This window comes from Pseudoalteromonas espejiana DSM 9414 (assembly GCF_002221525.1).
GTDB lineage: Bacteria > Pseudomonadota > Gammaproteobacteria > Enterobacterales > Alteromonadaceae > Pseudoalteromonas > Pseudoalteromonas espejiana.
The window spans coordinates 2,960,900-3,018,570 of record NZ_CP011028.1; the positions used below are offsets into that span (position 1 = coordinate 2,960,900).

58 protein-coding genes (2 of these 58 running past the window's edge) are annotated in these 57,671 nt (G+C 40.3%); 28 read left to right on the top strand and 30 right to left on the bottom strand.

From position 1 onward, the window contains the following. The 3 genes from PESP_RS13405 to PESP_RS13415 form a co-directional block, all read right to left on the bottom strand. A protein-coding gene (locus PESP_RS13405; protein WP_089348469.1) for a hypothetical protein crosses the window boundary here: on the bottom strand, positions 1–441 show its 5' portion. Its footprint begins 240 nt before the window's first position; only the first 441 of its 681 coding nucleotides appear in the window; its start codon is at positions 439–441; its stop codon lies off the left edge, out of view. A 35-nt stretch (positions 442–476) separates the two neighbouring features. Further along, the gene (gene cysE, locus PESP_RS13410) at positions 477–1,295 is read right to left on the bottom strand and encodes a serine O-acetyltransferase (RefSeq protein WP_089348470.1); all 819 of its coding nucleotides are present in this window, start codon (positions 1,293–1,295) and stop codon (positions 477–479) included. Positions 1,296–1,554: 259 nt separating this feature from the next. Next, the gene (locus tag PESP_RS13415; protein ID WP_089348471.1) at positions 1,555–2,484 is read right to left on the bottom strand and encodes a sensor domain-containing diguanylate cyclase; all 930 of its coding nucleotides are present in this window, start codon (positions 2,482–2,484) and stop codon (positions 1,555–1,557) included. A gap of 307 nt (positions 2,485–2,791) precedes the next feature. On the opposite strand from PESP_RS13415, the gene PESP_RS13420 reads away from it, so the two are divergent. Together PESP_RS13420 and PESP_RS13425 are read left to right on the top strand one after the other, a co-directional pair. Continuing rightward, positions 2,792–3,199: a hypothetical protein gene (locus PESP_RS13420; RefSeq protein ID WP_089348472.1), complete on the top strand. Its 408-nt coding sequence runs from the start codon at positions 2,792–2,794 to the stop codon at positions 3,197–3,199. Between the two features lies 1 nt (position 3,200). Next, a complete protein-coding gene (locus PESP_RS13425) occupies positions 3,201–3,515 on the top strand; it encodes a helix-turn-helix transcriptional regulator (RefSeq protein WP_089348473.1) in 315 nt (104 codons plus the stop codon). Positions 3,516–3,600: 85 nt separating this feature from the next. Here the strand turns inward: PESP_RS13425 and PESP_RS13430 are convergent, their stop codons facing one another. Then, complete coding sequence (locus PESP_RS13430) at positions 3,601–6,480, bottom strand: M16 family metallopeptidase (protein WP_089348474.1); 2,880 nt, start codon at positions 6,478–6,480, stop codon at positions 3,601–3,603. Positions 6,481–6,739: 259 nt separating this feature from the next. Here PESP_RS13430 and PESP_RS13435 point away from each other — a divergent pair, with 259 nt between their 5' ends. Further along, entirely contained in the window at positions 6,740–7,696 is a 957-nt protein-coding gene (locus tag PESP_RS13435) for a methylenetetrahydrofolate reductase (protein ID WP_089348475.1), read from the top strand. A 217-nt stretch (positions 7,697–7,913) separates the two neighbouring features. Here PESP_RS13435 and PESP_RS13445 read toward each other — a convergent pair whose 3' ends face one another. The 3 genes from PESP_RS13445 to PESP_RS13455 all read right to left on the bottom strand — a co-directional run bounded on the left by PESP_RS13445 (position 7,914) and on the right by PESP_RS13455 (position 11,084). Continuing rightward, positions 7,914–8,912 carry a sensor domain-containing diguanylate cyclase gene (locus tag PESP_RS13445; RefSeq protein WP_089348477.1) on the bottom strand — a complete coding sequence of 333 codons (999 nt, stop codon included), beginning with the start codon at positions 8,910–8,912 and terminating at the stop codon, positions 7,914–7,916. Positions 8,913–8,967: 55 nt separating this feature from the next. Next, positions 8,968–10,218 (bottom strand): DEAD/DEAH box helicase, encoded by a 1,251-nt coding sequence (locus PESP_RS13450; RefSeq protein WP_089348478.1) that lies wholly within the window; start codon positions 10,216–10,218, stop codon positions 8,968–8,970. Between the two features lie 164 nt (positions 10,219–10,382). Further along, positions 10,383–11,084 carry a DUF3581 domain-containing protein gene (locus tag PESP_RS13455; protein ID WP_089348479.1) on the bottom strand — a complete coding sequence of 234 codons (702 nt, stop codon included), beginning with the start codon at positions 11,082–11,084 and terminating at the stop codon, positions 10,383–10,385. A 177-nt stretch (positions 11,085–11,261) separates the two neighbouring features. Here PESP_RS13455 and PESP_RS13460 point away from each other — a divergent pair, with 177 nt between their 5' ends. Then, positions 11,262–11,660, top strand: a complete 399-nt coding sequence (locus tag PESP_RS13460) for a hypothetical protein (RefSeq protein WP_089348480.1) — start codon at positions 11,262–11,264, stop codon at positions 11,658–11,660. 9 nt (positions 11,661–11,669) lie between these two features. Here PESP_RS13460 and PESP_RS13465 read toward each other — a convergent pair whose 3' ends face one another. The 5 genes from PESP_RS13465 to proB all read right to left on the bottom strand — a co-directional run bounded on the left by PESP_RS13465 (position 11,670) and on the right by proB (position 16,253). Continuing rightward, positions 11,670–11,969: a hypothetical protein gene (locus PESP_RS13465; RefSeq protein ID WP_089348481.1), complete on the bottom strand. Its 300-nt coding sequence runs from the start codon at positions 11,967–11,969 to the stop codon at positions 11,670–11,672. A 161-nt stretch (positions 11,970–12,130) separates the two neighbouring features. Continuing rightward, positions 12,131–13,615, bottom strand: a complete 1,485-nt coding sequence (gene gltX, locus PESP_RS13470; RefSeq protein ID WP_089348482.1) for a glutamate--tRNA ligase — start codon at positions 13,613–13,615, stop codon at positions 12,131–12,133. 46 nt (positions 13,616–13,661) lie between these two features. Beyond that, positions 13,662–14,021: a glutaredoxin family protein gene (locus PESP_RS13475; RefSeq protein ID WP_058547169.1), complete on the bottom strand. Its 360-nt coding sequence runs from the start codon at positions 14,019–14,021 to the stop codon at positions 13,662–13,664. Positions 14,022–14,077: 56 nt separating this feature from the next. Then, on the bottom strand, positions 14,078–15,052 hold the full coding sequence (locus PESP_RS13480) for a GGDEF domain-containing protein (protein WP_089348483.1): 975 nt from the start codon (positions 15,050–15,052) through the stop codon (positions 14,078–14,080). Positions 15,053–15,149: 97 nt separating this feature from the next. Then, complete coding sequence (gene proB, locus PESP_RS13485) at positions 15,150–16,253, bottom strand: glutamate 5-kinase (RefSeq protein ID WP_089348484.1); 1,104 nt, start codon at positions 16,251–16,253, stop codon at positions 15,150–15,152. A gap of 116 nt (positions 16,254–16,369) precedes the next feature. Between proB and PESP_RS13490 the strand changes: the two genes are divergently transcribed. Beyond that, the gene (locus tag PESP_RS13490) at positions 16,370–17,329 is read left to right on the top strand and encodes a DMT family transporter (RefSeq protein WP_089348485.1); all 960 of its coding nucleotides are present in this window, start codon (positions 16,370–16,372) and stop codon (positions 17,327–17,329) included. On the opposite strand, the gene PESP_RS13495 is transcribed toward PESP_RS13490, so the two are convergent. Genes PESP_RS13495 through pdsO form a run of 3 tightly spaced genes read right to left on the bottom strand, consistent with a single transcriptional unit; the run spans position 17,224 to position 20,625 of the window. After that, the gene (locus PESP_RS13495) at positions 17,224–17,829 is read right to left on the bottom strand and encodes a class GN sortase (RefSeq protein WP_089348486.1); all 606 of its coding nucleotides are present in this window, start codon (positions 17,827–17,829) and stop codon (positions 17,224–17,226) included. The two genes, PESP_RS13490 and PESP_RS13495, sit on opposite strands and share 106 nt — an antisense overlap. Further along, on the bottom strand, positions 17,826–19,847 hold the full coding sequence (locus PESP_RS13500; RefSeq protein WP_089348487.1) for a marine proteobacterial sortase target protein: 2,022 nt from the start codon (positions 19,845–19,847) through the stop codon (positions 17,826–17,828). Before PESP_RS13500 ends, PESP_RS13495 begins: the two co-directional genes overlap by 4 nt. Positions 19,848–19,893: 46 nt before the next feature. Continuing rightward, on the bottom strand, positions 19,894–20,625 hold the full coding sequence (gene pdsO / locus PESP_RS13505) for a sortase-associated OmpA-like protein PdsO (RefSeq protein ID WP_089348488.1): 732 nt from the start codon (positions 20,623–20,625) through the stop codon (positions 19,894–19,896). 200 nt (positions 20,626–20,825) lie between these two features. Between pdsO and pdsR the strand changes: the two genes are divergently transcribed. From pdsR to PESP_RS20470, 3 genes are all read left to right on the top strand, one after another. Continuing rightward, entirely contained in the window at positions 20,826–21,515 is a 690-nt protein-coding gene (pdsR, locus tag PESP_RS13510) for a proteobacterial dedicated sortase system response regulator (RefSeq protein WP_089348489.1), read from the top strand. Beyond that, complete coding sequence (gene pdsS / locus PESP_RS13515) at positions 21,515–23,650, top strand: proteobacterial dedicated sortase system histidine kinase (RefSeq protein WP_089348490.1); 2,136 nt, start codon at positions 21,515–21,517, stop codon at positions 23,648–23,650. Before pdsR ends, pdsS begins: the two co-directional genes overlap by 1 nt. A gap of 152 nt (positions 23,651–23,802) precedes the next feature. Further along, complete coding sequence (locus PESP_RS20470; RefSeq protein ID WP_164504429.1) at positions 23,803–23,967, top strand: hypothetical protein; 165 nt, start codon at positions 23,803–23,805, stop codon at positions 23,965–23,967. Between the two features lie 10 nt (positions 23,968–23,977). On the opposite strand, the gene PESP_RS13520 is transcribed toward PESP_RS20470, so the two are convergent. Further along, a complete protein-coding gene (locus PESP_RS13520; protein ID WP_089348491.1) occupies positions 23,978–25,228 on the bottom strand; it encodes a multifunctional CCA addition/repair protein in 1,251 nt (416 codons plus the stop codon). Between the two features lie 125 nt (positions 25,229–25,353). Between PESP_RS13520 and PESP_RS13525 the strand changes: the two genes are divergently transcribed. Then, a complete protein-coding gene (locus tag PESP_RS13525; RefSeq protein ID WP_058547162.1) occupies positions 25,354–25,581 on the top strand; it encodes a hypothetical protein in 228 nt (75 codons plus the stop codon). 15 nt (positions 25,582–25,596) lie between these two features. Here the strand turns inward: PESP_RS13525 and PESP_RS13530 are convergent, their stop codons facing one another. Genes PESP_RS13530 through PESP_RS13545 form a run of 4 tightly spaced genes read right to left on the bottom strand, consistent with a single transcriptional unit; the run spans position 25,597 to position 29,446 of the window. Then, positions 25,597–26,097 (bottom strand): DUF1543 domain-containing protein, encoded by a 501-nt coding sequence (locus PESP_RS13530; RefSeq protein WP_089348492.1) that lies wholly within the window; start codon positions 26,095–26,097, stop codon positions 25,597–25,599. A 10-nt stretch (positions 26,098–26,107) separates the two neighbouring features. Then, complete coding sequence (locus PESP_RS13535) at positions 26,108–27,454, bottom strand: sigma 54-interacting transcriptional regulator (RefSeq protein WP_089348493.1); 1,347 nt, start codon at positions 27,452–27,454, stop codon at positions 26,108–26,110. 2 nt (positions 27,455–27,456) lie between these two features. Next, the gene (locus PESP_RS13540) at positions 27,457–27,990 is read right to left on the bottom strand and encodes a hypothetical protein (protein WP_089348494.1); all 534 of its coding nucleotides are present in this window, start codon (positions 27,988–27,990) and stop codon (positions 27,457–27,459) included. 4 nt (positions 27,991–27,994) lie between these two features. Next, positions 27,995–29,446 carry a sensor histidine kinase gene (locus PESP_RS13545; RefSeq protein ID WP_089348495.1) on the bottom strand — a complete coding sequence of 484 codons (1,452 nt, stop codon included), beginning with the start codon at positions 29,444–29,446 and terminating at the stop codon, positions 27,995–27,997. A gap of 302 nt (positions 29,447–29,748) precedes the next feature. Between PESP_RS13545 and PESP_RS13550 the strand changes: the two genes are divergently transcribed. From PESP_RS13550 to PESP_RS13575, 6 genes are all read left to right on the top strand, one after another. Continuing rightward, a complete protein-coding gene (locus PESP_RS13550; RefSeq protein WP_089348496.1) occupies positions 29,749–29,982 on the top strand; it encodes an EF-hand domain-containing protein in 234 nt (77 codons plus the stop codon). A 24-nt stretch (positions 29,983–30,006) separates the two neighbouring features. Further along, positions 30,007–30,234, top strand: a complete 228-nt coding sequence (locus PESP_RS13555) for a hypothetical protein (RefSeq protein ID WP_089348497.1) — start codon at positions 30,007–30,009, stop codon at positions 30,232–30,234. Between the two features lie 214 nt (positions 30,235–30,448). Continuing rightward, on the top strand, positions 30,449–30,685 hold the full coding sequence (locus tag PESP_RS13560; protein ID WP_089348498.1) for an EF-hand domain-containing protein: 237 nt from the start codon (positions 30,449–30,451) through the stop codon (positions 30,683–30,685). An 8-nt stretch (positions 30,686–30,693) separates the two neighbouring features. After that, positions 30,694–30,930: an EF-hand domain-containing protein gene (locus tag PESP_RS13565; protein ID WP_089348499.1), complete on the top strand. Its 237-nt coding sequence runs from the start codon at positions 30,694–30,696 to the stop codon at positions 30,928–30,930. Positions 30,931–31,046: 116 nt separating this feature from the next. Beyond that, positions 31,047–32,702, top strand: a complete 1,656-nt coding sequence (locus PESP_RS13570; protein WP_089348500.1) for an amidohydrolase — start codon at positions 31,047–31,049, stop codon at positions 32,700–32,702. 120 nt (positions 32,703–32,822) lie between these two features. Continuing rightward, entirely contained in the window at positions 32,823–33,500 is a 678-nt protein-coding gene (locus tag PESP_RS13575; protein ID WP_089348501.1) for a FlgO family outer membrane protein, read from the top strand. Positions 33,501–33,551: 51 nt separating this feature from the next. On the opposite strand, the gene PESP_RS13580 is transcribed toward PESP_RS13575, so the two are convergent. Further along, entirely contained in the window at positions 33,552–33,788 is a 237-nt protein-coding gene (locus tag PESP_RS13580; protein WP_089348502.1) for a YgjV family protein, read from the bottom strand. A gap of 277 nt (positions 33,789–34,065) precedes the next feature. On the opposite strand from PESP_RS13580, the gene PESP_RS13585 reads away from it, so the two are divergent. After that, a complete protein-coding gene (locus PESP_RS13585; protein ID WP_089348503.1) occupies positions 34,066–34,722 on the top strand; it encodes a Crp/Fnr family transcriptional regulator in 657 nt (218 codons plus the stop codon). A gap of 153 nt (positions 34,723–34,875) precedes the next feature. On the opposite strand, the gene PESP_RS13590 is transcribed toward PESP_RS13585, so the two are convergent. Together PESP_RS13590 and pepB are read right to left on the bottom strand one after the other, a co-directional pair. Continuing rightward, positions 34,876–35,442: a phosphoribosyltransferase gene (locus tag PESP_RS13590; RefSeq protein WP_089348504.1), complete on the bottom strand. Its 567-nt coding sequence runs from the start codon at positions 35,440–35,442 to the stop codon at positions 34,876–34,878. Between the two features lie 182 nt (positions 35,443–35,624). After that, complete coding sequence (gene pepB, locus PESP_RS13595) at positions 35,625–36,920, bottom strand: aminopeptidase PepB (RefSeq protein ID WP_089348505.1); 1,296 nt, start codon at positions 36,918–36,920, stop codon at positions 35,625–35,627. A gap of 120 nt (positions 36,921–37,040) precedes the next feature. On the opposite strand from pepB, the gene sfsA reads away from it, so the two are divergent. The 8 genes from sfsA (at position 37,041) to PESP_RS13635 (ending at position 43,421) form a co-directional block, all read left to right on the top strand. Continuing rightward, on the top strand, positions 37,041–37,766 hold the full coding sequence (gene sfsA / locus PESP_RS13600; protein ID WP_089348506.1) for a DNA/RNA nuclease SfsA: 726 nt from the start codon (positions 37,041–37,043) through the stop codon (positions 37,764–37,766). A 251-nt stretch (positions 37,767–38,017) separates the two neighbouring features. Next, positions 38,018–38,461, top strand: coding sequence for an RNA polymerase-binding protein DksA (gene dksA, locus PESP_RS13605; protein WP_089348507.1), 444 nt, complete (start codon positions 38,018–38,020; stop codon positions 38,459–38,461). Between the two features lie 17 nt (positions 38,462–38,478). Beyond that, entirely contained in the window at positions 38,479–39,423 is a 945-nt protein-coding gene (gene gluQRS / locus PESP_RS13610; RefSeq protein WP_089348508.1) for a tRNA glutamyl-Q(34) synthetase GluQRS, read from the top strand. Between the two features lie 218 nt (positions 39,424–39,641). Further along, complete coding sequence (pcnB, locus tag PESP_RS13615) at positions 39,642–40,991, top strand: polynucleotide adenylyltransferase PcnB (protein WP_089348509.1); 1,350 nt, start codon at positions 39,642–39,644, stop codon at positions 40,989–40,991. A 4-nt stretch (positions 40,992–40,995) separates the two neighbouring features. After that, positions 40,996–41,481 (top strand): 2-amino-4-hydroxy-6-hydroxymethyldihydropteridine diphosphokinase, encoded by a 486-nt coding sequence (gene folK / locus PESP_RS13620; RefSeq protein WP_089348510.1) that lies wholly within the window; start codon positions 40,996–40,998, stop codon positions 41,479–41,481. Positions 41,482–41,511: 30 nt separating this feature from the next. Beyond that, the gene (gene panB, locus PESP_RS13625; RefSeq protein ID WP_089348511.1) at positions 41,512–42,306 is read left to right on the top strand and encodes a 3-methyl-2-oxobutanoate hydroxymethyltransferase; all 795 of its coding nucleotides are present in this window, start codon (positions 41,512–41,514) and stop codon (positions 42,304–42,306) included. After that, positions 42,306–43,154 carry a pantoate--beta-alanine ligase gene (gene panC, locus PESP_RS13630; RefSeq protein ID WP_089348512.1) on the top strand — a complete coding sequence of 283 codons (849 nt, stop codon included), beginning with the start codon at positions 42,306–42,308 and terminating at the stop codon, positions 43,152–43,154. Before panB ends, panC begins: the two co-directional genes overlap by 1 nt. A gap of 30 nt (positions 43,155–43,184) precedes the next feature. After that, positions 43,185–43,421 (top strand): hypothetical protein, encoded by a 237-nt coding sequence (locus PESP_RS13635; RefSeq protein WP_089348513.1) that lies wholly within the window; start codon positions 43,185–43,187, stop codon positions 43,419–43,421. Positions 43,422–43,488: 67 nt separating this feature from the next. Here the strand turns inward: PESP_RS13635 and PESP_RS13640 are convergent, their stop codons facing one another. From PESP_RS13640 to epd, 6 genes are all read right to left on the bottom strand, one after another. Continuing rightward, on the bottom strand, positions 43,489–44,454 hold the full coding sequence (locus PESP_RS13640) for a PstS family phosphate ABC transporter substrate-binding protein (RefSeq protein WP_089348514.1): 966 nt from the start codon (positions 44,452–44,454) through the stop codon (positions 43,489–43,491). A gap of 114 nt (positions 44,455–44,568) precedes the next feature. After that, on the bottom strand, positions 44,569–45,876 hold the full coding sequence (gene phoR, locus PESP_RS13645) for a phosphate regulon sensor histidine kinase PhoR (RefSeq protein WP_089348515.1): 1,308 nt from the start codon (positions 45,874–45,876) through the stop codon (positions 44,569–44,571). Positions 45,877–45,930: 54 nt separating this feature from the next. Continuing rightward, positions 45,931–46,620 carry a phosphate regulon transcriptional regulator PhoB gene (phoB, locus tag PESP_RS13650; protein WP_004586083.1) on the bottom strand — a complete coding sequence of 230 codons (690 nt, stop codon included), beginning with the start codon at positions 46,618–46,620 and terminating at the stop codon, positions 45,931–45,933. Positions 46,621–47,265: 645 nt separating this feature from the next. Next, positions 47,266–48,330: a class II fructose-bisphosphate aldolase gene (gene fba / locus PESP_RS13655; RefSeq protein WP_089348516.1), complete on the bottom strand. Its 1,065-nt coding sequence runs from the start codon at positions 48,328–48,330 to the stop codon at positions 47,266–47,268. 198 nt (positions 48,331–48,528) lie between these two features. Next, positions 48,529–49,704, bottom strand: coding sequence for a phosphoglycerate kinase (locus tag PESP_RS13660; protein ID WP_089348517.1), 1,176 nt, complete (start codon positions 49,702–49,704; stop codon positions 48,529–48,531). 65 nt (positions 49,705–49,769) lie between these two features. Then, positions 49,770–50,780 (bottom strand): erythrose-4-phosphate dehydrogenase, encoded by a 1,011-nt coding sequence (epd, locus tag PESP_RS13665; protein WP_089348518.1) that lies wholly within the window; start codon positions 50,778–50,780, stop codon positions 49,770–49,772. Positions 50,781–51,121: 341 nt separating this feature from the next. Between epd and PESP_RS13670 the strand changes: the two genes are divergently transcribed. Then, positions 51,122–51,781 (top strand): response regulator transcription factor, encoded by a 660-nt coding sequence (locus tag PESP_RS13670; protein WP_089348519.1) that lies wholly within the window; start codon positions 51,122–51,124, stop codon positions 51,779–51,781. Here the strand turns inward: PESP_RS13670 and PESP_RS13675 are convergent. After that, positions 51,778–55,317: a hybrid sensor histidine kinase/response regulator gene (locus PESP_RS13675; RefSeq protein ID WP_089348520.1), complete on the bottom strand. Its 3,540-nt coding sequence runs from the start codon at positions 55,315–55,317 to the stop codon at positions 51,778–51,780. The genes PESP_RS13670 and PESP_RS13675 overlap by 4 nt on opposite strands. A 211-nt stretch (positions 55,318–55,528) precedes the next feature. Between PESP_RS13675 and PESP_RS13680 the strand changes: the two genes are divergently transcribed. The 3 genes from PESP_RS13680 to PESP_RS13690 form a co-directional block, all read left to right on the top strand. After that, positions 55,529–56,569, top strand: a complete 1,041-nt coding sequence (locus PESP_RS13680; RefSeq protein WP_089348521.1) for a DcaP family trimeric outer membrane transporter — start codon at positions 55,529–55,531, stop codon at positions 56,567–56,569. A gap of 124 nt (positions 56,570–56,693) precedes the next feature. After that, positions 56,694–57,512 (top strand): ABC transporter ATP-binding protein, encoded by an 819-nt coding sequence (locus PESP_RS13685; RefSeq protein WP_006791862.1) that lies wholly within the window; start codon positions 56,694–56,696, stop codon positions 57,510–57,512. After that, a protein-coding gene (locus PESP_RS13690; protein WP_089348522.1) for a long-chain fatty acid--CoA ligase crosses the window boundary here: on the top strand, positions 57,512–57,671 show its start. Its footprint extends 1,811 nt past the window's final position; the window shows 160 of its 1,971 coding nt (coding positions 1–160); it begins with the start codon at positions 57,512–57,514; the stop codon falls past the right edge of the window. Before PESP_RS13685 ends, PESP_RS13690 begins: the two co-directional genes overlap by 1 nt.

Genomic DNA, 57,671 nt, shown 5'->3' on the forward strand with positions numbered 1-57,671 from the left:
CAGTGCAATCTCTGTTTGATAAGCCCACTCTTCATTGCGTATTTGCTCATCAAACTGCGCTTGCAAAGCGGCTTGAGCATCAGAGGGAGCACGCAGCTGCTGCCGCGCGTTTTTCATCAACGTTTTTTGCTCTGCTAATTGCTGCTTAAGCTGTGAAACTTGCTCCTCTAAGGGAAGCTCATCAACAGGTTGCTTATTTGTATTGGTTAAAGGCAGGCCTTCTTCTTTAGCTGAGGAAGCACTGCGCTCAGGCGCAGCGCTTTGTGTTTTTGCTTCAGCTATTTTGGGCTGTAGAACAACAGGCGCAGCTTGCTGCTTTGAATTAACTTGTTGTAACTCAGCGGTTTTTGAATTACTTGAAGCAAAATTAAAGTAGCTCCAAGTTAAACCTACACCCGCGATAAATCCTATTACTAGCGTTAATAAACTATTTTTGCCCATTTTAATTCCTTTTAAAATTTACTTTTTTGGTTGTTTCAGAGCATAGCGCTGGTATGCGATTCGTTTTCGGGCTCTGGGGTTGTTAAAAAGTTTTGGTTCATGCTTTGCGCCGGACAGGGACAATCCGGTCTGCCAATAATTTTAGCCGGAACGCCCACGGCTGTGGTATGTGGTGGTACAGCTGTTAATACCACTGAGCCTGCACCAATACGCGCGCCCTCGCCCACTTCAATATTGCCCAGCACTTTGGCTCCCGCGCCAATAAGTACGCCGGCTCTAATTTTAGGATGACGGTCGCCTTGCTCATTACCTGTACCGCCAAGCGTTACTGATTGCAGTATTGATACGTTGTCTTCAATTACCGCTGTTTCACCAATAACAATACCCGTGGCGTGGTCAAACATAATGCCTTGCCCTACTTTACAAGCTGGGTGAATATCAACGCCAAATACTTCAGAGGTACGGCTTTGAATAAAACGCGCCAGTTCTTTGCGGTTTTGTTGCCACAAGCAGTTAGCTAAACGATGTGCCTGAATAGCATGAAACCCCTTTAAATTTAAAATAACAGTAAGGTAAGTTTCGGCTGCCGGGTCTCTGTCTTTTACAGCTTTAATATCGTGCGCTACGTGAGTAAGCATGCGATCGCACTTTACAAACGCTTGATCGAACAATTCACGAATTGTAAATGCCGACACAACAGCATCCGCCAATTTATTAGCAACAATAAAGCTTAACGCCGAACCTAAACACTCATGATTCAAAATGCACGAATAAACATGACTTGCTAAAAGGGGTTCGCGAGTTACAACTTCATTAGCTTCACTACGAAGCTGTTGCCAAATTTCATGACGCATAATACTGCCTTAAATAAAGTAACCTGAATTCTAAATAATAAATTTAATTATCTTTATAGTTCAATACATTAGTAAATTACTTAACCTATATAAAAGTTAAGCATAAAGTGCCCTTTGCCAAGTTTAACGGATTTAACACCTTAAGTGTTAATCCCTTAGCTATTTGTTCTAGTTATTAGTTATAACGAGTTTAAAAAGGTATTATTTATGTTTATAAAGCACGCAATTTTATACTGTTATTTAAAATCAGTTCTGTATTTTACACAAAGGCTAAATCACTTACACATAGCTGGTTTTTACCGTTGTTTTTTGCTTTATAAAGTAGGTCGTCGGCCTCTTTAACTAAGCTCTCTGTAGTAAAGTTATCGCAAGGTATTACTGTTGTTAAACCAATACTCACCGTTAACGTTTTGCTTGGTAAAGAGTGCTTGTTATCAATATTTAATGCACTTAACTTTTTTTGTAGAGAATACAAAATACTACAAGCCTGATCCGAATTAGTATTACCGTACACTAAAACAAATTCTTCCCCGCCAAAACGCGCACATAAATCACTTGGCCGTTTAGCAAAATCATTAAGTAAATTAGCGACCTCTTTTAAGCAAGTATCACCTTGTTGATGACCATAGGTATCGTTAAGCATTTTAAAATCATCAAGATCGATTATGACTAATGAAAGCGGCATATTTAAACGTTTACAGCGATTCCACTCTTTTACTAAAAACTCGTCGAAGTAACCCCTGTTTGCAATATTAGTTAAGCCGTCGACTCCTAGTTGCTTTTGTACTAATTCTTCAGCGAGCTTTCGCTCAGTAATGTTTTGATGGCTAATAGCGTAATACCCATTTTCTAAATGGTTAAACGATACTACGCGCATCATAAACCAGCGTTTTTCATCTTCGCTATGACACGGGTATTCTAAATAAAAGTCGTTGTTGGCTCCTGAAATAACTGACGTAATGCCGTTAAATGCTTTTAAACCAAAATCATCTCCTTTTTGTGCTGCTTTCTCACACTCTGCTAAGTAATTTTGTTGCTCCCACATATCGCAGCAGGCACAGTCGTTTTGTTCACCAAAGTTTTGCCAGCTTCTATTGACGTATACTATGTCGCCAACAGAATTAATAACCACTACTTGGTCGGGCGTGGTATCTAATACCAACTTAAAAAACGCTTTATCGTCAATCACGAGCTTTCCATTTTAGCTTTGTTGTTTACCAGTATAATCACTAACAATTTTTTAACAAAATATTATTGCTTTACTTGATTTATCTAAACGTTAGTTGCTTAATTTATTAATGCTAAGTAATACACCATATGACAGTTAAATGATCTGCCTCAAATATAAAAAAATTTACTTTTACATTAAAAATCAGCAGGTAACAGTGCATGACACAGTTACTGTCATATGCCAAACTAGCTACTGGCATACTACTGACGGCGTAAAAAATAAAAACAAACGCTAAATTAGCATCATCAACTCAACAAGGATAACGATGATGAAAAACGATATATTAAATACAAAAAAGCTTGGTTATAAATTTTACTTTCAAGATGGCGACAATCAAATAGCCTGTTTTGGAAGCTACTTTACTGGTAAAGAAGAAGTATTTGTAAACGATGACCTATTCAGTAAAAAACGAAATATCAACTGTGCAAGCACACACTCTTTTGATTTTGATGGTTCAAAGTACCAAGTAAAATATGACATGCTTAATATACTTACAGGGCGCATGGAGTGCACTCTTTATAAAAACGGTAACGTGATAGACAAACAAGTTCAATGTAGCCTCCCGAACGATCCTAAAAAGGCAGCATTTTTTATTGCTGGCTGTACATTAGGTGGGGCGGTGTTTGGCTATGCAACGGCAACTATTGTTGAACTATTTGTAGGGAAGCTTTAACGTGCAATTAAATCCTACAACAGTTAAATCACTTAGAAATAAGTTAGATTGGACACAGCAACAGCTCGCTGATGCCTGCGATGTAAGCTTACGGACCATTCAACGGGTAGAAAAAGAAGGCGCCGCTTCTAAAGAAACCACGATGGCGCTTTGTGCGGTACTTGAAGTACGCCAAGGCGAGCTAATTAAACTTGATGAGCCTATAAATGATGACGTTAAAAGTACGCCAACTAAAAGCTTTTTAGCGGGAGTTGTTATTAGTTCTTTAATAAGCTTTGCTCTAGGTGCAGGCTCAGTGCTTTTAGCCACTAACTAATGCCCAGTAACTATAATTAAAAATAAAAATGCCCCAGCACTATAAGCACTGGGGCATTTTTTATATGTTTGAAAAAGAATTTAAATTACTGAAATACTTTATCTACGGCCATTACTTCAATGTTGTTAGCTGGAATTGCTAACTTGTAATCGGCAATGACTTTATCCTCAGCAACAAGCTCTGCTGGTTTTTCTGTGTTGTAAACCATTGGCGAGGTTTGCTCTGACGCTAAACGTTTTTTCATGTCTTCGCCGTCACCTGTAATAAACACGTACTGCACGTTTTCTGTTTGCAGGTTATCTTTGATCACGCGATTAACATCTGCAAGCGTTAGCTTTTCAAGCTTACTGGTTACGTATTTTACAAACGACTCTGTGTTGTAAAATTCGCTATCAAGTGCATACCCTAGTTGACGGTTTTGACTTGCAACAAGCTGAGGTACGTAGTTAATTAAAAAGTTACGAGTTGCTTCAAAGTCTTTTTCGGTTAAGCCATTTTTAATAAGTTTATCAAGCTCAAACAACGCTGTACGCGTTGCAAAGTGTGCATCGTTATTAGAGCGCAGCGGGCGCAACCAAATTTGGAATATTTGCTCAGAGCGCCCTAAGTTTGCATCAGGCTTCGTTTGAAACATGCCACGCGGGAAGTATTCAATATACGAGTAATCGCCGTAGTTCATACCACGTGTTTGACGAATTCGCTCATACAGGTATGAGTTAGAACTACGATGCTCACCAAAGTAAGAGCGCACAAGCCAAAGTGCTGTCCAATCTTCGCTGCTGCGAATAGTATCAATTGGGAAACCAAACGATACCGCTGTTGATTGCGCTGACTTTTCAACAATTGTTGCATGATGGCCTTTAAGTTCTGGCGCATCAGGAATACTTAAACGGCTTTGCTCACCTTTAGGTAAGGTTGCTAAATCACTCATAATATTTGCTTTAAGTGCGTTAGGCACTGCGCCAATTAAACCAAGTGTTAGTTTAGATTGAGTAAGCTCTGAGTTGTAGAATGCTTTTACATCATCAAGGGTAAGGGCTTCTAAGTCAGAAATATCACCGTAGTTGTAGCTTTCGTATGGATGGCCTTTATAAAGCGTGCTGTAAAGTACTTCTTTACCTAGCTCTTCATCGTTAGAGGCTTTTAAGCCCGACTTAATACCGTCGATCATTTCTTTTTTAAGGCGTTTAAAGTCATCCTCTCTAAACCCTGGATTAAGTAACTGATCGCTTATAAGTGCATACCATGTTTCAGCGTTATCTTTATGAATACGCCCTTGGAACGACAGCATTTCTTTATCTATTTGATAACCAAAGCTACCCGCAAGTGGATAAAGCGCTTTTTGAATTTCTTTGTAACTAGTACTTTGTGAGCCACCCTGAGCAAGCATAGCGGCTGTAAGCGCAGCAACCCCTTTTTTACCTTGAGGGTCTGCGGCTGCACCTGTATTGAATAAAAAGTTTACGTCAATCAGCGGCGAGCTATTCGTTTTATCAAGCACTTTAAATACGGGCGCCTCAGGCGCTTGCTCAAGCTTTGCAACTTCTGCGCTTAAGTTAACCTCTTTTGCAAACCCAGGGGCTTTATCAAGTGCCGACATGGTCACGGTTGTACGCGAGTCATCTACAAAGTATTTATTTGCAACCGCTTTAATATCTTGTGCGGTTATGTCGTCGGCTGATTTATAAAGCTGATTAATAACCTCTGGATCGCGCTCAAAATGCATGTAACTTGCAAGCGTTGATGCAATCGCTTGAGACGAATCTAAGCCATTAATAAAGCCGTATTTAAGGTTAGATTTTAAATCGCTTAGCTTTTTCTCATCAACAAGTTCAGTGCGTGCTTTTGCATAAGTGCGGTTAATTGCATCGCGTGCTTTTGCTAAATCTTCTTCGTTTTCTACTTTTACAAATACATGTAATAAGCCAGGATCTTTTGTCTCTGGATTGTAGGTAAACATTTGACTGGCTATTTGTTTATCAACAACAAGCTCTTGGTATAAGTCAGAGTTGTTTGAAAAATAAAGCTGTGAGATTAAATCAAGCGCAGCTCTGTCTTTTTTAGCAGGCTCCCAAGCCGCACCTTTATACGATACAAGTAACCAATGCCCTGGTAAGGCTTCGTTTTGCTCATGTATATATTTAGGCGCTTGCTGCTTTGGCTCAGCTTTAATATCGGCAACGTAATCGCCTTTTTCCCAACCACCCCAATGCTTTTTAACCATTGCCATAGTGGCATTAGGGTCAACATCGCCCACAATCACTAGCGATACATATTCAGGCTTATAAAACTTATCAAAAAACTCTTTACCGTACGCCATTTGATCTGGCATGGCTTCTATATCTTCAAAAAAGCCCATAGTGGTATGTTTATAGGTATGCTTATCAAAGGCTTCTTCGCGAACGGCGCTTAATAACTTACGAATTGGGCTGGCGTTATTTTTTAAATACTCACCTTTAACTGTAAGCGCTTCGGTTCTAAATTGCTCTTCGGTGTAAGTGAGGTTTTGAAAAATATCGGCTTCAATTTCAAGTACTTTATCAAGGTGCTGCTTTGAAAAGTTTAAATGATAGTTAGTGTAATCGTTAGTGGTGTATGCACGGTTATCTACGCCTGCATTTTTAAATACAGCGGTGTACTCGTCTTGCGGAAATTTTTTAGAGCCTTTAAACATCATGTGCTCAAAAAAGTGAGCAAAACCTGTTTTACCTTCTTTTACTTCATTACGCGAACCAACCGATACTGGAATTTGCAGCGAAACTACATCGGGGTAATCGGTTTTAACTACCATTACACGTAAGCCGTTATCTAGCTCTTCAATTAAGTATTCTTGCGAAAATACACGCTCATCAGCTTTTGTTGTTTGCTGTTGTTGTGCTGTTTGAGTGTTTTCGCTTTGCTGTGTTACGCAGCCAGTTAGCGCTAGTGATACCGCTAAGCTTGTTGCTAATAATTTAAATTTCATTATTGTCCCTTTTTAAATTGAGCAAATTTATTGTTAGGTTTATTACTAACTCACATTCGATTATGCCTTAAAGCGAGTAAATGTAAGAGCTTTAGCCCATTTTTTATGTAAACAACTGTGTCAATCGGCTAATTTATTAAATTATCAGTATGAATATTCCTCATCTTGGTTGAAAAACTTTCATAAAATAAATCTATCTAGACGTCTAAATGGCTGCTATATTAAATTACATAAATTGGACTAAGCTGGAATGAGGATTATGGCTTTATCACTTCAAGAGAAAATAGAAGACACCAAACAAGGTGTTTATCTCATTGGTACTACCCCGCCTAAAGTTGGCACCGATAAAGCGCAATTAAAAACCATTGCAGAGAAGCTATTAGGTCGCTTGCACGAAATTGAATACGACGGCGTAATAATTTACGACATTCAAGACGAAAGCAGCCGCACTAACCAAGCTCGCCCATTTCCGTTTAAGCAAACTGTAGACCCACGTGAATACAGTCAATTACTTCGTAATTTATCTGCTCAAGATGTAATTACTTATAAAAGCGTGGCGCAACGTGGCGTAGGCGAATTTAAAGAGTGGCTAAGCGAAACTAAAAACGACTACGATTTAAAAAATGTAGTTTTAGTGGGTAGTCCATCATCGGTGGGTGATATAAAACTAAGCCTACCCGATGCATATAAAACATTGGCAGAGCAAAGTAATGACTTTTTTTTAGGTGGCGTTACTATTGCAGAACGCCATTCTAGTAAACGAAATGAGCACGAACGCTTAATAGAAAAAACGGCACAAGGTTGCCAGTTTTTTATATCTCAGGCTGTTTATGATGGGCAAGCCACAATTGATTTAATCACCAGTTACGCGCGTACCTGCAAAGCACAAGGCATTGCTCCAAAACGTATTATTTTAACGTTTACCCCGTGCGGCGGCGAAAAAACCTTAGACTTTATGCAGTGGTTGGGTATCTCAGTGCCAGAGGCCACTAAATGGCGCATGCTTGATGCAGAAAACACATTAAGTGAATCTGTACGTATTTGCCGCGAAAACCTCGACTTAATACTTAAAAGCTGTGCGCATCTTGATGTGCCACTGGGCTTAAATATTGAAAGCTTAACAAACCGTAAAGAAGAAATTGACGCATCAATAAACTTATACCGTTTATTAAAAGCGATTATGGAATTAAATCTAGCCGAAAAACAAATCGCTTAAGGCTTATTTCCACCCTTTTTGGCAAGCCTAATGGCTTGCTTTTTTGTTGCTACGCTTAAGTGTACTGTTTTTATACCAATCCGCATAATTAAGTAATCTATTTTGAGGATGGAAAAGCGTGTTGATAGCAAGGCAAAAAATTCGCTACTTAGTTGTTCTAAATGAGAATTTTTTAACGCAGATAGCGACACGTTTAGCCCCTAAAAATGATTAAGTATTATTGCAGATTGGTACTATTGTTAAGTTTTTTCTCCTGTTTATAGGCTTGTTTGTTTTTATACATGGCTTGGTCTGCGTCATTGAGTAATGCATCAAATGGTTGTTTTTGGTTCTCATTAAAGCTGTAACCAATACTAAGAGATAAATCGCAGACACTTTCTTTTATAAGTGCTTTTGAATACTCAGTGGTAATTTTATCAATAATATAACTAAGCTTACTTTTATCACTTACCTGCATTACAGCCACAAACTCATCGCCCCCTAAACGCCCTACTATATCTGCATCTCTTAAATGTATTTTTAGAGTATTAGCCAAAATAATTAACGCTTTATCGCCTGCCTCGTGACCGTAAGTATCGTTTAATTTTTTAAAGTCGTTTATATCGATAAACAAGCAGCATACGTCAAAGCCTAAACGCAGCGCTAAGTTAAGCTTTTGCTGGGCTAATAAGGTAAGCGCGCGACGGTTATAAATATTTGTGAGTGAGTCGAGCATTGCTATTTCGCGCATTTGCTCAAAACTGTAAACAAGCGCTAAATCGTCTTCTATTAAATCTCGCAGCTGCTCTATAAGCTCAAAGTATTCGTTGGTGTAATGTGTTTGCTTTGAATCTTTTAAACACAAGGTGCCAAATACTTCACCTTCAGGCCAATGAATGGGCAAGCCTAGGTAGGATTCAACATTATCTTCAATAACCTCCGGCATGGTGCTCCACTGCGCATCATTACTGGCATTATTTACATATAAGGTATTGTTGTTTTCGGCTACGTGTTTACAAAATAGCGGTGTTTGCGGAGGGAGTATTGGATTGGTTTCAAAATGAGAGCCTTGCTCATTATTTCTAACTACAACCCTAAAGCCCTTGCTTGTTGCTTGAACTATATAGCAAGTAGGGGCCGAAAAAAGCCCCGTAATAAGATCAATGGTTTTTTGCCATTTATGTAATGATATTTGGCCATCAACACCTGAAAATGCCCATTGATCCGTTTCAAACATAACTTTACCTCAGCGAGTAGTTAACTTAAGTATAGCCATATAATTGCTATTGAAGCTACTTCCTGCGTCGCTTACTAGGTGCTCTTTGCCCTGTAATTCGCTTTTTGTCACGATCTTTACGCGCTTTGTTAGTGTTTTTACGGTTATCTTTAGGCGGCTTGTTTAAATCTGGCTCGTAGCCCTCTAACCATTGTGGTGCCAAACGGGTATCAAGGAGTACTTCAATTTCTTCAAGTAGCCATTGCTCGTCAATACTTACAAGTGACATTGCCAGACCCTGCTCACCTGCACGCCCCGTGCGGCCTATGCGGTGTACGTAGTCTTCTGCTATGTATGGCAGCTCAAAGTTTATTACGTATTTAAGCGCAGGAATATCAAGCCCGCGTGCAGCTACATCGGTGGCAACTAATACCCGTGTAGTGCCTTCTTTAAAGTTTTGTAGTGCACGGTCACGCGCACCTTGCGATTTATCGCCATGAATGGATTCTGTTTTTAAACCATCTTTACACATTTCTTTGGCAAGCTTATCGGCCATTTGTTTAGTACGCGTAAAAATAAGTACTTGGCGCCAGTTTTTCATGCCAATCATGTGCGATACCAGCTCGCGTTTTCGCTCTTCATCTACTGCATAAATAACCTGTTCGACTTCAACCGCAGCCGAGTTACGTTTGTCTACTTCAATCAACTCAGGGTTTTTAAGTAACTTTTTACTTAGCTCAAACACGCTGTCGTCAAATGTGGCAGAAAACAATAAAGTTTGGCGATCGCCTGGAATGTGGCGCAAAATACGTTTTATTTCGTCAATAAAGCCCATGTCGAGCATGCGGTCTGCTTCATCGAATACTAATGAATCAACACTTGAAAGTACCACACTGCCTTTTACTATATGATCGAGTAAGCGCCCTGGTGTTGCTACTATCACTTGCGCCGTTTTAAGTGCTTTAATTTGTGGACCAATGCTTGCGCCGCCATACGCTAAAGCACCATTAATGTTGCTGCCTTGGGCGTACTTTTCAAAACTTGCAAACACTTGCTGAGCCAGCTCGCGTGTTGGCGTTAAAATGACCATGCGGGCAATGCCTGGTTCATCTTTTTTAGGTGTATTTAAAAGCTTATGCAATAGCGGTAATACAAAGGCCGCTGTTTTACCTGTGCCTGTTTGCGCGCTGCCCATTACATCGTTGCCCGCTAAAATAGGCGGAATGGTTTTAGCCTGAATTGCGGTTGGCGTAGTGTAATTATTTTGCTCAATTGCTGTTAATAATAACGAATCGAGTTTAAGAGATGAGAACGATGTAGCAGACATAGGCTTAGCTTTAAAATAACAAAGAGCGCTATTGTACGCACATTACTGTACTGCGTAAATTAACCAGCCCACAAAAGTACTCAACCACGCAGCTAACCGACAAGCAAATAAAAAAGGCGCTAAATAACAATGCATTTAGCGCCTTCATTTAATTTGATACAGCTTTAAGCTGGTTTTAAGGTCGCTTTTCGCTCATTGTAAAACGCAATTAAGTCATCAACCGTTGCTTGGCAATATTCACGAATACCCGAGACCACCATGTGCTTTTCACCAAAACCGACTTTTTCGCCGTTTTCTAGTAAATTAAAGCGCAAGGTAATTTTGCCGCGCTTGCCTGTGTATTCAAAACTTGGCTCAGCAAACTCAAGCGTAGGCGCTTGAATATCAATGTTATCAAGGTTAATAATCATCGACTCGTAAATAACCATTGGGCGCGCAGGGTTAATCATCACCTCTTGCTTACCCATTAGTGGAATAATTACATGCGGGAAAGCCGCACCAGAAAACTCAACATAGTTTTTTATTAGGCTATTAGTAAGTGTTGGGCATTTACTGGTTTTACCTTCGCGCTTTACCTTTAATATAACTTTATCGCCATTGGTTACATCAAACTCGTCATCCCCTTGTGGGAAGTTAAGTTTGGTGTTTTCATCAACCATACCGGCAAAGGTAAATTCCATTCGCTCACTTATACCATAGCGGTCTAACACTAAAGAAAAAAGTAAGTCTCCTGGCGCGCAAAACTTTTTGGCATCTTTGTCATGAAGTGGATTGTAATCATCGGCAACACATTTTGCGAAGCGACATCCTTGCTCACGAGAGATAGAAACATAATCAGCGTGCTGCTGAAAGTAAGGACTTAACATAGTTTGTTCACTGCTTAAACTGCTTATAACTTACCCATACTACCAGAAAAAATTTAAATAGAGGTCGAATCACTTACAAATTCATACAATTAACTTAAGAGTAAGCATTGCACGCTTATGTTTTTGTTAGTAATTTAGTTACATAATTGAAAACTTATTATTAAAGGACTAATTACTATGATGCGAATTATTGCCACAATAAGCATACTAACCACATTAGCTGGATGCTCGTCTGGCGTGACCTTTCACACCAATATAGATAACGATGTTTTATCTCAAAAAGTCGGTGAACATGTGGCAAGAGGAGATCTTCAACAATTTTATAGCGACCAAGAAGCACACGAAAGTGGCGCTACTCTTTTAGGAAGAGTAGAAGGTCAAATTTGTATGAGTCACGACCGCAATGTTGAAGGAACTATTAGTGATAACCGCGCTAAATCTAACGCGATACATGAGTTAAAAAACAATGTAATTAATCGCGGTGCAAATGCATTTACTATTAATTCATGTAGTAAAACAGCGACAAGCTATTGCCATGAAGCAATGCTTTGTAGTGGCCAAGCCTATAATTACTAACTGCCTACATTAAATATTTAATGCAAAGCTAAGTAATACGCGCTTGCCCGACTCAATTTTAGTTACACTGTGCTCATACTTATCGGGTCTAAATAAATACACGCGGTTAAACCAATTAATAATGCATTTTGAGCATTTAAATACCCCACCAGTTTTGGGTTTTACTAGTACAAAATTGAGCTTGTAGTAGCGCCCTTGTTGCACTGGGTCAATATGGTTCATCACGCTGTGGTTTGTAGGGTAAGTAACTAAATTTATTGAAAAGGCATTACTGCTAAATAAGGCTTTGTTTTTTACAGGTGCAATCATACTGGCTCCTTTGGGTTTACATGCAGCATTATAGCATTTTGTAAATTACGAATGCTTGCGCCAAACAATATCAAAATACCATGACATATAGCCAAACAGCCTGAAACAAAAAAGCCGAGCTTAATTAATAAGCTCGGCTTTTTATAAAGTATGACTAAAGATTATGCACTTGGGTATGTGCGGTACGCACGCTCAATATTTTTAGCCTGCTTTTTAGAAATACCTAAATGAGCAAGCGCTACACGTAAACGCGCACGTGATAGGTCAGAGCCCAAAATTTCCATTGCATCAAGCACTGAGGTAGATGAAGTTTTACCTGTGATTGCTACAAATATTGGCTCTAAAAAGTCTTTAATTTTAAGCTCGTGGAATGTCGCTACTTCTTTTGCAATGGCAAAAATAGCTGGCTTTTCAAAGCTGCGTAAACCTTCTAATTGCCATACAAAAAATTGTAGCGCTTGGCGAATTACGTTTTCGTCAGCTTTGCCCGTAGTTAAAAGTGCTGGGTCGTAAGTTGGAATCCCCCCAACAAAGTGACCGGCTAAATCAACCATATCCGACAACGTATTAATACGCGTTTTAGCTTCTGGTAATACTTTAGCAAGCATGTCACCGTTAAACTTCCAATCAACAAAGCGCTGCACAAGCTCTTCGTCGGTTAGGTTTTCGCGGATCCAAGTCCCGTTTAACCAGCTTAGCTTGTCTACGTCAAATACTGGGCCACCAAGCGATACACGCTTCATGTCGAAGTGTTCAATCATCTCGTTAAGGGTGAATTTTTCACGCTCATCAGGCATTGACCAACCCATACGACCTAAGTAGTTAAGCACGGCTTCTGGTAGGTAACCCATTTCTTTATAGTAATTAATAGAAGTTGGGTTTTTACGCTTAGAAAGCTTTGATTTATCTGGGTTACGCAATAATGGTAAATGGCCTAATACTGGCGCTTCCCAACCAAAATCTTCGTAAAGTTTTAATAGTTTAGGTGCTGAGTTTATCCACTCTTCACCACGGAAAATATGGCTAATTTGCATGTGGTGATCATCTACCACGTTTGCTAAAAAGTACGTTGGGAAACCATCGGCTTTTAATAGCACTTGCATGTCTACGTTTTCCCACGGGATCTCAATTTCGTCGCGAAGGTAGTCGTTAAACTTAAAGGTGCCTTCGCTTGGTATTTTCATACGTATAACGTAAGGCTTACCAGCAGCTAGGTTTGCTTTAATTTCGTCTTCTGTGTGGTTTAAACCACGACCATCGTACTTAGGGCGCAAACCTTCGGCCATTTGCTCTTCGCGCATTTGGTCAAGCTCTTCGCTAGTTGCAAAACAGTAAAACGCTTTACCTTGCTCAACTAGCTGGTGCGCGTATTTTTTGTATAAATCGCTGCGCTCAGACTGACGGTACGGGCCAAAATCACCACCTACATCAGGACCATGATCCCACTCAAGGCCTAACCAACGCAGGCTATCCATAATAGCTTGCTCTGATTCTGGTGTGCTGCGCACTTGGTCGGTATCTTCAATACGAAGAACAAACTCGCCGCCTTGCTGTTTAGCAAAACAGTAGTTAAATAAAGCAATGTAAGCTGTGCCAAGATGCGGGTCACCTGTTGGTGACGGGGCAACACGAGTACGGATTGTCATGGTAATGTCTCTTTAAATAAGTGAGATAAAAATTATATGGTTACGTTTAAGCTGCTACTTTATTTAAGTAAGCAATAATATCGTTTGATTCGTATAGCCATTGTACTTGGCCATCTTTTTCAATACGTAGGCATGGCACTTTAATTTTGCCGCCTTGCTCTAACAACTCTTGACGATATTGCTGATTATTTTTTGCATCACGCGTTTCTACTTTTAAGCCTTCGCGCTTAATAGCACGGCGTACTTTTACGCAAAACGGGCATGATTTAAATTGATAAAGTTTAAATTGTGAGGTCTGCAGATCAAGCTTTGCTTGCTCGTCGCTTGCACGTTTTTTACTGCGAGGAGTAAATACAAAATTAAAGAATAAAATTATACAACCTAAAAACCAACGAACGAATTTCATGTTTTTTGCTCTGCCTACAACAATTTAAGGAGCCAGATTTTAGCACAAATTTACAATCAAAAAAGCTCAATACTATTATCGGTTGTCACTTCTTCACTTACATCTAAATCGCTATAGGGCGTAACTTTATTGCGGCCTGTATTTTTAGAGTGGTATAACGCTAAATCCGCTTGATTAACAATACTCGACACTGTGTCCATATTTTTTAATTCTAAAAAACCAATGCTAATGGTTAAGTGCCCAACTTGCGGAAACATGTATTGCGAAATATTAGTACGCAGTCTATCAAGGGCAATATTACACTCTTGCTCTGAATTAACCTGAAACAACACCGCAAACTCTTCACCACCGTATCTAAATACATAATCTTCTAGCCTAAAGTTATTTTTTAGTAATTGTGCAACAAGTAAAATAACTTCATCGCCAATTACGTGGCCAAAGTTGTCGTTCACGTTTTTAAAGTGGTCTATATCAATAATTGCTAAATACCAGTTTCGGGTATCTTTGCTATCGCTTCTAGGTTCTAAAAAACCGTTTCCAGAAACAATTTCCATCACTTTTTTATCAAAGGTCTGCCTGTTTAAAAGTTCAGTGAGAGGGTCTTGGCGAGATTTATATAATAATGAGAGGTGGTTAGCGTAAATATTTAAAATATGCACAGCTAACATGGTGACTCTGTCGGGTAGCTCTTCGTCAGTTTCTATTATAATTACGCCAATCACTTTGCCAAAATGATAAGCAGGAATGTAAGTTATAACCTTATCTGATTGTTTTGTAATACGAACTTTGTTTTCATTTAATTTTTCTACTAGTCTCAACGATTCTTCAGCAGAGAGTTGTTCAAGTGTTGTGTTTTTATTTATAAGTTGCGCTGCAATCTGTGCGTCAAAGTGCTTATTAATGTAAATAGCAAAGTTTTTAACTTCTAAAAGGTCGTAAATTACTTGCACTAAAGATGTGTCTAGGTCGCTTTCTTCTTCTTGCTGAGTAAGACTAACTATCCATTCGTGTCCGCAATTATTCGCCTTCATTATTTTGCCTAAACTGTTTTAACTTCAATCAGTTTAGACAAAATCGTCAATTTTACTAAATAATTAACCAATACTTTTTAACTATTCAAAAATAACTTCAAAGTAGCACTAAGTCATCGCGATGTAATACTACGGCACCACTATCAAAATCGAGCAACTCACCTATTTGATTAGAATGCGCGCCTTTAATTTTATTTACTTCAACGCTGCTAAAGCGTGTTAAGCCACGTGCAATAACTTGGTTGTTAGTATCAATTAAGTCTATTAAATCACCGCGTTCAAAGCGGCCAAACGCATTTGTAACCCCCTTTGAGAGCAAACTTGCGCCTTTGTTTTGCAGTGCAGCAATAGCACCTGTATCTATTACTATTTGGCCTGTGCTTTTAGGCCCTGCCATTAGCCATTTTTTTCGGCCATCTTTTGGCGCAGTCAGCTTTAAAAAACGCGTACCAGGTAATTGCTCACTCATGCATTTTAAAATAACGTTGTTTCCAGCGCCTTTGGCAATAATAACCTCAACCCCTGCACGCCTTGCTATGTCGGCGGCTTGGAGTTTTGTGGCCATACCGCCTGTGCCTAAGTTTGTCCCGCTGCCACCAGCAAGCTGACGTAGCTCATCGTTTATATGGGTTACTTCATCAATTAGCTTTGCATCGGCATTGGTGCGAGGGTCGCTTGTAAATAAGCCTTCTTGGTCGGTAAGTAGTAATAACTTATTGGCATTAGCTAAAATGGCTACAAGGGCCGATAAATTATCGTTATCGCCCACTTTAATTTCGCTTGTAGCGACTGCATCGTTTTCGTTAATAATAGGCACAACGTCGTGGCTTATTAATGCATTAAGTGTATCGCGTGCGTTTAAATAGCGCTCTCGGTCATCTACATCTGCTCGGGTTAGTAACATTTGCCCTACGTTAATACCATATAAAGCAAATAAGCTTTGCCAAATATGGATAAGTTGGCCTTGCCCTACCGCTGCTAGCATTTGTTTATCTATTAGGCTTCGGCCACAGGGTTTAATAAGTTGCTCGCGCCCAGCAGCAACAGCGCCACTGGAGACTAATATAACTTGATGGCCTTGCTTTTTAAGCTCGCTACATTGGCGAACCAGTTCAACCATATGGGCTTTATCTAATTTGTCGGTGCCGCCCGTTAGTACGCTTGTACCAAGCTTTACAACTATTACCTGTTCCCTTTGCATTATTTTTTACTATTAAAATTTTAGATAATTTAACTTATACCAGCTCGGTATTTTTGAACAAGTTAAAATTATTCATGCTAGGATCGCATTATATTTTATTGTTTAAATTACCCGCTATGCCCGCCAGTTTATGTTTAATTATTGCCACCTTTTTATGGGGCAGCTCTTTTATTGCACTTAAATATGCTATTGCAGTGTACGACCCTGCCTTAGTGATATTTTTACGCATGCTTACCACGTTAGTTTTATCGTTATGCTTGTGGCGTTACGTTATTCGGTTTGAATATTTAAAAGGTGACTGGAAGTACTTATTAGGAATGTCGCTTGCTGAGCCTTGCTTGTACTTTTTGTTTGAAGGCCATGCGATGGAGTACACCTCAGCCTCGCAGGCCGGTGTTATTGTGTCGTGCTTGCCAATCATAGTGGCGTTACTGGCGTTTTTTATGCTTAAAGAGTACATAAGCAAAGCCATTGTTGTCGGTTTTACGTTATGTATTGGCGGCAGCATTTTACTTACTTTACTTTCACCTAATACCGACCAAGCGCCTAACCCATTACTGGGTAATTTTTTAGAGCTCATGGCAATGGTGTGCGCAGCATTTTACACAATAAGTATTAAGCATTTAGCAAACCGCTATTCGCCACTTACTTTAATTGCTTTGCAAGGTATTAGCGGAAGCTTGTTTTTTGCGCCCTTTTTGTTTTTTATCGACCTACCAAGCGAAAATCAACACGATTTAACCGCGCTTATGAGTATTTTATATTTAGGCTCATGCGTCACCCTTGGTGGCTACGGCATGTATAACTACGCCATTGGTAAAGTATCGGTGCTAACCGCAGCGGCGTATTCTAATTTAATCCCAATATTTACACTTATTTTATCAGCTATTATTTTGGGTGAAGTTCTCGATGTGTGGCAATGGGTTAGCATATTTGTCGTGTTTGCGGGGGTAATGATAAGCCAGCGCCATCAAGAATTAGTGGTTGATATACCGCTTAATGATGCAGAGTCAACTAGCTCAGCTGAAACCAATAGCCTTAAATCAGTCCCTGCAGCAAGCGAGTCAAAAGGGTAACAAGTAAGTAAATAAAGCCCAGGTGTTTGTAAAAACTCATGTTGGGATTGATGAATAATCTCAATCCCCGTTACTTTATAAGTTTGTACCTCTGCGCTTTGCAATTGCAAAGTGAACGTCTCCCCCACTTTAGCGTTTTGTAAAAATGCAAAGTGGGTATCGTTATGCCCAGCTATTAATGCGCCCTTTTGATTACCGTACGCTTTACCACCAAGCTCCCCTGCGGGTAAAAATTGGCTTGGGGCAAATGCCAAATTGCGTCCGCTTGCCCCCGCCAACACAGTTAGCGTTTTATTATGCTTAGGCCAATTAAGCTGCGCAGTTACATAGCTGTCGGCGTAAAACCAAGGTTTTACTTTAGCGCTTGGGGACATTAGTGCTTGTTGCCATGCTTGCTCAATTAATACTTGAGCAAGCCATGCCTTTGCTTGCATATAAACACCATGACCAAATAATCCAAGCCCAGCAATTAATAAACCTGCGCTTAGCCACTTTTTCATTTATGTTCCCAACTTAATTTAAACCCTCGGTTTATTTTAAGCGCGCCACAGCCAAGCAATAAAATACAGCCGAGTAATATATGTAACCTACTTTGCCCATCGGTTTGTGGTAAGCGCATAGCAAGCCCTTGTGGCGCTGCGTTTTTAGCTAGTGCTGTTTGCTTTGCTACGTCTTTAATTTGAGTGTGTTCAATGGCTATAAAAGCAGTAAACGGGCTCAGTAATTGGTGGGCGAGAGCTAGGTTTTGTACTTCGTTTTTTACTTCGTTTTGCTCATTGTATAACAGTAGCGACTTGATTTTTTGACGCGCCCATAACTTATCAATCCCTTTTGCGTTTGCACTATTTTGTGCACTTAATTTAATACTTAATGGACCTTGTGCGGTTTGCCCAGTAAGTACCACATTGTTTGTGTTATCAAGCTTTATAGCCACCATAATTGGTTCACCAAAGTATAAATCGGGTAAGGGCGATGGCCAAAAATCTAAGCTGTTAGTGCTTTCATCACTTAGTGCTAAATTAGTAATCGCTGGGTGGGCAAGCTTATCAAATAGCAGCTGCATTTTAGGCTGCACCTCATTTGTGCTGCCAGTAAAAGTAAATGATCCTTTGCCTATATCAGCGGCGCGGCGCATAAAAAAGCTATTGGGTGCACTACCAATGCCTACAGTAAATAAACGGCTATCGCCTAATTTACGCTGAATGTTTTTAAATAAAGCATCTTCGTTACTTACGCTGCCATCGGTTAAAAATACGACTTGGCGTACAAAGCCTTCAAAGCTGCCGCCATCAAGTACTGCATTAAGCGCACCTTGTATTTCAGTGCCGCCGTCGGCCTCTAGGCTATAAATAAATCGCTCTGCACGGCGTAAATTAAAATCGCTGGCAATAAGAGGTTTATCACTCATTGGGGTAACGTGATTATCAAAGCCAATAATATTAAAACTGTCGTCGCTATCAAGTAATGAAAGCGCATAAAATAAGGCCTTTTTAGCTTGCTCCATTGATTGCCCATGCATAGAGCCTGATGTATCTACAACAAATACCATTTCGCGAGGAAGGCACTGCGTTTGCACAAAGTGATCCCCCGGCGGCATTAGCATAGCAAGCCCGTATCGGTCGCCATTTTCAAACTTCTGAGTAAAAAATGCCGCCTGAGCGCTTTCTTTTTGAAGCGGTTTAAACTCAAGTACAAAGTCGCGGTTTATGGCATTTTTCTCATTTAATGCAATAGTATATTGGCCAAATGCAGGGTTATTAATATCTACGTTATGAAATTTAGAGTTTATATCCACCAGCTCTAAACCTACGTCTATATCAATGTTTAGGCTAAATTTGCTATTAGGTGCATCGCCGTGGCTTTGCGCCGCGCTTTGCACGCTGTAAACAGGGCTTAACCAGCCGCTTGGTGCGGTGTTTACGGGAGTTTGGTTTTGCTCATTAAACTCAACTTCACCACTAATCGCGTGATAACGTGGCGTAATAGTCGTAGGAAAACGAATCGCAAATGTACCGCTGCTGTAATCAATTATTTCTTGATACTCAAGCTCTATAATTACCTGCTCGCCAGGGCCAATATTAGCTACGTTGGTAATAAACATATTAGCGCGTTGCTGTCGTACGAGTGCCGTTTGCTTACCTGCTTTTTTAGCTGCTTGGTATTTTTTTTCAGCCTCTACTTTTTTATCAATTTGGCCTTTAATGACTCTCTCACCTATACGCATAGTCATAGCGTGCACGGCACTCTCATCAGGCAACGGAAAAACGTAGCGCGCATTAACCGCAAACGGGTTTTCGTTTTGATACGTTTGCTTAACTACCACATGGTTAATTAAGCCTGTTAAGGTCATATTAGCGTCGCTTTTTAAAATAATGGCTGGCGCTACAGGTGCGCCGCCACTGTCAAAAAGTTCAAGCTTGGGGGATTGTGCATGGCTATTAAAACTTACCAGCAGCACACTCACTAAGAAAATAAAAATGCTTACTTTAGTAAGCATTTTGGTTGGGTTACTCAACATAAAATCACTCCATCGAACGCTTAGCTTTACATAAATTCGGTTTGATTTAGTTACTCGCCGTTTGGCCATTTACCGGATTTATTGCGCGAGTGGTAAGCGTTACGCGTCTATCAAAAAAGTTGTCTTCAACTGTGTTGCTACGAGCTAATGTTTGCTGCTCGCCAAATGCTTGCGTGCTTAAACGTTTATGGCTAACACCGTGCTTTATTAAGTAACTTTGCACTGCATTTACACGCGCTTTAGACAATAATAAGTTGGCTTGCTCGTCGCCACGTTGATCAGCAAAGCCACTTAAATCAAGCGCCAGTTGTGGCTGGTTATTTAAAAGTGTCACTAATTGGTCAAGCTGCTGCGCAAAATGCGGCGCTATAACACTTGAACCCGTTTTAAATTGCACTGTCATGGCAAGTAGGTTTTTTATTTGTGCTTGGGTTAATTGCTCATTTTGATTGGCAAGTACTTCTAACTGTTGCTCAAGCTTATTGTTGTGGTTAAGCACGTACATGTAGTCGCTGGTTTTTTCCTGCATGAGTGTAATTGCTTGTTGCTGCTGGGCTATTTTGTCATCGGCTACTTTAGAGTCTCCAATTAAGCCCCCTGCAAATGCGCCAATAAATGCCCCAATAGGCCCGCCAACTACACCGCCAATAATAGCGCCCGCTCCTAAACCAATGGCGGTTTCTTTATGTGCCTCTTTAGAAGGCGTGTGAGCAGTTGATGCAAATGCAGGTGAACAAACACTGGCTACTAGCGTTAATGCGATTAATGTCTTCTTCATGGTAGGCCTCTTAAACTTGTTTTAATTTGTGATGTTTTGTTTTGATGACTCTATTAAAACAGCCGCAAGTGGCAACAAAGGGGAGCAAAAATGGCAAACCGCTGAGCAATTGTGGCAAAAAAATGGCAATTGCCTTTTTAACCGTACACAGCTTAAAAACTTCGATATAGTGCGTTTTATAATAAATAGGGGTGTTTAAAATGAAAAAAATAGCCATCATTGAAGATGAAACTGCAATCCGCGAGAACTATATTGAAATGCTTAGCGCACAAGGTTACCAAGTAAGTGGCTTTGCCGATCGCGCCAGCGCTGAGATTGCATTTAAAGACGCCCTACCCGATTTAGCCATTGTTGATATAGGATTAGGCCACGAAATAGATGGCGGTTTTTTACTATGCCAAACCTTACGTACGCTTTCTAAAACACTGCCTATTATATTTTTAACCGCCCGCGATAGCGAAATAGACACAGTATGTGGCCTGCGTATGGGCGCCGACGACTACCTAACAAAAGATATTAGCTTGGCACACTTAGCCGCGCGTATTGGCGCGCTATTTCGTAGAATGGAAGCCCTTGAGCAACCCGCCGATGCCAATGCACTTATAACCCGTGGGCAGCTGGTGCTCGACACGCAACGTATGCAGGTATTTTGGCAGCAGCAATTAGTTGATTTAACGGTCACTGAGTTTTGGATGTTGCACTCACTCGCGCAGCGTCCTGGGCATGTTAAAAGCCGTAACGATTTAATGAGCGATGCAAAAATTTATGTCGATGACAGCACCATAACCTCGCACGTAAAACGTATTCGTAAAAAGTTTATGGCACTTGATAGACATTTTGACTGCATAGATACCGTGTACGGCATGGGCTACAGGTGGGAACAACGCTAATGCTACGATTTGGCCTGCGCAGTAAATTTATATTACTTTCGTGCTTTTTGTTTTTACTGCCATGGCTTGGCTACGAATACGTATGGGAAATGGAAAAGTTTTTACGCCAAGGCCAAGAAAAAACCTTGGTAGGCACTACTCGCGCACTTGCCACCGCGCTGCATGAGCGCCCCGCACTCTTTGACGAGCAAACCAACTTTTTAGATCAAGTAGTAAAAGGGCGCGACTTATATGCGTATAACCTTAAAAACCCTATTCAGCTTGATGGCAAACTTAGCGACTGGCAAAGTTATCAACCACTCTTTTGGCAATACGATAAACGCTATTTACAAAAAGCAGACAAGGAGCATAAAGCTGAGGATTTATCGTTTGAGCACATGGTAGGTAAGTTTGATAATTACTTGTATGCCGTATTTAAAGTAACCGATAACACATTAATTTATCGCGCTAAAAACAGCTTAAGCATTACTAATAACGATTACTTAAAAATTGGCTTAAAAACCCCAAAAGGCCAATTTAAAACTTATATTATTGCGCCGCGCCAAGATGGCTGGGTTAATGCGTTTGATGCCAATACCAAAATACCGTTTACAAAAATTCAGGGGTATTTTGAAAGTACCCAATCAGGTTATAACGTAGAGCTGCGCTTTCCTATAGACATGCTTGGTAATAAACTTGGCTTTGCCATTGTTGATGTAGATAGTAAAAATACATTGGCAGCGCCTAGAACTATGTCGACTTCAAACTTAAATAACCCTAGCGATTTAGGCTCAGTACTTGTACCGTCTCCAGAAATTAACCGTATTTTAAAAGGCATGGGTCACAGTGGTAGCCGTATTTGGGTGGTCGATAACCACCATCGTGTGTTAGCGCAATCGGGAACAATTCAAAATGCCGATGGCGTGTGGGCCGATGGCCTTAAAAATCAAGCACCAAAAACGTGGTGGCAGCGCTTTGAGCAACGCTATTTACACCCATTGTATTATAAAATTTTAACCCGCCCAGAAAACGAATTTTTAGACACCTTACACGATGTAGCATCAATGCAGGGCACCCATTTAGCAAAAGCATTAAAGGGTCAGCCAGCATCATCGTGGCGCTTAACGCCTGATAGCAAAGCCGTTATTTTATCGGCAGCGTACCCTATTTGGATTGACGACAAAGTCATAGGCGCAGTCATTGCTGAGGAAACCACAAATGGCGTACGCACGCTACGTAATAAATCGCTCGAAAAACTCTTTAACGTTATTTTAGCGGTGATGCTCATAGGTACCATAACCTTGTTCTTTTTTGCCTCTCGAATATCGAGCCGTATTAGGCGACTGCGCGATACCGCCGAGCAAGCAATTGATGCACAGGGGCGTATAACCGGCAGCATTAATTACAGCGATGCTAACGATGAAATTGGTGATCTCTCTCGTAGTTTTTCAAACATTGTTAGTCGACTTGGTGGTTATACCGACTACTTAGAAAATATGTCGTCAAGGTTATCGCACGAGTTACGTACACCGGTTGCCGTAGTACGCTCATCACTTGAAAACTTACAAAGTTTGCCACAAAACGAGTTAAGCCAAAAATACTTAGAACGCGCCAGCGAAGGGGTTGAACGTTTAGGTAAAATAATTACCACCATGAGCGAAGCCACACGCCTTGAACAAAGTATTCAAAGTAATGAGCCCGAGCCATTTGATTTACAAAAGGTAATACGTGGCTGCATGCAAGGCTACCAACTTACCTACCCTGAACAATTGTTTAAGCTCGATATATGCCAAAGCCCACTGCCCATGCAAGGGGCACCTGAGTTTATTGCGCAGCTGCTTGATAAACTAATTAATAACGCACTGGAATTTAGTGAAGCAAATACGGCTATTAATGTAAGCCTTAATCAAAGCGAAAATAAAGCCATATTAGCGGTAAGTAACACAGGCCCCGCCCTACCAGAGGGACTCACTGAGCATATTTTTGATTCTATGGTGTCGGTACGAAGTCAGCAAATGCAGCAACAACCGCATTTGGGATTAGGGCTTTATATTGTAAGGCTGGTGTGTGACTACCATAAAGGCAGCGTAACTGCACAAAACAACGAGCGCGGTGATGGCGTAATATTTAAAGTAGCCCTTCCGCTGCAAGGATGATATGCAACTATAGGCGGCTACTTTATTGGCCGTCCTTGTTTTTTGCACACCGATTACAATTTACTACATCTTCAAATGTAACTATTCACTTTTAATTCAGTCGAATGGCCATACCCTACGTCATATTAAAGTATTAAATTGAAGGATTACCCATGAAACCATCACTAGAGCGTGAAGAGATTGAATTTATTTTTGATCTTTATAGGCCTGAAGAACACACCCAAAAGGCACCTGTAGAACCTACAAGCACCAATTATAAAAACCTCAGAAAACCAGAGCCTATTAAAAGTGAAGGGGTGACTGAATACCTAAGCTAAGCGCTAAATACTAGTGCGCCAATTGTTCATTTTGTAAAAAAGATTTTATACAGTTTATTTCTGCAAGCTTTACCTCTTCGCCTATTTCTGGGCCTTTTTTGCCATTTTTAAGTGCATTTTGCACTATCTGCTTTTTATCCATTTTTTGTAGTTCGCTAAAAATTGCTCGCAGCTTAATTGCTTGCGGGTATGGCTTATCCACCATAGTTTCTCCGCGCCCTTGCGCATCGCATTGGCAAGCTTGAGTAAATGCAATAAATCGCTCAGGGTGCACCAGTGCGTTTAAATTAGTCACGATTAACTTATGAATAGTTTGCGGCCTTAACTGATCAACCGTGTGGCAAAGCGTGTGGTTATCGCTGGTAAGCACGCCAATATCACGAAACCGGTTGGGTACTTTTAAGCGCTTACAAAATTTTTCAACTACAGCTACACCTTCGCGCTCATGGCCGCGTAAATTACCGCGTTTTTTAAAGCTCAGTGCTTTACCAAAGTCATGGGTAAGTGCAGCAAAGCGTGTTTCAAGGTTAAAGTTTAAATCGGCAGCACGTCTTAAAACCAGCATAGTATGTATAAATACATCGCCTTCTGGGTGGTGGTTTGCAGATTGCAGCACACCGTCCATTTGCTCTATTTCAGGGAAAATACCTAAGCCATGCAATGCTTTAAAATATAGCTCTGGGTGTTTTTCGCCAAGGGCTTTTTCGGTTTCAAGCCATACGCGCTCGGGCACTAAATGATTAAGCTCACCTTTATTTTTAAGCTCACGCATTAATGCATAAGTACTTGGATGAATACTCCACTGGCTGCCATAGCGCGCTAAAAAACGCGCAATGCGTAATACACGTACTGGGTCTTCTACAAACGCTTGTGTGGTGTGGCGCAATATTTTGTTTTGTAAATCGCTTTGGCCATTAAATGGGTCAATAATATAGCCATTTTCGTCAAGCGCCATTGAGTTAATGGTTAAATCGCGCCTTGCTAAATCTTCTTCAAGGGTTACATTTGGGCTGGCATCAACCACAAAGCCGGTATAGCCTTTACCGCTTTTTCGCTCAGTACGGCCCAGTGCATATTCTTCTTTTGTTTTTGGGTGTAAATACACTGGAAAGTCGCTACCTATTGGCACAAAACCAAGTGACTCCATAGTCTGTGGCGTTTCGCCTATTACTACGTAATCGTTGTCTTTTGATTCTATGTTTAGTAGTTTATCGCGCACTGCGCCGCCTACTAGGTATACCTGCTTTAAGTTGTGTTTCACGTTTATCCCAGTCACATTAACTCTTTATTTGATGTTGATCATACCATTAAACGCCACTGTGTTTGCCAAGCTTAATTAAGCTCATTACAATGGCGCATTATTTTTAAGCCACAGCCTCACATTCAATGAAAAACCATTCATCAAAAAAAGAACTTATGTTACTCCCCATTTTATTAGTGGTTATTTTAATGTGCGTGGCGGGTCATTTTTTACTGCAGGCAAACTTTCAAGATAGCAACATGGTTGAGTACATGTTAGCAGCACTGCCATTTGCAATGTTTGGATTGGTTATTGTGGCATTTAAAATGGCGGCTAAAAGCGAAAAAGATGAGCAAAGCGAGCAGGACTCTTAGTCCTGCGTTGCTGATTTAAAGTACGTGGTAGCCAAACCAGTCTGGCTTTATTGTTTGAGATTGCCCGCTTGGGGTCAGTTTAATATTTAATTGGCTGTCGAGTAGGTCAATGGCAAAGCAGTCATCCACATCGTGTAAATCATCTTTATGAATATGGCTAAGGCCTGCGAGCAAATCACTTTTAGCGCGTTGTTTGGCCTCATTGCTACTACTTGCAACATACAGTGCAAAGTCGTGTTGCTCAGCCATAGAGTCACTTCTGTAAGCGCCTAAATTAACAAAATAAAGCTGCTTATTTTGCTCAACATAGCTATCAACCACTTCTACTTTAAAGCCATCAATATGATTTATTGCCATAAAGCTATCCATATGTACGCTACTTTTATCGCCCACCCATTGGCTTTTTAACTTTGAGTAGGTTTGCTCTATATTCTCCCCTACTACAAAGCGAATATCGTGCATTTCTATATGGCAGCCTTGAATTCGCCCACCTAAATACACCATAAATAACTGCATTTGCTTACCTTTATAAATTATCTACATCAATATTGTGTTTTTTAATCAGTTTGTAAAAGTCTGAACGGTTTCGTTTAGCAAGCTTTGCGCCTTCGGCTACATTGCCGCCCGCCATTTTTAGCGTATTTATAACGTAGTCGCGTTCAAATTCTTTTTTAGCGTCGTTAAGTGATAACGGCTCTGCACTGGCCTCATTAGCATTAAGTGCGTTTAACACTAAATGCGCCGAAATTACGTCACTGGCGCTAAGTGCAACGACTTGTTCTACTACGTTTTGTAATTGGCGAATATTACCTGGCCAATCGTAGCGCACAAGTGCATGCATGGCATCGTTGGCAAAGCGCTTTTCAGCTTGGTTCATGCGCTTAGCAATACTGGCGCTAAAGTGTTGCGCTAGTAAACTTATGTCTTCACGGCGCTCACAAAGTGGCGGTAATTTTAAGTTAACAACGTTTAAGCGGTAGTATAAATCTTCCCTAAATTGCTGATTACTAATCGCATCCGGTAAGTTTTTATGAGTAGCCGATACAATGCGTACATCAATAGGGATTTCTTCTTGAAAACCAACAGGGCGAATGGTTTTTTCTTGTAGTACTCGCAGTAATTTAACTTGTAAGTTAAGGGGCATATCGCCAATTTCATCTAAAAATAACGTGCCGCCCTGCGCTTGTTGAAACAAACCTTGGTGATCTTTCACCGCCCCTGTAAAGGCCCCTTTTTTGTGGCCAAATAGCTCAGACTCTAAAAGCTCACCAGGTACAGCGCCACAGTTAATGGCCACAAATGGCCCATCGCTTACATGACTGTGTTGGTGAATCGCTTGCGCCAGCAGTTCTTTACCTGTACCACTTGCACCAGAGATAAGCACATTAACTTGTGTTGGCCCAAGTAATTTTACTTGCTCAAGCAAATGCAGCATAGCGCCACTGCGAGTCACAATATTACTTTTTGGAATAACTTCATCGGCGTTAACACCATGTATTTCAATTGCTTTTGCAAGGCTGTCGAATAGCTCGTCTTTATCTACTGGTTTTGTTATAAAAGCAAAAATACCTTGTTTAGTGGCTTCAACCGCATCAGGAATAGATCCATGAGCTGTCATCATAATAACGGGCAATGCTGGGTAGCGGCTTTGCAGTTGGCGATGTAGTGTCATGCCATCCATTTCATCCATACGCAAGTCGGTTATTACCGCATCAAACACTTGGTTTTTGAGTATTTGCAGTGCCGTAATACCACTTTCGCAAGTAGTTACTTCGTAATCTTTAGACTCGATACGAATAGTCAGTAATTTTAATAAGCTGGCGTCGTCATCAACTAATAATACTTTTGCGCCTTGCAGCTTTTGTTCGGCCATAATTACTGCTCCTTGGTATCTTCGCGCAGTAATAACTGCTGCTCTATGGTGGCTAATGAGGACAATGTTTGCTGCATTTTGTCGTTCAGGGCTTGCTGCTCTTTTTTTGCATTTATTTGTCGAGTAACGTGCTGCTTTTGCAGCCATAAATATTGTTTTATCGGGTCGGGCCAAAAGTAGGCTAAATCTAGCTTTTGTAGCTTTTTCATTACTTCGTCAGGAGCGCTTGCGGTATTTAAACACATATAGTTAAAAAAGCTTTTTAGTTCTTTTTCACCTAAAAAGGTATGTGTACTGGGCTTAATTTTAAACCCACCACATTGGTTAGCATGCCATGCAATTACTTGCTCTGCGCTTGGGTAAACAGGCTCACTTTTGGGGCGCACTTTTGGATTAGGTACTGTGCTTTTTATTTTTGTATTAGTTGGTTCAACCTTTTCAGTAGAGGCTGTTTTTTGTGTGTTATTTATTTCACACCCAGCTAATACAACCGCACTGCTGAGCACACATAAAATAGCTATTAAGCGCGTACGCATGCTATTAAACTCCTTGATTATTTAACGGTATTTTTATTGTAAATAAACAGCCCTGAGGTTGATTATGCTCAACATTAAGCTGCCCTCTTAATTGTTCAACCGACTCTTTAACTATGGTTAAACCTAAGCCACTGCCTTGCAGCGTAACATCTTTAGAATGCTTACCTTGATAAAATGCGCTGAAAATCTGGCTTTTTTCTTGCTCTTTAATCCCACAGCCATTGTCGCTAACCTGCATAATGAGCAGCTTATTTTCAAGCGCTAGAGCTATGTTTATACTTTGCTCATTAGCAGAAAATTTTAATGCATTAGAAATAAGTTGAATAAGGATCATTTCAATAAGCTCCCTTGGTAAAGCCAACGGTTTATTGGGTATACTGTTTTGCCAATTAAGGGCTTGCTGTTTGGCCGTTAAGCGGTGTTCAAAATGACTATTTATTTTGTTAATTAAATAGCTAAATTCAACTTCGCTCACACTATCTTTGCTGGTACGAATCGCGTTGTAACTTAGTAGGCTGTCGATCATCGTGCGCAAGCGCACCATAGATTCACTTATTAGCTCAAGCACCGCTTGCTGCTCTTTTGTAATTGGGCCAACAATTTCATCACTAAGTAAATCGGTGCCCTCTACCATAGACGCCAATGGCGTTTTTAGTTCGTGGGTAACATGGCGTAAAAAGGTATCTTTTTGCTGCTCTAACATATGTAGTTGCTCTTGCACCCAACGTAGCTTTTCACCTAGTTCAACTAGCTCTGTTGAGCCCTGTACAGATATTTTTTGCTGCCAATGACCCTGCCCTAACTTATCAATCACTGACGTTAAGCCTTTTAAACGCTTACTTATACGCCATAAAAAGCCACCACCTACAAGTAAAGTAAGTGGAATAAGCGCCACTAACCAGTTAATAAACGAGCTTTGCAAAGCGCTTAATTCGCTTTGGTTATTTTGAATTTGCGCCGCGTTTGTATCGCGCAGCCACACAGTAAGCTCAGCCATTAAATCACTAATGGGCACAAATAATGCGGCATCTTGTTGGTTGTTTTTAATTAGCGCTGTATGTGTTGTACTAAGTGTATTTGCTAAACGGCGCCATTGTGTGGTGTATTGTGGTGTTGCACTTACTTGGCTTAACTCATCAATTGAATTTAATGACGACTGCCACTTTTCGTTAATAAGCGTGTCGAGCGATTCGCTTTTTAATACCCAGTTTTGCCTAGTGGCTCGCTCTAAACTGTTTAACTCTTGCTTTAAAAAATTAAATGACTTAGTAACTTGGTAGTTATTACTAACAATAAGCTGGGTAACTGCAAGCTGTTTGTTTAACGCATTTAGAAACACAATAACCACTAAACTAAGCGGAAGTAACGACAGCAGCATGCTAATTACAAACTGACCTATTAAGTTGGGTCGCCAGTTAAGCATTGCATAGTACTTTTTAGCCATAGCTATTGGCATTGTGTGTTCCTTTTTATAATTTTAAGCCTTTATTTTAATTACTTACCTTATACTCTCGCTGAATCAACTTCTATATTTAATCCAACACGCTTCGTTTGTTGCTATTTAGTAACATGCTAACTCATTGATATTTAAGCTAAGCCAACACTCGTATTTAAGGGTGTTGCAAAATTAACACAAAACTAAGTAAATATTTCCTACACCAGCCACTTAAAAACCATAACCCATTGAAAATTAACACCTAAAATTTATGGCACTATTTTTGTAATACCCAGTGCAACTTTAATCAATAAGGAAATTAAATGAACAACCGCTTTTTAGTAATTTTACCTTTGCTTGCCTTTGGATTTATGGGCACCGATGCAATAGCTATGGACGTTCAAGCTACATTTAATGAGCTAGATAAAGACAGTAACGGCACACTTAGCGAATCAGAAGCGGGTGAAGACGCTGTACTACACGAAAATTTTTCACAAATAGACACTAACCAAGATGGTCAGTTGTCGCTAAGTGAATTCAAAAAGTTTATTCAGTAAATTCATTCAATAAGGAACATAATTATGAAACAACTTATCGCTGCATTTTCTTTGATGTTTTTAGCCATTAGTGCCACTGCTTTAGCATCGTCAGTAAACATACGCTTTGCACATTTAGACAAAAATATGGACGGCGCTGTGTCGCTTGCAGAAGCAAAGCAAGACAAAGAAGTCATGAGACAATTTGCCGACTTAGACGAAAACGAAGATAAAGAAATCTCAAAAGAAGAGTTTCAAAACTTTAAACCGTAGTTGACCTTAATTCTGATCAATACAAGATAGGTTTATTATCTAGGCATCAGATGAATTAAGTTTTACTTAAGCTTTTAACAAGTAAGGTAGTCACTAAAGCATTTGCCATAATCCCTGAGGGAATGTGTAAACGGATTTAATGTTGGGAAGTTAAATTATGGCAAGTGCTTTATTTTATAAATGCTTAAGCACAGTATTATTTGGAAGGAAAACCATGAAGCGTGTTTTTTTTAGTGTTATCGCCTTTGTTATGATTAGTTTTAATGCTGCTGCACTTGATGTGAAACAGCGCTTTGATCATCTCGATGCCAATAAAAGCGGCTATTTAACTCAAGACGAGTTAGAGCCACAACCTCAGCTACTCAGCACTTTTATGCGTTGGGACAAAGATCAAGACAAGCAAATTTCACTTATTGAATTTAAAAATTATTTAACCAATAACCTCTACTGAGTATTAGTATGAAAACCTTAAGCTATTTAGCGCTTGTTGCGCTTAGCCTTTTTAGCACCTTAAGCCTCGCACAAAGTACAGAAATTGCAGACAAATTTAAAAAATTCGACCGCAATAATGATGGTTTTTTAACACGCTCCGAAACCGCTGTAGACCCCGCTCTTTGGTCACGTTTTTCTAGTTATGATAAAGACAAAGACGGCCAGCTCACATTAACTGAGTACGGTATTTACGCCAGTAAGTAATTATTTTACAAAGCTTAAAGCCTAAGATAGGTTTTAAGCTATTTACCTCAACATATTGGTATTCTAAAATTGAGTTTGCTAGTGTTATTTTACTAACAATAAAAAATAACCTACTTATGCAACTCAAAAAACTATGTAAACCTTTCATACTTGCTAGCTTGTTAATAAGCAGCACTGTTATAGCGCAAACCCAAGTTATTTATAATGCCAATGGCTACACACCTTTGTACCAAGGTGATGTTCAGTCGTTTTCTACTTTGGTAATTAAAAATGGCAAAGTGGTTAAAGTTGGCGATGATTCACTTAAAGACTCCTTCCCTAATGCTAAATTAATTGATGCAAAAGGTAACACGTTACTGCCAGGACTTATTGATGCACACGGCCATGTTATTGGCCTTGGCGATAACTTATCGCAACTTGATGTACGCGGTGCTAAGTCGGTTGACGAAATAACCACAAAATTAAAAAGCTTTGCTGAAAATAAACAGGGCTGGATTTTAGGCCGAGGTTGGAACCAAGAGCTGTGGAGCGATACGCGTTTTCCAACCGCTAAAGACTTAGATAAAGTAGTTGATGATCGTCCAGTGGTACTGTCTCGCGTTGATAGCCATGCTATTTGGGTTAATAGCAAAGCGTTAAAACTGGCAGGCATAACCAGCGCAACCAAAGCGCCTGAAGGCGGCGAAATTATCAAAGACGAATTTGGTAACCCAACCGGTATTTTTATTGATAAAGCAGAGTCGTTGATTACTCAGCATATGAGCGCCCCTACCAAACAAGCAATTAGCGACTCGTTAGATGCGGCAGGCCAACATTTACTTAGCTTAGGGATCACCTCTACGCACGATGCAGGAATAGATAAAACAACCTGGCAAGTTTATAAAGAGCGTAGTGAACAAGGTAATTTACCACTGAGAATTGTTGGGATGTTAAGCGCAGCAAGCCCTGATTTAACCGAAATGCTTAAAGCTGGGCGCTACCAAGATGCCAGCTCGTTTATGTCTATACGCAGTGTAAAAGTATATGCCGATGGCGCTCTTGGCTCCCGTGGAGCTGCTTTAATTGAAGATTACGCCGATAGAAAAAACCATCACGGGCTCATGCTAGAAACTCAAGCAAAATTGGAGGAATTATTTACCTTAAGCTTTAAGCATGGGTTTAGCGCCAATACGCATGCCATTGGGGACAAAGCCAATAAAGTGGTACTTGATGCGTATAAAAATGTATTTAAGCAAACTGGCGGCATATTATTGCGTAACCGAATTGAACATGCGCAAATTGTCACCCCTGAAGATATTCCGCGTTTTAAAACGCTTAAAATAATTCCATCTATGCAACCTGTACACGCTACATCAGATATGCACATGGCAGAGCAGCGCTTGAGCGATGACCAGTTACAAGGTGCTTATGCATGGCAAACGTTTTTAAAGCAAGGCTCTGTGATTGCAGCAGGCTCTGATTACCCTGTAGAGCTTGCCAACCCGTTTGATGGCTTATATTCAGCCATTACACGTATGGATCATAATATGCTGCCAGAGAACGGCTGGCGCGCAAGTGAAGTACTAAGCAGAGAGCAAGCATTAAGAGCCTTTACCCTCGGTGGCGCTTATGCAGCCCATCAAGAATTTAAAATAGGCAGTTTAGAGCACGGCAAATGGGCCGACTTTATTTTAATAGATAAAGACTACTTTAAAGCACCTTTAGATGAGATTTATAAAACAAACGTTTTACAAACTTGGATAGCTGGTGAATTACGTTATAAAAAAGAATAGGTTACTAAATAAGCATTATTCACAATAAATGAATTTATTATGAATATTTACTAAAGTAATTAAAAAGTATGTCGATAAATGGAGGATTTTAAAAAACCTCTTATGTTTCAGGAAGAAAACATGTTATCCAAAAAAATATCTCTTACTTTATCGACTCTTTTTACTTTATCACTTTCAGCATGTTCTACTCACCCGGTTTATAATGGTCACGCTCCCCATAATAATATTGGTCATCATAACGCTCATAGCCGCTATTCAGACATTCACCAACCTCGTGTAAATAACTGGCAATTTCCTGAAAATAACTACCGCCCAATTAACAGCAGTAAGTTATTAAGTAATTATACCGAGCAATTAGCAATGAAGCTGATTGAAAATATGAATTACATAAATAGTGGGACGCCTATTGCAATTACTTCGTTCGTGAACTTAGACGACAATTTACAAACCACAAATATATTTGGTAATCACCTAGCTGAAAGCTTTATTACTGAAATGCAGGAGTTTGGGTTGTCTGTGGTTGATTACAAGCACACAGGCGCAGTGCATGTAACCCCTTTAGGTGATTTCTCATTTAGCCGTAATGGTAAAGAGATCAAAGGTTACCCACATATCGAATACACTTTAACAGGCACTTTAACTTACACTAATCGCGGTGTAATTGTTAACGCTCGAATTATTGGTGCGAAGTCTAAAGTGGTGGTTTCATCTGCTAAAGGATTTATCCCAAGTTTTGTGGTTGAGTCACTGCACCCAACTCGCAGAACTGATGGGATTGTATTAGACGCGATTCAGTAAAACTAAAAAAGGGTTAACTTGTGTTAACCCTTTTTTGTACCAGCGAGTAGCTTAGCTTTTTGCCTGTTCTACTTTTGGCTGGCGATATAATTTTATAAGGTGGTAAATATTTACCAAGGCTAGTAAGCCATTAGTAAAGGCCACTGGCACAGCCTCTATTGCCACGCCATAGGCCGTGAATACAATACAACCAAACATATTGTACCAACGAAGCTTTACCACATCGGTCATTGTTAACGATGCAACCAATAAAGCTGATGCAATATAACCTAAATATTCCCAACTCAATTGTTCTCTCCTACCCTTTAGGTTAGCATTACGCTAATGCTAACTTGTGGCACTTGTAAGTGTTGCAAAGTATAAAATAAAAAAACTAACTTGCTTAAAAAACCTTAAAAAGTATATTGGTTGTAGCCAATAGCTTCCTAAATCATTACACGGGAAATGAAGGTATTACGTACATAGCAAAGCTAAATACAATAGCAAGTTAGCGTAAATTCTTAGAGCCTTAATAATATCGTCATTAAGGTGTAATAAATAGGACAATTGTCCGAAGAGCATATTGATGTTTCAATACCATTTTTCGAGTTACCTTGTTGAACAATTACTCACATTTGCGGGTAGTAGTTATCAGCAATCAAAAAAAGAAGTGTTGATCCACCAGGATCAACCACTTAGTAAACTTGTGCTAGTTCGCAGCGGTACTATTTCGTTTAGTTATGATGTAGGCAACGGGCGCCGCCTATTATTAGGGCAGCTAGACTGCAACAACACATTAATTGGCGAAATAGAAGCACTTAACAATAACCCCTGTATTTACACTGTTACCTGTTTTAGCGATGTAACTTACAACTTAATAGAGCTGCGCCATTGGCGTGCACTATTACTTGAAAAGCCAGAGCTTAGCTTATATACAGCACAAACTATTGCGGCTAAATTTCAAGAAAATCAAAAAATTAATCTTGATAAATTGCTACTGCCTTTAAGCTACAACATAGCTAAAGATTGCTTATTAAGGGCCGAGAATAACAACCCTACGTTACTTCGTGCATACCCTACTGTGAATGCAGAAGCAGAGCGCTTTGCCACCACAGAGCGTGCGTATCGTCGTGTGGTAACTGAACTGGTTGAAAAAGGCTTAGTGCAGCGCAGCTCTCATGGTCTAAAAGCGGTTGATACGGCAAGTTTAAGTGAATATGTTGATAGCTTTGCACAGCTTTAAAGGAGCTAAAAACAGACACAAAAAAAAGGCCGTTATGGCCTTTTTTAGTTTGTAAGGTTTTTCATTCCAATACGCTATTAAGCTAGCTAAATTAGGGGATTAACGCATTTGGTTACTCGCCTTTAATAAGCCACATAATTATGCGAACGGATATTACTTTTCTAGTAGAATATCTTGGATATTAACTAAATCAGATTTACCTTCAATAATTTCATCCGGCGTTAAACCCGATAATTCATGCGGGAATACTAACCACTCTTCAGACTCATGGATAAAGTAATCTGGCACCATCTCTACTTTAGAGTTTTTAGGCTTGTAATACGGACACGCCACGCGAATATCACGTGGTAAATTTAAGCGCATAAGCTCAGAAAGCTTTTCTTTAAGCGCAAAAATACTGCGGCCAGAATCAAACACGTCATCAACAATAAGTAATGAATCGCCTGCATTGGCGTTTTCTACAATGTAGTGCAAACCGTGTACTTTAATCTCTTTTGACTGCTTACCAATGCCGTAATAAGACGAAGTACGAACCGCAATATGGTCGGTTTCAATACCTTTGTAGTCGTAATATTCTTGCACAGCAATACCGATTGGTGCACCACCTCGCCAAATACCAATAATAAAGTCTGGACGAAAGCCATCTTTATAAACTTGTGCCGCTACGCGGAATGAATCTTCAAGTAGCTGTTGAGCTGTGATGTAGCACTTATCTGACATAGTTTAGAACCCCAGTGGTGAGTATAACATTTGAGTGTAGGCTCTTTAGCCAATAATTAAACACCCAAACAGGTATTGGCGAAGGATTTTACCGTAAATAAAAAAAAATTGCTTGTCTGCAAATAGCAAAATAGGCACCAAATGGTGCCTATTTTATGTATTAAACGCTTAGTTACGTACTATTAAGCTTTTTCTAACAATGTACGTGCAACGGTTCGCATACCTTGCGTTGTTGCGCCAGCAGCCCATTGACTCGTGCTACCCATGTTAAATGCCGCGGCTAAATCTATGTGTACCCAACCCTTACCATCGTTAGGTACAAAGCGAGATAAAAAGCCAGCCGCATTTGATGCGCCACCGTAACCACCGCCTTTTTGAGCACGGCTGTTAGCTGTGTCAGCGTAGGGTGATGGGCAGTTTTGTTGGTGCCATTTTTCAAGTGGTAACGGCCATGCAGCTTCCATTTCTTGAGAGGCAAAGTCTTCTACTTCGCGGGCAAGTTCTTTATCCAGTGCAAATAAAGCATTGTACTCTTGGCCAACCGCAACAAGAGCAGCGCCAGTTAGGGTTGCAGCATCAATAATAAGTGGTGCGCCAGTTTCACCTGCAGCCATTAGGCCATCGGCAAGCACTAAACGCCCTTCAGCATCGGTGTTTACAATCTCTACTGTCGTGCCATTTTTGTACGTTAAAATGTCACCTAATTTGTAGGCATGACCCGAAATTAAGTTTTCCGCACAGCATAAGAACAACTTAATGCGTTTTTCAATACCGCGGTTAATAGCTAATGCTAAGCCTGCAGTTACCGTTGCTGCACCCCCCATATCGCACTTCATTCCTAGCATACCTTCGCTAGATTTGATTGAGTAACCGCCAGAGTCAAAAGTAATACCTTTACCTACAAGTGCTGCACTCACTGGCGCGTTTTCATCGCCTGTTGGGTTGTAGTCAAGCTCAAGTAATACAGGTGGGCGCTCTGAGCCACGGCCAACCGCGTGAATACCAATCCACTGCTGCTCTAATAAGGCATCACCTTTAATTATTTGGTAACTTACGTGCTCAGGCGCTAATGATTGAATAAATTCAGCGGCTTTTTCAGCAAGGCTCTCTGGGTAAATGTCATCGGCTGTGCCGTTAACCATTTCGCGAGCCCAAGTAGCTGACGCTTTTAAATGCGCAAGCTCTTTAATATCTGACTGTGCATTATCAACAAACTCAACACCGTTTAACGATTTAGGTGTTACAAAGCCTTGATAAAAAGCCCATTGGCTTTCAGTGCACCATGTATCGCCAGCAAGCTCTACGCTTTTTACGCCTTGGCTAGCAATAGTACGTGCCGCTTTTTGAACATTTTTTAATGTTTCTTGCTCAGATAAATGAACCGTTGCGCCTTGCTCGTTAAAAGACAACGTGGCGTTTTCGCCCCAATGACTCGGTGCTGCTTGCTCGCTTAGTTGAACAACAAATTTTTCACTCATGTTAGAATACCCTTGCACTTAAATGTGCCAACGAGTTTACTATAGTGCGCACAAGTTCCCAACAGCTTGAGATAAATAACATAAACCAACGCGCCAGCTGCGTTTAGTATTGGAATTTAGATGAAATACACCCCCGCCTTACAACCAGCCACATTGTTAAAACGTTACAAACGCTTTTTAGCCGACTTACAGCTCAGTGATGGAAAAGAGTTTACTGCGCACTGCGCCAACACAGGTAAAATGACCGGCTGCGCAGAGCCAGGATTTACTGCTTTTTACTCAACCAGTAATAACGCTAAACGTAAGTATCCACATTCGTTAGAACTTACCCAAAATGACTTATCGCAGCTTATTTGTGTAAATACAGCCGTTGCTAATAAAGTAATAGAAGAAGCCATACATAATAATGTGATTACTGAGCTTAGCGGCTATGAGCAACTTCAAAGTGAAGTAAAATATGGTAGCGAAAACAGCCGTATCGACTTTTTACTAAGTAATACTGATAAACCCGATTGTTATGTAGAGGTAAAGTCGGTCACATTACTAAGTCAAAGTGAACCTGCAAGCGGCCAAGGATATTTTCCGGATGCGCAAACGCTGCGCGGGCAAAAACATATTCGCGAACTAATAGAAATGATCGAACAAGGCCATCGAGCAGTATTACTGTTCGCTGTTTTGCATGAGGGCATTAACAGTGTAAGCGCCGCCACGCATATAGACAAAAAATACAGTGAGCTTTTAAGCATCGCAATTACTAAAGGTGTTGAGGTATATGCGTACAAAGCGAGTATTTCGGCAGATGAAGTCGTTATTGATAAGCAAATAACATTTATCGAAAATCCATAAAATGCATCTGTTAAATTTAAAATGAAAAATTAACTTGTTTTTAAACTTTTTGCCCATATAAATAGGCAAGTTTAAATACCGAAATAACGATTAATAAAGCATCAAATTAAAAATATGGGCCTTTTTAGTCAAAACACATGGTTGAAGCTAATTCGATTAATTAAAAAATAAATTTGCCTAGGGTATGAGATTCTGCTATTTATACCGCCGGCTAATGCTGAGGCATTAAATTAAGGATTTAGGAGAGAGTTATGCCAGACCAAAAAAGACATGGTTTATTGGCTCAGGCCGGTATAGAGCCATACCAAGAAAAGCCGGGCGAAGAGTACATGAATGAAGCACAACGTGCTCATTTTAAAGCGATTTTAGAAGCGTGGCGTAACGACTTACGTAACGAAGTAGACCGTACAAAGTCTCACATGCAAGACGAAGCTGCTAACTTTCCTGATCCCGTTGACCGCGCTGCACAAGAAGAAGAGTTCTCTTTAGAGCTTCGTACTCGTGACCGCGAACGTAAACTGATCAAAAAAATTGAAAAAACAATCAATTTAATTAAAGAAGACGAATTTGGTTTTTGTGAGTCATGCGGAATCGAAATTGGTATACGTCGCTTAGAAGCACGTCCTACTGCCGATTTATGCGTAGACTGTAAAACTCTTGCAGAAATTAAAGAAAAGCAAGCTGGACGCGGTTAATTAAAAATTAGTTAACTATGTCTCCTACAGCCGTTACCACGCCAAAGCGTGACTATCGCGGTCGATTTGCACCGTCTCCTTCTGGGCCACTTCATTTTGGCTCACTTGTGGCGGCTGTGGGCAGCTACCTTGATGCTAAAGTTAATCAGGGTAAATGGTTAGTGCGCATTGAAGACATTGACACCACGCGGGTAGTCAAAAATGCCGATACCGATATTCTAAATACCTTACAAGCCTATGGTCTCTACTGGGACGAATCAGTTGTTTACCAAACCCAGCGTTTAAGCCTTTATCAAGACGTAGTTACCTCGCTAATAGATGAAGCGTTAGTGTATGGCTGTCGTTGCTCTCGAAAACAAATTAAAGCGATTGGTGGAATATATCAAGGCCATTGTAAAACCCTTAATTTGCCTACTGAGCAAGGCGCGCTTCGCCTCAGCCAGAAGTACCCCACTACGCATTTTAGTGATTTAATTCAGGGCGATATCACGGTAAACAGTGCATTAGCTTATGAAGATTACATTATAAAACGCAGTGATGGATTATTTGCCTATCAACTTGTTGTGGTTATTGACGACATTGAGCAAGGCATTAACCGTGTTGTACGCGGCGCTGATTTAATAGAGCCCACGGCGCGGCAAATTAGCTTGTTTAAACAACTTAATAAGCCCACACCAGAGTACGCGCATTTACCACTGGCCGTTGCAGAGCCGGGCTTTAAGCTATCTAAGCAAAATTATGCGCCCGCAATTAGCATAAGCAACCCAAAGCCTGCGCTTATTGATGCCTTTGCCTTTTTAAATTTACCTGTGCATGCGCAATTACACGACTTAACTATTGAGCAATTAATAGCATGGGCTATTAACGAATTTAGCTTAACCAAGGTACCACGCATACCTGAAATTCAAATTTCTCAGGAGCAACATCTAAACAGCACTAAATTTATCCATTTAAGTAAATAAAAAACGCTAAAAACAGCTTAAATTCAGTCCATCAACTTAATTTTTATACCGCGCTGGTATATGATAGCCGCCTAAATATAGGCTATTTACAATAAACACAAAGCACCGCACTATAATAGCTAACTTACTGTGCTTTATGATTGCGATGACCAGCCAATCATCATTTCTGTAGGAGACAGATTATTATTTCCAAGCTTTTTCAATTTTGCAGGCAAATAATCGGCCCAAATGCCGATACGCAAAGCACTCAAACAAGTGATGAACCGGTTGTAATTACACGCGGTGAACATGGCATTTCACGCAAACAATTTAGCCCAAATGCAATCAAAGTACTTTACCGTTTAAAAGACGGTGGCTACGACGCGTACCTAGTAGGTGGTTGTATTCGCGATATATTGTTAGGCCAGCAACCAAAAGATTTTGACGTTGTAACCAACGCAACGCCTGAGCAAGTTAAAAAGCTATTTAGAAACTGTCGCCTAATTGGTCGCCGCTTTCGTTTAGCGCACATTGTTTTTGGCCGCGAAATAATTGAAGTGGCAACAATGCGTGGGCACCATGAAGCGCAAGAAGATAAAAACCAAATTAGCCAATCAAGTGAGCAAGGCCAATTATTGCGCGACAACGTATTTGGCAGCATTGAAGAAGACGCAGAGCGTCGTGATTTTTCAATTAACGCCTTGTACTACTCAATTAACGACTTTTGTATTTACGACTACGCCAACGGTTTAGCAGCAATACAAGCAAAGCAAATTGAGTTAATTGGCGACCCAGAAACACGTTACCGCGAAGACCCTGTACGTATGTTACGTGCAGTGCGTTTTGCAACAAAGCTTGATATGAGCATAGCGCCAAAAAGTGAAAAGCCAATTACCGCGCTTGCCAGCTTACTTGATAATATTCCGCCTGCACGTTTATTTGAAGAAGTACTTAAGCTGTTTTTAAACGGCAAAGCAGAAGCAAACTATTTAATGCTTCGTCAATACGGTTTATTCAAATCGTTATTCCCTGAGCTTGATAAAATTTTAGATAAAAACCCAGACGGCTTAGAAGCTGAATTTATTCAGCAGATGTTTCAAAATACCGATAAGCGCATAAATGCTGATAAAAAAGTAACACCTGCTTTTATATTTGCCGCCTTACTGTGGTTCCCGCTGCTTGAACGTGCAGATAAAATTAAACAACAAGAGCAACTTTCTTACTTTGATGCATTTGCGCAAGCCATGAACAAAGTGTTAAGTGAAAACGCTCAGCATATAGCTGTACCTAAGCGCTTTACGCTCGGTGCACGCGATATTTGGCATATACAGCAACGTTTAGATAAACGTGCTGGTCAGCGCGCTTACAGGCTTACCCAGCAACCTCGATTTAAAGCCGCTTATGACTTTTTATTATTGCGTGTTGATGCGGGCGAGCAACAACATATTGAGCTTGCTCAGTGGTGGACCCAGTACTTAAGCCAAGATATAAACGGCCAAAAAGAAATGGTTAAAACACTTGGTCATCAAGGTGGGCCTAAACCGCGCAAGCGCCCTCGCCGTCGAACGACTAAAAAGCCAGCTGAGTAATTGCATGCAGTGTGTATATTTGGGTTTAGGTGCCAATCTAAACTCACCTAAAGAGCAGCTTGATAACGCAGTTACTGCGCTTAAAAAGCTGCCCAATTGTGAATTTACAAGTGTGTCGCATTATTACGCCAGTAAACCTATGGGCCCACAAGATCAGCCCGACTACGTTAATGCGGTAGCCTGTATTAAAACATCACTTGAGCCAGAGCAATTGCTTGATTTAACACAAGCGATTGAACTTGAGCATGGCCGCGTAAGAAAGGCACAGCGCTGGGGGCCACGCACGCTCGATATTGATACTTTACTTTTTGGCCAGCAAATTATTAATACGGCACGTTTAACTGTGCCCCATTACGGCCTAAGTGAGCGAGAGTTTGTAGTTTATCCGTTGCTAGAACTTGCCCCAGAACTTATTTTACCAAGCGGCATTGCTTTAAAAACCATTGCGCAAAATTTACCGCTCAACGACTTACAACAATTACCTCTGTAATTAACCAAGGCTTATGCCTGCGAGGATATTATGTCTAAAATAACCGTTTCTACTTTAAATAAAATGAAAGCAGAAAATAACAAAATCACTGCATTAACCGCCTACGATGCGAGTTTTGCTAAGTTATTTCACGATAACGGTGTGGAGGTTATTTTGGTTGGCGATTCATTAGGCATGGTGCTTCAAGGAGGAGACGACACCCTTGGCGTAACCAATCAAGATATTGCCTATCATACACGCTGTGTACGAGGTGGTAGCCGTGAGCTATTTGTTATTGCCGACATGTCATTTATGACCTACTCAAATGTGAGTGATACCTGTAAAAATGCCGCAGAGCTAATGCGCGCTGGCGCCAATATGGTTAAGCTTGAAGGCGGTGAATGGCTGCACGAAAGCATAAAAAGCATAACGCAACAAGGTATTCCTGTGTGCGGGCACTTAGGGTTAACGCCACAATCAGTGCATGTATTTGGCGGCTTTAAAATTCAAGGCCGCGAAGAAGAAAAAGCACAAAAAATGATTGAAGACGCTAAATCGCTTGAAGATGCCGGCGCACAATTATTAGTACTTGAGTGTATTCCAAGTGCACTTGCTAAACGCATTACCGATGCTGTTAACATTCCTACTATTGGTATTGGTGCTGGTAATGTAACCGACGGTCAAATTTTGGTAATGCACGACCTTGTTGGTATTTCAGCAGGGTACATTCCTAAATTTTCTAAAAACTTTTTACTGGAAACTGGCAACATGCCAGATGCGGTTAAAAAGTATTGTACAGACGTTAAAAGTGGCGCATTTCCAAGTGCCGAACATGAGTTTAAATAATGCAGTCAATTACTGAAATCAAATCGTTACGTAGTCAAATTAAAGCATGGCGCCAAGCGGGTTTAAGCGTGGCATTAGTGCCTACTATGGGCAACTTACACCGTGGTCATTTTTCGCTTGTAGAAAAGGCAAAAACAATGGCCGATAAGGTTGTTGTTAGTATTTTTGTAAACCCTATGCAATTTGGCGCTAACGAAGATTTAGATAACTATCCACGTACACTTAACGCAGACAAACAAGGCTTAGCCGAACTAGACACCGACATTGTATTTACGCCAAGCGTAGACACTATTTACCCTAATGGCTTAGGTGAGCAGAGCTTTGTTGATGTACCTGGTGTTTCAATGGGTTATTGCGGTGGCACGCGCCCTGGCCATTTTAAAGGGGTTGCGACCGTTGTTACTAAGTTATTTAATTTAGTACAGCCAGATTACGCCTGCTTTGGTGAAAAAGACTTTCAGCAGCTGCAAGTTATTAAAACCATGGTACGTGACTTATCAATTCCGGTTGAAGTAGTTGGTGTACCGACCATGCGTGAAGTATCGGGCCTGGCTATGAGTTCGCGTAATGGGTATTTATCAGCTGATCAAAAAGCAACAGCCACAGCGCTATTTACCACGCTAAATGCATGCGCTGAGCAGTTAAAAGCAGGTAATACTGATTATAAAGCGCTTCAACAAAGTGCTAAACAAAGCTTAGAACAGGCAGGCCTTAAACCTGACTATTTTGAGATAGCTCAACGAGATACATTAAAAGCTGCTACACTTGATGATACACAATTTGTTATTTTAGCCGCGGCCTATTTAGGCAGTGTTAGATTAATAGACAACTTACAAGTTGTAATTTAATACTCGCGCAGCTCACTTTTAAGGATAAGCATGCAAACAATTATTAAATCGAGTGTAATCGCCCTTTCATTTTCATTGTTAGCTGCTTGCCAAAACCAAGTGCAAAACCCTGAATTAAACCAATGTGCACAGCAAAACTATCAATGCGAAAGCACCTGTGAGCAGCAATCTATTGCCCAAGGCTTAAAGCAGCAAGTATGCTCTGCTAAATGTGTAGAAAGTTACAATCAGTGTAAAGCTCAAGCCGAAAAATTAGGTAGCTTATAATTTAACTTTAAATTTTAAGCACAAAAAAACCGCTCATTGAGCGGTTTTTTTATTGCTTGGGTTTAAATTATAAACCAAGCTTTTTAAGTTCAACTTCTACTAACTTAGCAGATAGTGGTACGTAACCGTCTTTTTCAACGATTTTTTGACCGTCTTTAGAAAGTACCATTTTTAAGAACTGAGCTTCAATTGGTGCAAGCGGCTTGTTAGGGTGCTTGTTCACGTACACGTATAAGAAACGAGACAGCGGGTACTTACCTTGTGCAACATTTTCTAAAGTAGCATCAACATAGTTAGTGCCTTTTTTAGATAGTGGCACAGTACGTACGCCTGATGTTTTATAACCAATACCTGAGTAACCAATCGCGTTTAATGAAGAAGAGATTGACTGTACAACAGACGCCGAACCTGGTTGCTCATTTACGTTGTTACGGAAATCACCTTTACATAGTGCTTTCTTTTTAAAGTAACCGTAAGTACCTGATACAGAGTTACGTCCGTATAATTGAATGTCTTTAGCAGCCCAATCACCCGTTAAGCCAATGTCGCTCCAGCGGTTAACTTGATCTGATGCGCCACACTTACGAGTAGAAGAAAAAACCGCATCTACTTGGTCAATACGTAAACCTTCAATTGGGTTATCTTTGTGAACAAATACCGCTAGTGCATCAATTGCTACACGTACTTCAGTTGGCTTATAACCGTAACGTTTTTCAAACGCTTCGATTTCTTTTGATTTCATTTTACGGCTCATAGGTCCCATATTTGAGGTACCTTCGGTAAGTGCCGGTGGAGCAGTAGACGAACCTGCAGCCTGAATTTGAATGTTCACATTTGGGTAAATACGTTTGTACTCTTCAGCCCAAAAAGTCATCATGTTGGCTAACGTATCAGAACCTACAGATGAAAAGTTACCTGAAACACCGTTAATTTTTTGATATTCAGGAATTGCATCATCAAGTGCAACAGCCTGCGCAGATACTAAAGTTGTAACAGCCACACCCATTGCGGCAACTAAATTTTTAAATTTCATGCGGGTTCTCCGATTTGTTCGTCCCATTTCCTAACTGCCGTCTACTCTAAAGTGAGTACATGACAGTTAGATTACTCTTAAATGACACTTTTATGACTTAGCTTTTATTTGCGATTATTTAGCTAAACTAACTAGCTTATCCTTTGAAAAATCGAAAGAAAAACTCGAGCCTTTGCCTAATTCACTACTAATATTTAATTGGCTATCATGGCGTGTAAGCACATGTTTGGTTATTGCTAACCCTAAACCTGAGCCACCCGTGGTACGGCTTCTGGCTTTATCTACCCGATAAAATCGCTCGGTTAAACGGTTTATATGCTCCGGTGCAATACCGTCGCCATTATCTTCAACACTAAAATGTGCTTCATCTTCTTTACGCTGCCAGTTCACTATTATTTTTCCACCGGCTTTAGTGTAATGAATCGCATTAAATACTAAATTAGAAAACGCGCTACGTAGCTCATCTTCTGAGCCTTTTATATCAAGCTCATTGTCTATATTAAAAATGAGTTCATGGCCTTTATCTTGATTAATAGAGTGAGCCTCGGTTTTTATATAATTAAGCATTTGCGGTACATTTATCGCTTTGTCGTTATCTTGCTTACGAGCGCCTTCAATACGAGAAAGTGATAACAGCTGATTTACTAAGCTGTCCATGCGCTTACATTGTTCAAGCATAGTATTTTGCGCTTTGTTCCACATTGCAGGCGGCGGCATCATGTCGCCATCCATCATCTCAAGATAACCTGTTACCACAGTAAGCGGCGTTCGTAGCTCATGCGATACATTGGCAACAAAGTCTTTGCGCATTTGCTCAAGCTGCTTTAAGCGTGTTACATCACGTACAACCACCATAAGCTGGGTACTGGCATAAGGCATTACCCTAAATTCAAGCACTTGGTCGACTATGTTGCCGTTATCAAGCTCTAAAGGGTCTTCAAACTCCCCTCGATGCATATATTTAGCAAACTTAGGTTCGCGGATTAAATTATCAAGGCGTTGCCCGTGATCAGTAGGCCATTGTAGCCCGAGTACCTTCAGGGCAAGTTGATTACACCATACAATGCTCAAGTCATTTTGCAGTACCACAACAGCATCGGGTACTGCCTCTGCGCCATCACGAAATCGGCGTATTAAATCGGCTAACTCGTTACGCTTTTTTCGATTACGGTGTTGTAAATGGTATATGCCTTCAAATACTTGTTCCCACGCGCCCTCGCCTTCTGGCGGATTAAAGCTGCGCTGATTTAAAAGCCAATCACTTAAGCGATATAGTTGATGGTAATGCCATACGAGGAGAGAAGTTGTGCCTAAAAATAAAAGCAAAAATGGTGCACCAACAAGTACACCAATTAACAATAAGGGCAAAAAATAGATAAACAGGCGCTTTGCTAACGCCTGCTTGTTAACAACTCGATACATACACTCACTTTACCTTAGAGTAGTACTTTACAAGCAAGCAAAGCTGTAAGTACGTTATAATTTGCTTGAAAAACGATAACCTGCGCCACGTACAGTTTGTACTAAACGGTCATGTCCAAGTGGTGCAATCGCTTTACGCAAGCGACGAATATGCACATCAACAGTACGGTCTTCTACGTAAACATTAGTTCCCCACACATGATCTAGCAGCTGCTCACGGCTATAAACACGCTCTGGATGAGTCATAAAAAAATGTAATAATCTAAATTCTGTAGGCCCCATATCAAGCTCGCTACCCTCAGAGGTTACACGGTGTGATATTGGGTCTAAACGCAGGCCATGCACTTCAATGGCCTCTTCTAAAGAGGTTGGCGATACACGACGAATAACCGCTTTAATACGCGCCATTAATTCTTTAGGAGAAAATGGTTTAGTTACGTAGTCATCTGCGCCTACTTCTAGTCCGCGTACTTTGTCTTCTTCTTCACCGCGGGCCGTCAGCATAATAATTGGAATTTGACGGGTATATTCGCTTTGCTTAAATTGCTTAGCAATTTGAATACCGCTACCGCCAGGTAACATCCAATCAAGTAAAACCATATCTGGGTACGGTTCGACCATGGCTGCAATGGCAGAGTCGTAATCTTCTGCTTCAATTGCCTGAAATCCATTTTGCTCTAATACAAAAACTAACATCTCTCTGATAGGAGCTTCATCATCTACGACTAGTACTTTACGTGACATTCCAAATTATCTCTTACGCTATCGAATTAGTTTTCATTATTATGACTAAGTATGACATTTTTATGAAAGTGTAACGTGTAAATTAAAATCATGGTAAAAAAAACACAAATTTGTGACAAAACTTCCCATTAAGGTCATATTTTTAAAAGTATTTTGATTATTTATACAGTTAAAAACATATTTAAAAACGATTACAGTTTTATTTCGTGTGGCTATAAATTGGATCTTTTTGATGGATCATTGCTTTACTAACTTAACTGGCAAACTTTATTTTTTGCAAAATATTAGTAAATACAGCTAAGCATTCGCTCAAAAATAGATCGGTTTTTTACTAAGGGCTATGTGAAAGATCAGAGTTTTACCAAGCAGATCGGTTTTGAGATCACAGTTATACTTAGTCAAATCGCTAAGTAACTGATTAGTTGTTTAAATAAAAAACGATCAGATTATTTATAGCTCAAAATCAGCCTTAAAATTGGCGGCGCTTAGTAAATTAATGATCCAAAAAATACATGTGTTAGTAAATGCGTGATCCCAAATAACCGGGTTAGTAATACAGTGATCTCAGCATAATAAAATTGATAGCCATTAAAAAAGCCAGCAACTAAGTTACTGGCTTTTAAATAAATTGCTTACAAAGTGGTGTTATCTAATTTTTGGGTCTAGTTCGCCGCTTAAGTATTTAAGGTGCATGTCGTCCAGTGAAATTGGCTTAATTTTACCAGCCTGTCCTGCTGTACCAAACGAGTTGTAACGCGCTACACATATCTCTGTCATCGCTTTGGTCGCTTCAGCTAGGTATTTACGCGGGTCAAAGTTAGATGGGTTAAGCGCCATATGGCGGCGAATAGCACCGGTAGACGCTAAACGTAAGTCTGTATCTATATTTACTTTACGTACGCCGAATTTGATCCCTTCTACAATTTGCTCTACTGGCACACCGTAGGTTTCAGGAATTTCACCACCGTATTGGTTTATGATCTCCAACCAGTCTTGCGGCACCGACGACGATCCGTGCATTACTAAATGCGTATCAGGAATACGTGCATGGATCTCTTTAATACGATCAATCGCTAAAATGTCATCTGTTGGCGGGCGCGTAAACTTGTAAGCCCCGTGCGAAGTACCGCAAGCAATAGCCAGCGCATCAACATGGGTTTTATTTACAAAGTCAGCGGCTTCTTCAGGGTCGGTAAGCATTTGGTCAGTAGTAAGCTTTCCTTCTGCGCCTACACCATCTTCTTCGCCCGCTTCACCTGTTTCAAGTGAGCCAAGTACACCTAACTCGCCTTCAACCGACACACCACAGGCGTGCGCCATAGCAACGGTTTCGCGTGTTACATCTACATTGTATTCGTAGCTTGAAGGGGTTTTTCCATCAGTCATTAGTGAGCCATCCATCATTACTGATGAAAAGCCAAGTTGAATTGAGCGTTGGCAAACACCTGGCGAGGTGCCGTGATCTTGATGCATTACTACAGGAATGTGCGGCCATTCTTCAACGGCTGCTAAAATCATGTGGCGGATAAATGGAGCACCAGCGTAAGCACGTGCGCCTGCTGATCCTTGAACAATTACTGGGCTGTTTGTTTTATCAGCCGCTTCCATTATTGCGCGCATTTGCTCTTGGTTATTCACGTTAAAGGCTGGAACGCCGTAACCGTGTTCAGCTGCATGATCTAAAAGTTGTCGCATACTGATTAAAGCCATTGGGTATTCTCCAATTTATCGACAGCAGTCTCCTGCCATCTAGTTTGAACGGATTTGTTAGTTTGGCGCAATCACTGCGCCACGAACCATCACAACTAAAGCTGCAAAGTTTCGTCATAATTAACTATTAAATAAGGGTGAGAGGTATTTAATAATTAATCGTTGGTGAGGGTTTCCCCTCACCATACACGGCTAAATTTATTTAGCGCGCGACTCTAGCATTTCTACTGCTGGAAGTTTCTTGCCTTCTAAAAACTCTAAGAACGCACCACCCCCAGTTGAAATGTAAGATACTTTATCGGCAATGCCGTACTTATCAATAGCAGCTAAAGTGTCGCCACCACCTGCAATTGAAAACGCGTTTGAATTTGCAATTGCTTGTGCAATAGCACGTGTGCCATTACCAAACTGATCAAACTCAAATACGCCAACAGGGCCATTCCATACTACAGTACCTGCGTTTGCTATAATTTTAGCAAGCTGGTTAGCTGTATCTGGTCCAATATCAAAAATCATGTCATCGCTTGTTACTTCGCTTACATCTTTAAGCGTAGCAACTGCTGAGTCTGAAAACTCATTACCAACAACTACATCGGTAGGAACCGGAATTTCGCCATCGTTTTGTTTAGCTGCTGCACATAAACGGTTTGCTTCATCCATTAAATCAGCTTCATATAGTGATTTACCAACCGGGTGGCCCGCAGCTGCAATAAAGGTATTGGCAATACCGCCACCTGTTACTAGCTGATCAACAATTGTTGAAAGCGAGTCTAAAACAGTTAATTTAGTCGATACTTTAGAACCACCAACAATGGCCACTAATGGGCGAGCTGGGTTATCAAGTGCTTTACCTAATGCTTCAAGCTCAGCTGAAAGTAAAGGGCCTGCACACGCTACATCGGCAAATAAGCCAACGCCATGTGTAGAGGCTTGTGCACGGTGAGCCGTACCAAATGCATCCATTACATATACATCACACAGTGCTGCAAGTTGTTTTGATAACGCTTCATCGTTCTTCTTTTCGCCTTTGTTAAAGCGCACATTTTCAAACACAACAACTTCGTTATCGGCAACTTCAACGCCGTTTAAGTAGTCTTTTTCAAGGCGTACAGTTTGCTCAAGTGCATCGTTTAGGTAATCGGCTACAGGGGCAAGCGAAAACTCATCATCGTACTCGCCTTCTGTTGGGCGGCCAAGGTGTGACATAACCATTACTTTAGCGCCTTTTTCAAGGGCTAGCTTAATAGTAGGCAGTGCAGCACGAATACGCGCATCTGAGGTCACTTTACCTGCTTTAACTGGTACATTTAAATCTTCACGAATTAATACGCGCTTGCCGTTTAAATCTAAATCTGCCATTTTTATGACCGACATAACATCTCCTTAGTTAACGATACTTGAACCTGAAAAATAAATTTTAAAATTATTATAAAATACGTTTACTTAGCCATCATCGCACGTGCTGTATCTAGCATGCGATTGGCAAAACCCCACTCATTGTCACACCAAACAAGTAACTTTATCAGCCTTTTATGACTAACACGTGTCTGCGTGCCATCAATAATACAAGAATGCGGGTCGTGATTAAAATCAACCGATACCAGTGGCTCTTCGGTGTAACTTAAAATACCTTCTAAGCGGTCTTTTGCTTGTGCTTTAAGTGCATTATTAACCGCGTTTAAATCTACATCGGCGTTTACTGTAACACTTAAATCCATCGCTGTTACGTTAATCGTTGGTACGCGAACCGCGATGGCTTCAAAGCGACCTTTAAATTTTGGCAAAATACGGTCTATACCACGCGCAAGCTTTGTATCTACAGGAATAATAGACTGACTCGCAGCGCGAGTACGGCGTAAATCATGATGATACGCATCAATTACTTGTTGATCGTTCATTGAAGCATGAATAGTAGTAATAGCGCCCGACTCAATGCCAAACGCATCATCTAGCACTTTAATAACGGGTACCACACAGTTAGTGGTACACGAGCCATTTGATACAATAGTGTGTTCGGTTTTAAGCTCATCGTCGTTAATGCCATACACAATAGTGGCATCTACGTCGTTATCAGCTGGATGAGAAAACAACACCTTTTTAGCACCCGCGGTAATATGTAATTGTGCATGCTCACGCGAGTGATAAACACCGGTACATTCAAGTACTACATCTACATCAAGGGTTTGCCAAGGTAATTCTACTGGGTTTTCTTCACAAAATAGTGCAATGGTATCGCCTGCAACACTAATGGTGTCTTCACCAAGCTTTACAGGAAAAGAAAAACGACCGTGGGATGTGTCGTATTTTAATAAATGAGCAATAGCTTCAGGGTCAGCAAGTTCGTTAATCGCAACAACTTTTATCTCGTCGCTCAAACCTGACTCGTACAACGCGCGGACAATATTTCGACCAATACGACCAAAACCATTTATTGCAAGTTTGATTGCCATGAAATATAAAATCCACTCTCTTTACGTGCAGACAAAGGCATCAATGCCTTTTAGATGGCTGTATTGTAATCGACCTTGAACATTTTTATAAGAGGGAGCGATTAGAAACTTTAAATTAATAAACCTTTTAATATCAATATTAATAAGCAAAATTAGTTAACAGCATTTATATCCTTCTAATTAAACAATAAAAGTCTTAGTCCTTTAGTCTAATTTATAGAATTAACATTGAATTTTAATCTAATCGGGTTATGTTATTAAAATCAAAAAATTTACCTTTTCTTAAAAGTAAATTATCAAAATAAAAGATCATTTATCTAAACTTTAGGTTAGAAAATAAAATGACAACACACACAAAAATTATCATTGCAGATGATCACCCCCTGTTTAGGCAAGCATTGTCGCTAATGCTTACCTCAAGCTTTACTGACTCTTCATTGCTTGAGGCACAAACTATCGCCGAACTAGAACAAGCACTTATTGATACACCCGACATCGACCTTATTTTATTAGATTTAGATATACCCGGTGCGGAGGGGTTTAATACACTTAATAACATTCGCCTTAAATACCCCCATATCGCGGTAGTAGTTATCTCTGGGTTTGAAGAGTCTGAAACCATTAATAAGGCAATAGAATTTGGGGCTGCTGGTTTCATACCTAAATCCACTCCCGTTAACGACATGGTAGCTGCACTTAATAGCATTATTAATGGTGAGCTTTGGGTTCCCGCTTATGCATTAAAACAAGGATCTCAGCAAGATAAAGAAGAAAGTAAAATTTCAACACTCACCAATCAACAACGAAAAATACTCTTTATGCTGGCTGATGGGCTACTCAATAAACAAATTGCGTATGACCTAAACCTGTCTGAATCGACAATAAAGAGCCATGTGAGTACCATTTTTTTAAAGCTGGGTGTTAAAAACCGTACTCAAGCCGTTATTTTGCTAAACCACCATAAGCATGAACATGACTTTTTTACTCATAACACACCTTAAAGAAATGTATCGGATATATAATTTTTTTCTAATCGCTTAGTTAAAAGCGAACTCATCAGCGCTCTTAATGCAATAGGTTTAACTATTTTACGCAAATATCCGATATCAGCATTCTGCGCCTGTTTTTGCACTGACTCATCCATAGTGGCTGTAATGAGAATTGCAGGTAATGGATACGGGCTTACTGCGCGTATAGCTTGAATCAGCTCAATACCATTGTAATAGCGAACGTGAGCAGGGCTGTGTTTTTGGGCCCCGAGTAATCCCGTGCTCGTTTGTGAATCACATGCGGGTATAGCTTCATCTGTTAGCTGATAATCAACCAGTAATATATCAATATCTTCCTCGTGGCTCTTGTAAATAGACATAGCCTGTTGAGCATTTGAGGCTAATAGCACATTACACTTCCATGCTGATAGTAAATCCTTCATACCAGCCGTCACGCTTTCCTCATTGTCTATACACAGCACACACACGCCTTGTAAGCTGTTACTCGCCTGTGTAGGTTTAGGCTCTGCAAGCTTAACCTCTGACGCTAAAGGCACTTCTACACTAAACGCACTGCCACAATTTACCTTAGAGAGTAGCCCAAGCTTATGATTGAGTATTTCAGCTAAACTTTTTGCAATATTTAAGCCTAAACCAAGCCCTTTTGGACCCACCAGCTTGGTTGATAATTGTGTAAATTGTTCAAACACTTGCTGTTGTTTTTCGTATGGGATCCCGGGGCCATTATCAATTACTTGTATGCACAGGTTTTGCCCTTTCCTGCGACAACCTAACAATACTTTCCCATCGTGTGCATAACGAAAAGCATTACTTAAAAAGTTTTGTACAATTCGAGCAAGTAACGTTAAGTCACTTTTTATATACACCTTACTCGAAGCACATCTAAAATCTATTGCGTAATCGTGCGTTAAAGCTGAAAACTCAAGCTTTAACATAGAGAATAGTTTTTCAATAGGAAATACACTGATATCAGGGGTTATATTACCGCTTTCAATACGTGCTATTTCGTTTAAATCGAGTAAAAGATTATTAGCAATCTCTAACGAGTTATCTATTTGCTTAATTTGCATTCGCTCTTGCGCAGATACCTTGGCGCTTAAACTTACCGCAGATGAAAACAAACGAGCAGCAGAAAGTGGCTGTAATAAATCGTGGCTACATGCTCTTAAGTATTGGCTTTTTTTAAGGTGGGCTTGCTCTGCTTTTAGTTGTGCTGCTACAAGTTCTTGATTCGCTTTTTCGAGTTCAACATTCGCTTGTTCTAACTCTTTAGTACGTGCTAAAACGCGGCTTTCTAAGTCTGTATTTTCTTCTTTTAGGTATTTTTCGGCTTTTCTAAATTCTGTAATATCTGTAAAAATCATTACAAAGCCCCCGCCTGGGATCGGGTTTCCTTCAATATTAATAATTTTATCATTAAGTAAACGCCGCTCAGACTGATGCCTACTTCCTGCTTTTAAATACCCTAAACGTTTATTTACCTGAGCCTCAATATCACACACATATCGCTTTTGATTTGTAAGGTTGTATCTAATAAGTTCACTGATAGGGCAACCAATATATATAAAATCCTTTGGGTAATTAAAAATATCTAGGTATTGCTTATTCCAAGCCACTAAATTTAAGTCGCCATCAATCACTGAAATGCCTTCACTGGTATTTTCAATGGCGCCTTGTAAAACTGAGCGACTAAACTCAAGCTGCTGAGTAGAATTATCTTCTACAATTTTTGCCACTTGGTCAAAAGCCATATCGCGCCCACCTAAACCAAAAGACAATACAAGTTTAGCTGACGCAGCCCCAAGCACAGGTGCCAAAGTATTCTCAGCATGAAATAGTAATGCTTCATTGTAGGTTTTATGCTTTTTATCTTTGTGCAGTATATTGAATTGTGCAAAACACTGTTTTGACTTTTCAAAACCAATAAAGCGGGCCAAAAGCAGTTCAAGTTCACTTATATCTACCTTTGGTTGTTTAGGAAAATGCCTATGGTGGTTTTTACCTGTATCGTAAAAAAACTTACTCTGCATTTCTTCGCGGATGTTTTGTCGGGTCAGCAATGACACTATAAATAATACGCTTATATTTAGGCTTAACCCTATTAAGGTCATTACCGTGGTTTTAGGCCAAGTCGTGTTACTAAATAAGTGTTCGTAAAAACCAAGCTGCGGGAGTAAATTGCCAAATCCCCAAATTAGAAAGCCGCAACTTATCCCCCAAAAAACGCCCTTTTGAGTGGCTCTTGGCCAGAAAAAAGCAGCTATCAATGCAGGTCCAATTTGCGCAATAGCGCCAAAAGCAATTTCACCCAATGATGATAACGCGCCAGGCGGAGAAATAAGCAACATACCAAGGCTTAATGCTATTACAACAACCACTAACGCCTTACGAATAAATAAAAGCCGTGATTGAAAATGCAAATAATCGTGGTTTTTCCTGGGTGAAAATTTAAATATAAGCGGGAAGACAATTTCATTGCTCAACATCGTACTCAACGCGATGGTTGATACAATAACCATGGAACTTGCTGCAGAAACAGCCCCTAAAAACGCAAATAACGACAACCACACCTGCCCATAATAGGCGGGTAAAAATAATACATAAGCATCTGCATTTAACGACTCCGCATAATTTAAAGTGCCCGCTAAACCAATAGGCCCTGCAAAAAATGCAAATACTAAAATGTAAGCAGGTAACAACCAACGCGCTAAGCTACTTGTTTTTCTATCTTTTATTTCAACAAACATGACTTGAAACTGCCGCGGTAAACATAAGCACGCTGACATAACAATAAATAGTAAACCAAACATACCTACCAAATTACTTGGTTCAAATTGCTGCGCTAAAGAAACATGCCCTTTTGACTTTTCTAAAATTTCTAAAGGTGAGTCATAAATTACAAACGATACAAAAAGCCCCACAAGTAAAAATGCAATCAGTTTAACGGCTGACTCAAATGCAATAGCTATCATCACTCCTGGGTGGCGCTCTGTTACATCAATCGTTCTAATACCAAAAATAATTGTAAAGCCAGTTAAAATCACACTAACAATTAAACCTAGCTGCCAAACGGGCAGATCCTGACTTTCTTGCAAGATAATATATGAGTCAATAATTGCTTTTAGTTGTAAGGCTATATAGGGCAAAGTGCCTATTAACGCGACTAGCGTAATAATAAGTGCCAAACTTTGTGACTTGCCAAAACGGGCAGAGAGTAAATCGGCTATTGAGTTTGTTTTTAGTTGCAGGCTCGTTTTTATAATCCGCTGTATAAAAGGCCAAGCAAATATAAATAATAAGATAGGGGCTAAATAAACAGGAATATAATTAAAAGAGCCGCTAGCAGCCTGTGCAGATGTTCCTAAAAAACCCCACGATGTACAGTATACACCCAGCGATAGCGCATAAATAATCGCATGCTGTTTAGCAACTAATTTATGACGATACTTCCCGCCTAAAAAAGCGATTAAAAACAGTAAGCTTATATAGCCAATGCTTACACTTATTAGCAACCAGTTAGAAAACATAATGAGCTTCTTGTCCGTGCTTTTTAGCACATTTTTTATTATTAGTAGAAGTGGGAGTTACCCTTTTTACATCCTGAATTTAACCATATAGCACCCAACTAAAGAACTAGACTAAAGGACTAAACGATAGGTGCTAAGTCTTATTACTAATTGTTGCTTTGTTCGGTTTACTTACTATTAGCTGAACAACTAATACAAGGGAATAAGCTAGATGTTCGATTCAAAATATAAAAAACTACTACTGGCATCTTCGTTACTAACTGCAAGTTCAGCCGCTTTTGCCGGCTACGAAATCAAACTAACAGAAAACGATAAACTCACATTTGGTGGCTATATAAAAATAGACTCTCGGTATGTTGATGGGGATGTAGCTTATCGTGATTTTTGGATTGGGGATGGTGCAGCGCTTGAAGAAGACGCCTCTCAGTTTAAAATTTTTGCTAATGAAACCCGTTTCAACACCAAGTATGTCCATGGCGATGTGACCGGCTTTATTGAAATGGATTTTAACGGTGGTGGTGGTAACGAAATAATATCGAACTCTGCAAACCCACGTATACGTCACGCTTTTATAAACTATCAAGACCTCACTGTTGGCCAAACGTGGTCAACGTTTATGAATACCAGTGCAATTCCAGAAGCAGCCGATTTTGCAGGTGCTACCACAGGGCTGGTGTTTATTCGCCAAGGGCAAGTGCGTTATAACATGGGTAATTTTCAACTGTCGCTAGAAAACCCAGAAACATGGGGCGGCGATACCTCTAACGACAAACTACCCGATTTAGTCGCTCGCTATAACTTTAAAGATGATTGGGGCAACGTATCAGTATCGGCCCTTGCGCGTCAGCTTAACACTCTCTCAGGTGAGCAAGAATCTGCTTTTGGTATGTCTGTGGCAGGTTTAGTTAAAACAACTGGCAAAGATGATCTACGTTTTCAATTTCACAAAGGTGAGCTTGGTCGCTATGTCGGCGCTGCTGCTGCAAAAGATGTATACGATAACGAAGTTGAAGATCTCACCTCAGTACTCATAGCATACCGCCACTTTTGGACAGATACACTTCGTTCAAGCGTGCTCTACGGAAAAGTTGAAGGTGATGTGTCTGAGCGCGAACGTACTCAATGGGGCGTTAACGTATTTCAAAATTTAACCAAAGATTTAGTGGTGGGCTTTGAAGTAGGTAACTTCTGTATGGATGAACAAGATAAAGACTCTAACTACGTTCAAGCCACATTGAGATTTGCACTTTAAGCCACTTTACCTCTAATGCTTAGCACCGCGTAACACTCCCAACCAATGTTGCGTTTGGGAGGAGAATACTCTCCTCCCCTTTTTACATTAGAGACAGTCAATCCGAAAAATTTGGAGAGCAGCAATGACAGCTTCAATACTTAATGTAGAAAACATATCACTTGCTTTTGGTGGGGTTAAAGCCTTAACCGATGTGAGCTTTTCTGTTAAAGAAGGGTCTGTTTTTTCGATTATTGGCCCTAATGGGGCCGGTAAAACCTCAATGTTAAATTGTATTTCAGGGCGCTATACCCCTAATAGCGGTAACATTTTTTTTAATAATAAAAACGTAACGAGTTTGCAGCCAAACGACCGCGCCGATTTAGGGATGGGTCGAACATTTCAAAACCTCGCTTTATTTGGTCATATGTCGGTATTAGACAACATTATGGTTGGCCGTCATCACTTATTAAAAAATAATTGGCTAACGGGTCCATTATATTGGGCATCCGGTGCGCAAAAAGAGGAACTTGAACACAGACGAAAAGTTGAAGAAGTCATCGACTTTTTAGAAATATCCCACATCCGCAAATCCATAGCAGGCACCCTATCTTATGGTTTACGCAAACGCGTAGAGCTTGCAAGAGCAATGGCCCTCAATCCTAAACTTATTCTACTCGACGAGCCAATGGCAGGCATGAACCTAGAAGAAAAAGAAGATATGGCTAGGTACATTCTTGACCTTAATGAAGAGTTTGGGATCACCGTTGTCATGATTGAACACGACATGGGCGTGGTGATGGATATTTCCCATGAAGTAATGGTTTTAGATTTTGGTAAAAACTTAATTTGCGCCAAACCAGAACAAGTAATGGCAGACCCATACGTAAAACGTGCCTATTTAGGACTCGAAGAAGCCGATAGCGAACCTGAAGAAGTTAACACATTAGAGGAAGTAAGCTAATGACTCACCATGATTCAATTAATGATTTTGAAATGGCCGAACTCAATACCTTTCCTAAAATATTACAGTTTAATGCCCAGCAATGGCCTCATGAAACAGCCATGCGAGAAAAAGAATTTGGTATATGGAATGAATTTACATGGGAAGATTATAACAACC

Excerpts from the sequence above, each read along its gene's own strand:
- cysE (WP_089348470.1), bottom strand. The coding sequence starts at position 1,295 with ATGCGTCATGAAATTTGGCAACAGCTTCGTAGTGAAGCTAATGAAGTT.
- PESP_RS13420 (WP_089348472.1), top strand. The coding sequence starts at position 2,792 with ATGATGAAAAACGATATATTAAATACAAAAAAGCTTGGTTATAAATTT.
- PESP_RS13430 (WP_089348474.1), bottom strand. The coding sequence starts at position 6,480 with ATGAAATTTAAATTATTAGCAACAAGCTTAGCGGTATCACTAGCGCTA.
- PESP_RS13435 (WP_089348475.1), top strand. The coding sequence starts at position 6,740 with ATGGCTTTATCACTTCAAGAGAAAATAGAAGACACCAAACAAGGTGTT.
- PESP_RS13445 (WP_089348477.1), bottom strand. The coding sequence starts at position 8,912 with ATGTTTGAAACGGATCAATGGGCATTTTCAGGTGTTGATGGCCAAATA.
- PESP_RS13450 (WP_089348478.1), bottom strand. The coding sequence starts at position 10,218 with ATGTCTGCTACATCGTTCTCATCTCTTAAACTCGATTCGTTATTATTA.
- PESP_RS13455 (WP_089348479.1), bottom strand. The coding sequence starts at position 11,084 with ATGTTAAGTCCTTACTTTCAGCAGCACGCTGATTATGTTTCTATCTCT.
- PESP_RS13460 (WP_089348480.1), top strand. The coding sequence starts at position 11,262 with ATGATGCGAATTATTGCCACAATAAGCATACTAACCACATTAGCTGGA.
- PESP_RS13465 (WP_089348481.1), bottom strand. The coding sequence starts at position 11,969 with ATGATTGCACCTGTAAAAAACAAAGCCTTATTTAGCAGTAATGCCTTT.
- gltX (WP_089348482.1), bottom strand. The coding sequence starts at position 13,615 with ATGACAATCCGTACTCGTGTTGCCCCGTCACCAACAGGTGACCCGCAT.
- PESP_RS13475 (WP_058547169.1), bottom strand. The coding sequence starts at position 14,021 with ATGAAATTCGTTCGTTGGTTTTTAGGTTGTATAATTTTATTCTTTAAT.
- PESP_RS13480 (WP_089348483.1), bottom strand. The coding sequence starts at position 15,052 with ATGAAGGCGAATAATTGCGGACACGAATGGATAGTTAGTCTTACTCAG.
- proB (WP_089348484.1), bottom strand. The coding sequence starts at position 16,253 with ATGCAAAGGGAACAGGTAATAGTTGTAAAGCTTGGTACAAGCGTACTA.
- PESP_RS13490 (WP_089348485.1), top strand. The coding sequence starts at position 16,370 with ATGCCCGCCAGTTTATGTTTAATTATTGCCACCTTTTTATGGGGCAGC.
- PESP_RS13495 (WP_089348486.1), bottom strand. The coding sequence starts at position 17,829 with ATGAAAAAGTGGCTAAGCGCAGGTTTATTAATTGCTGGGCTTGGATTA.
- PESP_RS13500 (WP_089348487.1), bottom strand. The coding sequence starts at position 19,847 with ATGTTGAGTAACCCAACCAAAATGCTTACTAAAGTAAGCATTTTTATT.
- pdsO (WP_089348488.1), bottom strand. The coding sequence starts at position 20,625 with ATGAAGAAGACATTAATCGCATTAACGCTAGTAGCCAGTGTTTGTTCA.
- pdsR (WP_089348489.1), top strand. The coding sequence starts at position 20,826 with ATGAAAAAAATAGCCATCATTGAAGATGAAACTGCAATCCGCGAGAAC.
- pdsS (WP_089348490.1), top strand. The coding sequence starts at position 21,515 with ATGCTACGATTTGGCCTGCGCAGTAAATTTATATTACTTTCGTGCTTT.
- PESP_RS20470 (WP_164504429.1), top strand. The coding sequence starts at position 23,803 with ATGAAACCATCACTAGAGCGTGAAGAGATTGAATTTATTTTTGATCTT.
- PESP_RS13525 (WP_058547162.1), top strand. The coding sequence starts at position 25,354 with ATGAAAAACCATTCATCAAAAAAAGAACTTATGTTACTCCCCATTTTA.
- PESP_RS13530 (WP_089348492.1), bottom strand. The coding sequence starts at position 26,097 with ATGCAGTTATTTATGGTGTATTTAGGTGGGCGAATTCAAGGCTGCCAT.
- PESP_RS13535 (WP_089348493.1), bottom strand. The coding sequence starts at position 27,454 with ATGGCCGAACAAAAGCTGCAAGGCGCAAAAGTATTATTAGTTGATGAC.
- PESP_RS13540 (WP_089348494.1), bottom strand. The coding sequence starts at position 27,990 with ATGCGTACGCGCTTAATAGCTATTTTATGTGTGCTCAGCAGTGCGGTT.
- PESP_RS13545 (WP_089348495.1), bottom strand. The coding sequence starts at position 29,446 with ATGCCAATAGCTATGGCTAAAAAGTACTATGCAATGCTTAACTGGCGA.
- PESP_RS13550 (WP_089348496.1), top strand. The coding sequence starts at position 29,749 with ATGAACAACCGCTTTTTAGTAATTTTACCTTTGCTTGCCTTTGGATTT.
- PESP_RS13555 (WP_089348497.1), top strand. The coding sequence starts at position 30,007 with ATGAAACAACTTATCGCTGCATTTTCTTTGATGTTTTTAGCCATTAGT.
- PESP_RS13560 (WP_089348498.1), top strand. The coding sequence starts at position 30,449 with ATGAAGCGTGTTTTTTTTAGTGTTATCGCCTTTGTTATGATTAGTTTT.
- PESP_RS13565 (WP_089348499.1), top strand. The coding sequence starts at position 30,694 with ATGAAAACCTTAAGCTATTTAGCGCTTGTTGCGCTTAGCCTTTTTAGC.
- PESP_RS13570 (WP_089348500.1), top strand. The coding sequence starts at position 31,047 with ATGCAACTCAAAAAACTATGTAAACCTTTCATACTTGCTAGCTTGTTA.
- PESP_RS13575 (WP_089348501.1), top strand. The coding sequence starts at position 32,823 with ATGTTATCCAAAAAAATATCTCTTACTTTATCGACTCTTTTTACTTTA.
- PESP_RS13585 (WP_089348503.1), top strand. The coding sequence starts at position 34,066 with ATGTTTCAATACCATTTTTCGAGTTACCTTGTTGAACAATTACTCACA.
- PESP_RS13590 (WP_089348504.1), bottom strand. The coding sequence starts at position 35,442 with ATGTCAGATAAGTGCTACATCACAGCTCAACAGCTACTTGAAGATTCA.
- pepB (WP_089348505.1), bottom strand. The coding sequence starts at position 36,920 with ATGAGTGAAAAATTTGTTGTTCAACTAAGCGAGCAAGCAGCACCGAGT.
- sfsA (WP_089348506.1), top strand. The coding sequence starts at position 37,041 with ATGAAATACACCCCCGCCTTACAACCAGCCACATTGTTAAAACGTTAC.
- dksA (WP_089348507.1), top strand. The coding sequence starts at position 38,018 with ATGCCAGACCAAAAAAGACATGGTTTATTGGCTCAGGCCGGTATAGAG.
- gluQRS (WP_089348508.1), top strand. The coding sequence starts at position 38,479 with ATGTCTCCTACAGCCGTTACCACGCCAAAGCGTGACTATCGCGGTCGA.
- folK (WP_089348510.1), top strand. The coding sequence starts at position 40,996 with ATGCAGTGTGTATATTTGGGTTTAGGTGCCAATCTAAACTCACCTAAA.
- panB (WP_089348511.1), top strand. The coding sequence starts at position 41,512 with ATGTCTAAAATAACCGTTTCTACTTTAAATAAAATGAAAGCAGAAAAT.
- panC (WP_089348512.1), top strand. The coding sequence starts at position 42,306 with ATGCAGTCAATTACTGAAATCAAATCGTTACGTAGTCAAATTAAAGCA.
- PESP_RS13635 (WP_089348513.1), top strand. The coding sequence starts at position 43,185 with ATGCAAACAATTATTAAATCGAGTGTAATCGCCCTTTCATTTTCATTG.
- PESP_RS13640 (WP_089348514.1), bottom strand. The coding sequence starts at position 44,454 with ATGAAATTTAAAAATTTAGTTGCCGCAATGGGTGTGGCTGTTACAACT.
- phoR (WP_089348515.1), bottom strand. The coding sequence starts at position 45,876 with ATGTATCGAGTTGTTAACAAGCAGGCGTTAGCAAAGCGCCTGTTTATC.
- phoB (WP_004586083.1), bottom strand. The coding sequence starts at position 46,620 with ATGTCACGTAAAGTACTAGTCGTAGATGATGAAGCTCCTATCAGAGAG.
- fba (WP_089348516.1), bottom strand. The coding sequence starts at position 48,330 with ATGGCTTTAATCAGTATGCGACAACTTTTAGATCATGCAGCTGAACAC.
- PESP_RS13660 (WP_089348517.1), bottom strand. The coding sequence starts at position 49,704 with ATGTCGGTCATAAAAATGGCAGATTTAGATTTAAACGGCAAGCGCGTA.
- epd (WP_089348518.1), bottom strand. The coding sequence starts at position 50,780 with ATGGCAATCAAACTTGCAATAAATGGTTTTGGTCGTATTGGTCGAAAT.
- PESP_RS13670 (WP_089348519.1), top strand. The coding sequence starts at position 51,122 with ATGACAACACACACAAAAATTATCATTGCAGATGATCACCCCCTGTTT.
- PESP_RS13675 (WP_089348520.1), bottom strand. The coding sequence starts at position 55,317 with ATGTTTTCTAACTGGTTGCTAATAAGTGTAAGCATTGGCTATATAAGC.
- PESP_RS13680 (WP_089348521.1), top strand. The coding sequence starts at position 55,529 with ATGTTCGATTCAAAATATAAAAAACTACTACTGGCATCTTCGTTACTA.
- PESP_RS13685 (WP_006791862.1), top strand. The coding sequence starts at position 56,694 with ATGACAGCTTCAATACTTAATGTAGAAAACATATCACTTGCTTTTGGT.